Raw genomic sequence first — 57,671 nt, forward strand, 5'->3', positions numbered from 1 at the left:
AGATATTTATATTGAAGCAGGAGAGTATGTTAAGTCGGGAGATTTAATAGCTAAAATTCGTGTTATTCCTAATGTGTCTTCTCTAACAAGTGCAAAAAATACTATTGCAAGTAATGAAACAGCCTTACAAACAGCAAAAATTAATTTTGAAACGCAAGAGTCGAATTATTTAAGACAAAAAACATTATTTGAAAAGGGCGTGATTTCAGAGAATGATTTTGAAGGCGTTAAAAATACCTATTTACAAACCAAGCAAGCGGTGTCGCAAGCAGAAATCAATGTAAAATCGGCAAAACAAAACTTCGATATTATTAAAACAGGAACCACTTCCGGATTAGGAAATATAGCCCAAACCTTAATTCGTTCTACGGTTTCAGGAATGGTTTTAGATGTGCCTGTTAAAGCAGGAAATCAGGTTATAGAAGCAAATAATTTTAACGAAGGGACTTCGATTGCCTCTTTGGCCGATATTAATAAAATGATTTTTGAAGGTAAAGTTGATGAAAGTGAAGTAGGAAAAATAAAAGAAAATTTGCCTTTAGAAATTACGGTTGGAGCCATTGAAAACAAGAAATTCGATGCGGTTTTAGATTATATCGCGCCAAAAGGGGTTGAAGAAAACGGAGCCATTCAATTTGAAATAAAAGGAAGTTTAAAAAAGACAGATAGTACATTTATCCGTGCAGGCTTAAGTGCCAATGCTTCTATTATTTTAGATAAGGCAGAAAATGTTTTAGCCATAAAAGAAGCTTTGGTGCAATACGATGATAAAACCAAAAAACCATTTGTAGAAGTGGAAACTGCCAATCAGAAATTTGAAAGAAAAGATGTGGATTTGGGTATTAGCGATGGTATTTTTGTACAGGTAAAAAACGGAATTTCGAAAGACGATAAGATTAAAGTTTGGAACCAAATTCAAGGGACTCCAAAATATGCGCAATAAAATGACTTTGCGTGTAACACTTTTAACTATTTTTAGACTGATAATGTAATTATGAAAAAAATAACCCTTTTAGGCCTTTTCCTTTTTAGTGGAATAACGATATATGCCCAAGACCATAAAAAATGGACCATTGAAGAATGTGTCGATTATGCCCTAGAAAATAATATTACCATTAAGCAATCGGAATTAGATACGCAATTAGCCGATATCGATAAATCGCAAGCGGTTATGAATTTCCTACCGTCATTAAGTGCAAACACATCGTTTAACATTAATACTGGTGCCAACGTAAACCCGGCAACAAACCAGTTCGAAAATCAGACGTTTAGATCGGCTAATGGAGGCGTAAATTCCGGCGTGAATTTATTTTCTGGATTACAAAATTGGAAAAATTTACAGCGTTCAAAAATTAATATAATCGCATCGCAATATCAACTAGATAAAATGCGCGATGATATTTCAATTTTTGTTGCCAATGCCTTTGTTCAGATTTTATTCAACAAAGAACAAATAAAAGTATTAGAAGCACAGAATAAAATCACCAAAGAAAATTTAGAACGTACTAAAGAATTAGTAGAAGCGGGTGTGTTACCACAAGGTGATATGCTAGAAATTAAAGCTACAGATGCCACACAAATACAACAAATAATAGCAGCCGAAAACGATTTGTTTATCTCAAAAATAGGTTTGGCTCAACTCTTATTAATAGAAGATTATAAGAATTTCGATATTGCAGAAGTCGATTATGGTTTATTTCCAGATGCCATTTTAAATGAAGATGCTTCCACGATTATAGCTAAAGCCAAACAAGTGGTTTACGATGTTAAAGTAGCAGAAGCGAGTTTAGAATTGGCCGAGAAGGATTTAGAGTTAGCAAGAACACAATATTACCCAAAGTTAAGTGCGTTTATGGGGTATAGCACACGTTGGTCGAGTACCAATATAGATCCTGTTACGGGAGGTAACATGGCGTTTATAGATCAATTATATACTTTCGATGGAACTTCTTTTGGGGTGCAACTTAGCGTGCCAATTTTTAGTAATTTAACAACTAGAAATAATGTAAAACGAAGCAAAGTTAATGTTGAGCGTAACAAATACTTGTTAGAACAGGCCAATTTAGATTTAGAATCTAAAGTTTACCAAGCTTATAACGATGCTAAAAACGCAAAAAAATCTTACGAAGCAGCTATGCAAACTGCCGAAGCTAGAAAATTAGCATTCGAATATGCAGAAGAGCGCTATACGGTAGGATTAACCAATGCATTCGATTTTAACCAATCGTCAATTCAGTATGAAAATGCGCAATCTGATGTGGTTAGAACCAAATATGAATATATATTTAAAGTGAAAGTTTTAGAATTCTATTTCGGAATTCCTATCGATCAAATAAACCCTAACTAAACCATGAACAGGAAAAAGTTAATTCTTATTATTTCAATAATTGTTGTGTTACTAGCGCTGCTTGTCTTCGGAAAAAAAGCAGGTTGGTTCGGAAAACAAAACAATTTTAAAACGGTTGAAATTCAAGAAATATCAAAATTAGATATTATACAAACCGTGTCTGCGACTGGTAAAATTCAGCCAGAAATAGAGGTTAAACTTTCTAGTGAGGTATCTGGTGAGGTTATTGAACTACCTGTAAGAGAGGGGCAAGAAATTAAAAAAGGAGATTTATTGGTTAAAATAAATCCAGACATTTATCAGTCTAGTTTAAATCGTTCTCAAGCGACTTTACAAAATGCAAAATCTGGTTTAGACCAAGCCGAAGCATCTTTAAGAGAAGCTAAAGCTAATTATGAACGAAATAAAACATTGTTTGAAAAAGGTATTATAGCAAAAGCCGATTGGGATAAAGCTATTTCTGCTTACGAAATTGCCGAAGCTACAAAGGCATCTGCATATTATAACGTACAAAGCGCTGGAGCTACAGTTAACGAAGCAAACGATAACTTAAACAGAACCACTATTTTTTCACCAATGAGTGGTACCATCTCTAAATTAGATGTAGAATTAGGCGAGCGTGTTGTTGGTACACAACAAATGGCAGGTACCGAAATTATGCGTGTGGCCAATTTAAATAACATGGAGGTTGAGGTTGATGTCAATGAAAATGATATTGTAAAGGTTAGTATTGGCGATTCTACAATTGTAGAGGTTGATGCCTATTTAAAGAAAGAATTTAAAGGAATTGTTACTGAAATTGCAAACTCTGCCGATGGCACCTTAACCGCAGATCAGGTTACAAATTTTAAAGTAAAAGTTAGAATTTTAGAAGAATCTTATAAAGATTTAATTGAAGGGAAACCTAACTCTTACTCTCCTTTCCGTCCAGGAATGACGGCTACTGTAGATATTATTACCAAATCTCGTAAAGGTATCGTTGGAGTGCCTATTAGTGCTATTGTAATTAAAAATGATACAACAACAACCCAAACGGTAACCGATACACCAAAATCTCCTTCAGGATTAACAGAAAAGTTTGAATGTGTTTTTGTAAAAGAAGGTGAACAGGCTAAACTTCGCGTGGTTAAAACAGGAATTCAAGATAATTCTAATATCGAAATTATTTCAGGATTAGCAGAAGGCGACCAAGTTATTACCGGACCGTATAATATGGTTACCAAAACTCTAAAAAGTGGAGATAAGGTAGGTGTAGAAGAACATGGTAAATAAGAGTATTAATTTAAAGTAAACATACATCGTGGCATTACTATTAAATATAGAAACAGCAACAACAAATTGTTCGGTCTCATTATCTAAAGATGGTGAGACTTTTGCATTAAAGGAAGATAACGATAAAGGCTATTCGCATGCCGAAAGACTTCACGTTTATATTAAAGCACTATGCGATGAAAATAATATAAAACAATCTCAAATAGATGCTGTAGCGGTTAGTAAAGGCCCAGGATCTTATACAGGCTTAAGGATTGGAGTTTCTGCCGCTAAGGGGCTTTGTTTTGCGTTAGATAAACCTTTAATTTCGGTTTCTACTTTAGAAGCCTTAGCACATCAAGTAAAAACAGTGGAAGGCGTTATCGTAGCCATGTTAGACGCCCGAAGAATGGAAGTATACTCCGCTGTATACGATTCAAATTATAATGAAATTCGTCACATAGAAGCAGAAATTTTGGATGCTCATTCTTTCGAATCGTTTTTAAATGCGGGTAAAGTGTATTTTGTTGGAAATGGTGTTGAAAAAACAAAAACCCTAATTACGCATCCCAATGCTGTTTTTGTAGAGGATAAATTACCGTCTGCAAGAGAAATGGGATTATTGGCAGAGGCAAAGTACAACGCAAAGGACCTAGAAGATGTTGCGTATTTTGAACCGTATTATTTAAAAGATTTTGTGGCATTAAAGCCAAAAGCGAAATAGAGAAATTACAACATCCGTCATTCTCGTTTCGTTTAAATGAAGGTTGATATTCGCTTTTAAAGTAAATTAATATTAAGCCGGCGAGATATAAAAATTAAACAGCCGTTATCCTGAAAAGTTTCAGAATAACGGCTGTTTTGTTTATTAAGTTTAATGTTTAAACTTATCCTTCTTTTTGAATCTCGACAGAGTGTGGGTAAGGAATTTCAATTCCAGCAGCATCAAGATCTAATTTAATTCTTTCAGTATTTTCAAAATGAACATCCCAATAGTCTGAAGTATTAACCCAACCTCTTACAGCAAAGTTAACAGAACTTTCGCCTAATTCGGTAACAGCTACCATTGGAGCTGGTTCTTTTAATACTTTAGGGTTAGAGGTTAAAACATTCATTAATACCTCTTTGGTTTTCTTAATATCATCATCGTAACTAACACCTACAACCATATCTAAACGAATTTTATCTTCGGCACTATAGTTTGTAATGTTTCCGTTAGATAATGCCCCATTAGGAACAATGACTAAACGGTTTTGTGGCGTATTAAGTTGGGTTGTGAAAATGTGAATCTCTTTAACTGTACCAGCTTCACCTTGTGCTTCAATATAGTCACCAACCTTAAAAGGCTTAAATAACATTATTAATACACCTCCTGCAAAATTACCAAGAGAACCTTGTAAAGCTAAACCAATAGCTAAACCAGCGGCACCAATTATTGCAGCGAACGATGTTGTTGGTACACCTAGTATACCTAAAAGGGTGATAATTAATAATATTTTTAGAATCCAGCTAACTAGGTTTAAAAGAAAGGATTGAAGACCTTCTTCGTAATTACTTCTAGTCATTAATTTTCTAGATGTATTTACTAGTTTCTTAATTATCCACGATCCAATGATCCAAATAACTATGGCTCCTATAATCTTTAAACCATAAGTTGTTGCAAATACCATAATCTGGTCAGTCCAGTACTGTAAATCCTTTTCCATATTTTATATTGATTTTTTACAAATCTATAAAAATCAAATAAAAAACAAATGAAATCTAGGTGAAAGAAATGTTGATTTTGTTTAAAAATATAAAAGCGCATAACTTCCATGAAGTTATGCGCTTTTATAAGCTGTAATTTTTTGATTAGGAGTTAACCTCGAATGTGATTTTTACATCAACTCGATATTGATCTAATTCTCCATCTTTTACTGTTACACTGTGTTCTTTAACGTATACAGATTTAATGTTTTTCACTGTTTTGGACGCTTCCTTTACAGCTTTTCTTGTTGCGTCTTCCCAACTTTTATCAGAGTTTGATAATACTTCAATTACTTTTAAAATTGCCATGGTTGTAATGTTTTATTGATTTCTTTAAAATTACAACTTAAGGAGATAAATCTCTGATAATGAAATGTTAAATTCCGTTATCCGTTTATAGCCTCTACAATTTCAACTTTGTCTTTTAGCATTTCCTTCAACATATTTTCGATACCATTTTTTAGAGTAAATGTTGAAGATGGGCAACCACTACAAGCACCTTGTAAAATGACTTTAACCGTTTTTGTGTTTGGGTCGTAAGACTGAAATTGAATATTACCACCATCGCTAGCAACAGCAGGTTTTACGTATTCTTCTAAAATATTAATGATTTCTTTAGACACATCGTCTAGAGCTTCAAAAGTTTCATCGATTTGCACCGTCGTTTTTCCTAAAGCTTCTGAGGCTTCTGGACGAACAACATCTTTGCCTTGCTCTATATAACCACGAATAAATTCTCGAAGTTCAAGGGTAATATCTTGCCATTCCGCAATGTCATATTTTGTAATAGACACATAATTTTCGTCAATGAAAATACTTTTCACAAACGGGAAATGAAATAATTCTGTGGCTAGTGGCGATAATTTAGCATCGTCTATAGAGGTAAATTCAAACATCGCTGTTACTAATTTTTTATTCGCAACAAACTTTTGTACAGCAGGGTTAGGCGTACTTTCAGCATATACCGTAACGGCTGTTTTTTTAGGAGCAGCAGCTTCAATAACTACAACACCATCATTGTTTAAATAATCTTCAATCTGTTTTGCAACTTCATCCTGAACATCTGCCCATTCTACAATATTAAAGCGCTCTACTGCAATAAAGTTGGCAGAGATATATACTTTTTTTACAAACGGTAAATAGAATAATTGCTGAGCTAAAGGAGATGTTTTGGCTTCATCGATATTATGAAATTCAAAACTCTGGTATTTGGTTATGAATTGGTTTAATTCAAATTTTATTATCGCTGGATTCGTGGTTTCATGTACAGAAACGCTAAATGTCTTCATTTTCAAATGTTTTTGCAAAAATAATAAAACTAAATTTTAGTTATGTAGTAATAGGTCTTAAATTAAAGCGTTATTTAGAGAGATGTGATATTGAAATATTGTTAGTTTTTTAGGCAGTTTTATTCAATAACATTTTTATAACGAATCATTAATGTTTAATTATCAATTAATTTATGGTAAACCGTAATTGATATAGGTTGAAGTTACCATTTAATTTATATATTTAGAATCGCATTTTTCTTACTCCCCGAAAAGAAACATAGCGACTACAATAAAACTAATAGCAAACATATATTTACATGAAGTTTAGAATAATTAGGCTCGTTCTCATTTTTATTTTTATGAGTCCAATTTGTATAGCGCAAGAAGGTTTACCCATTTATTCTGATTATTTAACAGATAATTACTACTTAATTCACCCCTCTATGGCTGGGGCGGCAAATTGTGCCAAACTTAGATTAACAGCGAGACAACAATGGTTAGGTCAGGATGAAGCTCCGGCATTAATGACTGCTAGTGTTAATGGAAGAATAGGCGAATCGCCATCTGCTGTTGGAGCTATTTTTTATGCCGATAAAAATGGGTATCATTCGCAAAACGGAGCTTATGCCACCTATGCACATCATTTAATGTTTTCTAGGAATGAAATAGATTTAAATATGCTGTCGTTTGGATTAAGTGCTGGGTTTGTGCAATACCGATTAGATGAATCTGCATTTATTAATTCTGGATTCGACCCTATTATATCTGGAATTCAGCAAAGCTCACCCAATTTTAATATGGATTTTGGGATGTCTTATCATCTTATTAATGCTTATGCTCATTTTACGGTGAAGAATTTATTGAAGAATGATGGTATTAATAATGATATTGAAATTACTAGCAATTTAAGACGCTATTTGCTTTCGGTAGGGAATGTCTTTAAAACACGACGCGAGGGTTTAACTTTAGAACCTTCGATACTGTATCAATATAGAGAAGGGACCAGAGAATCTACTATAGATGTAAACTTTAAAGCCTACCAAGATTTTGAAAAAGCAAAAATGTGGTTAGGGTTGTCGTACAGACAAAGTTTAGACGGTGCCGAATATCTTGATGGTTCTGGGGTGAGTTCGCAAAGATCCATGTATATAACTCCTATTATGGGTGTTAATTATAAGCAGTTTATGTTTGCTTATAACTATACCTATCAAGCAAATTCTATAGTGTTTAATAATGGCGGCTTTCATCAATTTACTTTAGGATATAACTTTAATTGTAGAAAAGTGAAATATGAATGCGATTGTCCAGCAGTCAATTAAAATCCGTTTAGTGACAACTAATTGTTAGCCTTATTTTGAGGTCTAAATAGCTTTAATGACTAACTTTGTAATTAAAACTTAGATTATGATTATAAAAGCTGTAAACGGAAAATCTCCTCAAATTCCAGACGATTGTTTTATAGCCGAAAATGCTACCATTTTAGGTGAAGTGAGCATGGGCGAAAATTGCAGTATATGGTATAATGCCGTTATTCGTGGAGATGTTCATTTTATAAAAATGGGAAATAAAGTGAATGTTCAAGATGGAGCGGTTATACATGCTACGTACCAAAAATCTCCAACTACTATTGGAAATAATGTATCTATAGGACATAATGCTTTGGTTCATGGTTGTACGATTCACGATAATGTTTTAATAGGTATGGGAAGCATTGTTATGGACGATTGTATTATTGAAAGTAATTCTATTATCGCGGCAGGAGCCGTGGTTACTAAAAATACTCATGTAAAATCTGGAAGTATTTACGCAGGAGTTCCGGCTAAAAAAGTAAAAGATATTAGTGAGGAATTAATCTCTGGAGAAATCAATAGAATAGCAGATAATTATGTGAAGTATTCGAGTTGGTTTAAAGAGGATTAGAAATTCAAGAACTTAACAGTATGCTTCTCGTTTAAAAGTGCCTGCATCACCTTAGTAGATCCGTTTGTAAAAAACTCGTGATGTCCTAATTTGGTGCTTGTGTTTAGTAAGTTTTGTTGCTCAAGTATCGCTTTTGTTTGTCTGGCAACCGCTTCACCTGAATCAATTATTTTCACATGTTTTGGTAATAATTCTAAAAGCAGAGGTAGTAGGTAAGGGTAGTGCGTGCAACCCAAAACGAGATAGTCTATATTAGCATCTAGCATTGGTTTTAAGTACGGTTTTAATAAGGTACGCATGGTGTCACTTAAAGTCTCTCCTGCTTCTATAAGCTGTACTATACCTTCCCCGACCTGTTCTATAACTTCTACGTCGTTTCTGTATAAATCGGTTGTTTTATGAAACAAGTCACTGCTTAAAGTACCTTTTGTAGCTAGAATTCCAACAGCTTTTGTTTTGCTATTTAAAGACGCTGGCTTTATTGCTGGCTCTATACCTATAAAAGGAATGCTATAGGTTTCTCTTAATACTTTAATAGCATTGGTAGTGGCTGTATTGCACGCTACAACAATAAGCTTACAGTTTTTGTTTAAGAGGTACTCTGTGTTTTTTATGCTTAATTTTAAAATGTCTTCGGCCGATTTATTGCCATAAGGTGCATTTGCACTATCGGCGAGATAAATGGTGTTTTCAAAAGGGAGTAGAGCCTCTATTTCTTTGTAAACAGAAGTGCCACCAACGCCAGAATCGAATATGCCTATAGCTTGTGTGTTCATGGGTTCAAAAATAAAAAAAGCCGCTTAAAAAGCAGCTTTTTTTGTATTCTTAAAGGTTTAAATTAGAAACCTAATTCTTTTTTAACATCGTTTAAAAGATCTTTCCCATCGGCCATAATAACACCACCACCTTGAGAAGCATCTAATACATAGTCAAAACCTTGAGCTCTTGCAACTTTTAAAATAGCAGCTTTTGCTTTTTCAGTAATAGGCTTTAATAAGTCTATTTCTTTTTGTTGCATGTCTTTTTGTGCTTGTTGTTGGTATTGACGGATGTTTTGCTCCATGGTTTGAACTTCTTGCACACGCTTAGCATTCTCTTCTTGAGTTTTTGTAGAAGATTCAGCGTCGTATTGCTTTACTTTAGTATCAAGTTCTGTTGCCATATTTTTAATGTCAGCCTCATACGTCTTCCCTAATTTTTCCATTTGCCCTTGAGCAGCCTTCATTTCTGGCATAGAAGAAACTAATTCTTGAGTATTAATATGAGCAACTTTACTTTGTGCTTGTACAAAAGATGATGCGCCAATAAATAAAGCTGTTGCAATTAAAAGTGTTTTAATTTGTTTCATTTTTAAAGTATTAATTTGTGTTATAAATTTTAGTTAATTACTGTCTTCGGTATTTTCAGTGTTATTTTCTTTTTCTTCACGTTCTTGTTGTGCTTTCTCGCGTTCTTCCAAGATACGTTGTTTTCTTGCTTCTAATTCTAATTTTCTTGCTTCGCGATCTCTTAATTTTTGTTGTTTACGCTCTTCAAGAATTTCTTCTCTAGTTTTAGGCTCTGATTCTGACGCATTTTCATCGTTTTCATCTGAGGGCGCTAATGTATCATTATTTTCTGAATTATCAGAAACTTTATTTCTTGCAGCCAACTTTTCTTGTTTAGCAGCTTCTCGTTCGGCTAAAATTCTTTCGCGACGTTCTTGAGCTTCTAGTTTGTTTGCTGCGCGTTCGTCTAGAATTGCTTGCCGGCGTTCTTCTTCTAAGCGCTCGCGTTCTAATCGTTTATCTTCAAGAGCTTTTTCTCTGGCTTCAAGTTCTGGATTATATTCTGGAACCGTATCTTCTAGCGCAGCATTTTTACGTTGTTCTTTGGTTTGTGCTTGTTGGCGTTTCGATGTTCTATTAATACTTCTTAATACCAATTCGCTAATATCGTAACGTTCGGCAGAATATAACATGACTAAATCTGCAGATTTATCGAAGATAAAATCATATTGCTTTGAAGCTGCGATATCTTGAACTGCCGAAAAAATTTGATCTTGGATGGGTTGAAGTAATTGTTTCTTCTGAATCATTAAATCGCCATTAGGACCAAATCGTTTTTGTTGATGATCTAAAATCTCTTTTTCTTCAAAATCTATATCTTCCTTACGTTCTTCATAAAGCTCTGGTGTTAACAGTGCTTTTTCGTTACTTAAATCTTTGCGTTTTTGGGCAACATCGTTAAGTCTTAATTCGATGTCTGCTTTCCAACGTTTTACTTTATCAGCTAATTGAGATGAAGCATCTTGATATTCAGGAACATGTTCTAAAATATATTCTGTGTCTATGTAACCAATTCTTACGCCACGCTGGGCATGTGTATTAAGAGTTAGAAGACATATTACAGTCATTAAAAAAAGAACGTTTATTTTCATCTGTTTCATATTAAAAAAATTATTAACTGCTGAACTTTATAAACGACAGATGCTTAAAAATATTCTGTCTGTTCGAGAATTAAAGTGGCTAAAATTAACAAATTTTAACTTTATAACTTTTAAAACATGAGACAAATCATGAGTAGGTTAATAGAAAATATCATGCCAAATTAAAATTGTTGTCCAATAATAAAGTGTGTTTCCCATCCGTTAGGTGTATTTTGACCAGGAAGCGGATCGAAACCGTAACCAAAATCTATTCCTAATAATCCAAATGCAGGCATAAATACACGTAATCCAGCACCAGCAGATCGTTTTAATTGGAATGGGTTATAATCTCTAAACGTGTTGAAAGCAGCACCTCCTTCTACAAACGTAAGGGCATATATTTTAGCTGAAGCCGCTAAGGTAATTGGGTAACGTAATTCTAAAGAGAATTTGTTATAAATCGCGGCACCATCGTTGGTTGTATTTCCATTTCTATCTACAGGTTGTATAGATTGATTAGGATAACCACGTAAGGCAACAGCTTCTCTACCATCTAAACTAAAGCTACCTAAACCATCACCTCCTAAAAAGAAACGTTCGAAAGGAATTACTCCTCTAGATTGATTGTAGGCGCCTAAATATCCAAACTCTACATTTGGTTTTAAAACTAATTTACCAATGATACTCGTATACCATTCTCCTTTAAATTTAATTTTATAAAATTCTAACCAATTAAAACGTTCTTGGTCAATTTCTCCCATACGTGCGTAAGCATCATTTCTAGCCGCTGCAGAAGCATCTGGGTCATTATAAATTAATTCTTCTTCTGCACGCTCCACTTCTAGTGCTTCGTAATCTACATTGTTAAATAGCGAGTACGGTAAAGATAACTTAGCACTTACACTAAAGTTAGATCCTCCAAGCGGGAAAATTGGATCGTTCCAGGTATTGTTTCTTGTTAAGCCTATTGTGTAAGCTAAACTGTTAGAGTACCCATCGGAAAACGTAAATAATCCGGTGCTATAGTTTTTTAGATTATAGTGTTGGTAACTTACGGCTTGAGATAGGGTGAAATAATCATCTGGTACCGATAATCGTTTTGCTAAACCAACCGTAACTCCCGTAATATTGAAACGTTTGTCTTTATCTGCTTGTCCCGTAGATGAGTCGTATAAAAACTGATTAGAGTGCGAGATAGAAGTAGAAAATTGTACTGGTTTTTTACCTCCTAACCATGGTTCTGAGAACGAGAAACTATACGTTCTGTAGAACTGACTGGCTTGTAAACGAAGCGCTAATTGTTGACCATCTCCCATTGGAACGGGCTTATAAGCGTCTTTATTAAAAATATTTTTTAATGAAAAGTTGTTAAATGAAAGCCCTAAGGTCCCAATGAAACCACCTCCACCGTAACCACCTTGTAGCTCGATTTGGCTAGATCCTGTTTCTTCAACCTTATACTCCATGTCTACCGTTCCTTCATTAGGATTTACGTTTTTAAAGTCGGGTGTTAATGTTTCAGCATCAAAGAAGCCTAACTGACTTAATTCACGAACCGTTCTAACCACGTTGGCTTTACTGTATAATTCTCCTGGACGCGTACGGATTTCGCGATAAATAACATGGTCGTTTGTTTTTTCGTTACCTACTACAGTAACATTGTTGAAGTAGGCCGGTTTACCTTCAGAAATTCTAATTTCCATATCGATAACCTGTCCGTCGGCATTAGTTTCTACAGGGTTAATTGTAGAGAATAAATACCCGTTATTTTGGTATAAGTTGGTAATGTCATTTCCATCTGGTTTAGTATCGTCTGCAATTCCTTTTGCCAATAGTACCCCGTTATATGTATCGCCTTTTCTAACTCTTAAAATGGCATTTAAATACTGGTCTGTATATACTGTGTTTCCTATAAAATTAATGTCTCCGAAAATATATTTTTTACCTTCTTCAACTTTTAAATTAATAGAAATAGATTCGTCTTTATTAACAAATATGCTATCTGAAACGATACGAGCATCTCTATATCCGTTTTCTTTATAGGTGTCTATAACACTTACTAAATCCGCTTTATAGTCCTCTTCAATAAATTTTGAACGTTTCCAAACACGATAGAATTGCTTTTTCTTGGTGTTTTTCATACTAGCCTGCAACTTTTTGTCGCTAAGCACTGTATTGCCAATAAAGTTAATATCTTTAATTTTTACTTTTGGTCCTTTGTCTATGGCAACAACCATGTTTACTCGAGGTTTTTCTATAGAATCTACAATAGGAATAACGTTTATGTTAACTTTTGCAGAGTAAAACCCATCCTTCGAGTATTTGTTTTCTAGGTAATTTTTGGTAGTAGTAATTAGGTTTTCGGTTACTTTAACCCCCTCGTTAAGGTTGTTTTCAGTAATAATTTCTTCCATCTTACTTTTCTTGATTCCCGTTATTTTTACATCGCGTAATTCTGGTAAATCGTACAAGTGTATTTCTAAACTTGCGACATTATCGTGTACGTCTTTAATGTAAATTTCGATATCGCTAAAAAGGCCAGATTTCCAAAGTTTTTTAATTGCTCCGCTTATTTCTTCGCCCGGAATTAAAAGTTCTTCACCTTTTCTAAGCCCGGAATAGGTTACAATAGTTTGTTCGCTAAAGCTAGAATTTCCTGATACTGTGATTTCTGAAATGGTATATTTTTTACCTTGTATCCCCGGTGCTTGGGCATTAACTATAGCAGAAGTTAACGAAAAAAGTAAGATAAAAATAAAAGGTAAATATGTTTTCAATGATAATGAATTAGCTAAGTTGTTCACTTGTTTTTCCAAAACGGCGTTCTCTTTTTGATAGTCAATAATAGCATCATACAAATGTTGCTTGGTAAAGTCAGGCCAAAGTACATCTGTAAAATATAATTCGGCATAGGCTATTTGCCAAAGTAAAAAATTGCTTATGCGTTTTTCGCCGCTAGTGCGTATAAGCAAGTCTACGTCTGGTAAATTTTGCGTGTAAAGATGCTTATTTATAACTGATTCGTCAATACTTTCTGAAGAAATTATATTATTTTTAACTTTATTACTAATTTCTTTAACCGCCTGAATGAGTTCTTCCTGCGAACCGTAGCTTAAGGCCAGGGTGAGTGTCATTCTAGTATTGTTTTCAGTTTTAGTAATAACCTCTTGTAATTCCTTAAACACTTTTTTAGGTAAAGTAGATAAATTACCTATAGCATTTAACTTTATATTGTTGTCTTGAAGTGTTTTAATTTCTTTTCGTAGCGAGCTTACTAGAAGCTTCATTAGAGTGTCTACTTCAAGCTTTGGGCGGTTCCAGTTCTCTGTAGAGAAGGCGTAAAGAGTAAGGTTTTCTACTCCTAGTTCGGCGCAGGATTCTACAGTTGTTCTTACAGATTTTGTTCCATTTTCATGACCGATAGCACGAAGTAAACCTTTTTGTTTAGCCCAGCGCCCGTTACCATCCATAATTATGGCGATATGCTTAGGTAATCTTTTTATGTCGATGTTGTCGTTCAAAATAAAGTGTTAATTAATGCAATAACATGGATTTCTTCCAAAGGTATAAGTTAAGGTAATCCCGGTAAATACATACCAATCGTTATTGTTTATATTTCCGTAACGGTGATCTTCAGTAATTTCTCCATCTACTTTAACCGTGTAATCGCTACCATCTATATTGTCAGAAAAAGTGTAACGTGCAGCTACTTCTGCTCCAAGGATTAAGGAATGAGATATCCGGAACTTATAACCAAAAGCCATTGGAATACCAAGTATCCAACTTTCAGAATCATCAGAAACTAGCCTACTAGATTCATAGTGGAAATCGCGAGTTAAACCAGCCGATACTCCTAAAAATAAATAAGGTGTATGAACACGATCTGATTTGTTTAAATCGAATTCAAAAAAATTAAATTCCAGACCTGCCGAAGCCTCTGCAATACGGTTTTTTGTAACTTTATAACCTCTTTGTTCTCTACTCGGGTCATCAGATTTAGTATCGTCGAAAACTAAATTTGAAATCATACCCGTAGCTCTCCATGTTACTCTAGGGGTTCTATTCCATTTATACACTCCACCAACGGCAAGTTTAGACGGATTAATAAATACAGTACTACCAGCGTCGCCAATAAAGTTACTACCTCCTAAAAACACACCAATTTCATGGTTTTGGGCATAACTATGTTGTAGACAAAAAATTGAAATAATAAGTACGATTAGATACCTCATAAAGTTTTAAAGTTTGCAAATATAACAAATAAGATTAGCTCTTAACAAATTGAATAAATTTGTATTAGATTAAAAACAGAAATTGAGTCATATTATTGTTTAATTGCGTTTATCTTCTCCCCACAATAATTTTTTTCTCAATGTATTTAGAAAGCTTTCATTTAGTAATTCTATCATTTTAACTTTAAAATTTGCTTTTTTTATGGTTAATATCGTTTCATTATCTATAGTTGCTATTCTGGAGTCTAAAGAAACTAAATAATTATTCTCCCTACCACTAACTTTTAGTTTAATTTCTGTAGAATCGGTAATTATTAGTGGTCTAGCATTTAAATTATGAGGGGCAATTGGTGTTAGAGCCAAACTATTTGTGTCTGGGGTAATGACTGGTCCGCCGCAACTTAAAGAATATCCAGTAGATCCTGTTGGTGTTGCTATAATAAGACCATCGCTCCAATACGATGTTAAATACTCGTCGTTTAAGTAGGTTTCTACCGTAATCATAGACGTTGTATCTTTTCTGCTAACTGCAATTTCGTTTAAAGCAAAATTCATCTTTGCAATGTCTTCGTTTTCTGGCGAGGTGGAAATTGCCAGGAGGCTACGTTCAGAGATTTTGTAATTTCCATTTAATATATCGTCTATAGCTTTTTCGATATATTCTTTTGGTATGGTTGCTAAAAATCCTAAACGGCCAGCATTTATACCCACAATAGGAATGCCTAAATCTTTAACAAAAGTTACTGCTCGTAAAATTGTACCATCGCCTCCAATACTAATAAGTAGATCGAAAGTGGCGTCTAAGGCATCAAAAGTTTTAAACACATCGTATTTCTGATCATCTTCTAATTCATCGTGAATTAAATCGAAAAAATGACGTTCTATATAAATATCGGCATGTTTCTTTAGCAGATGTCTAAGTAGAATTTCAACAGGAACATCAGAGTTTTTATGATAAAATTGTCCGAAAATGGCGATTTTCATGCTTACATGTTTAGGTATTTGTTCAAATAATCTGAACGTTCTTTAAGATTCTCTAGGTAACTATCGTCTTCTGTTCCAGAAATAATATTGTAGTTGTAGCGTCTAAAACTTTGTATAATATCGTTTAATCCAGTGTTTCCTATTTTTAAAGTAAACTGTACTAAGTCGTTTTCCATTTTCGAAATAAATACGCCAAGCAGCTTTCCTTTGTTCGATTCTATAATTTGGGTAATTTCACTAAACGAGTAATCGTTAATGCCTTTTTCAATTATTAGTGTGCCTCCATCTTCCGCAAAAAATGGCGTTTGGTTAAACAATGTAATTACATCATTCAATTCATAATACCCTAAATAGGTGTTGTTGGCACTTAAAACAGGCATAATATTAGTGGCGTTTTGTGCAAAGGTTTCTAAAACATCTAACCAATTTGCTGTTTCCCGTACAAAAAAGCCTTCTGCGGCATAGCTGTAATCTTGAACAAATTTATCGCTTTCAAAACAGTATACATCGGTCTCAGACAGGCAACCAATATAGGTGTTGTCCTGGTTTTTAATAGGCATGTGGGTATAGGTAAGCTGATTGAATAGCAGTTGCATATCGCTAATTTTATCAGCTGTACTTAACGGCTTGATGTCGTTTATAATATATTCGGAAAGATTCATTATATCCTAATTTACTTGTGTGCAAATTAATTAAAAAATAGTACAATAAGCCTGTTCTACTTTGTATTTTTGCGTTATTAAAATAGGATTTATGACAAAATTAAGTGTAAATATTAATAAAATAGCAACGTTAAGAAACTCTCGAGGGGGTGATTTACCTAATGTTGTTCAGTTTGCAAAAGATGTTCAGCGTTTTGGAGCCGAGGGGGTAACGATTCATCCAAGGCCAGACGAACGTCATATTCGATACCAAGATGCATTCGATTTAAAGGCAGAAGTGTATACCGAATATAATATTGAAGGAAATCCTATTAAAAAATTTATGGATATGGTTTTAGAGATACAACCTACCCAAGTCACCCTTGTTCCGGATGCTGATGATGCCATCACGTCTAACGCAGGTTGGGATACCATAAAACACAAAGATTTTTTAATAGATATTATAACAGAATGTAAACGAAACCAAATTCGTACTTCTATTTTTGTAGATCCCGATTTAAAGCAAATTGAAGGTGCAAAAGCAACTGGAACAGATCGTATCGAGTTGTATACGGAAGCCTTTGCGCATCAATTCGGTTTAGGAAACTCGGATAGTATTTTGCCTTATACCGAATGTGCTGTGTTAGCAAATAGTTTAGGGTTAGGTATTAATGCTGGGCACGATTTGTCTTTAGATAATATTAAATTTTTCAAAGATAATATCCCAGGGTTGTTAGAAGTTTCTATAGGTCATGCTTTAATTTCGGAAAGTTTGTATCTGGGCATAGAAAACGTAGTGAATATGTATTTAAATAAACTGAAATAAAGCGATTAATTAAATAAAAAGTAATGCAATTACATTCAAATATAATAGGCGAAGGCACAGCTTTTGTTATTCTTCACGGTTTTTTAGGAATGAGCGATAACTGGAAAACTCTTGGCTTACGTTTTAGCGAACATAATTATCAAGTACATTTAGTAGACCAGCGTAATCACGGAAGAAGTTTTCATAGCGACGATTTTAGTTACGAAGTGTTAGCAGAAGATTTAAAAGCCTATTGCGATGAACATCATTTAAAAAACATTGTGCTTTTAGGGCATTCTATGGGAGGAAAAACAGCCATGTTATTTGCTTCTAAATACCCAGAATATATTTCAAAATTGCTTGTGGCAGATATTTCACCGCGTTTTTATCCGGTACATCACGATGCTATTTTAAATGGCTTAGGAGCTTTAGACTTTTCTGAAATCAAATCGCGGGGAGCAGCAGATAAAGCATTAGCCCAATATGTTCCAGATCTAGGTACACGTCAATTTCTTCTTAAGAATTTATATTGGGTAGAACAAGGGCAATTAGGCTTGCGAATAAATGTAGAAGCCTTAACAGAGCACGTTTCAGAAGTTGGTGAAGCCTTACCAATTCATGCCCAGTTTGATGGTGAAACATTGTTTTTACGCGGTGATAAATCAGAATATATTGCGCTTCAAGATGAAAGCATCATAAAAACTCATTTTCCAAACGCCAAAATAGTGACCATAAAAAATGCTGGACACTGGTTACATGCCGAAAATCCAGAAGATTTTTTTCAAGCGGTTATCCATTTTATTAAATAGAAGTTTATCTTTACTAGAACTAAATTTTAACTACTTCTAAATGAAACGCTTTGTATTATATCTGTTTGTTTTGTTTGCTATAAATATTTTTGCACAGAACAAGCATGAAGATGGTCCTTTTAAAGAATATTACAAAAATGGAACGTTAAAAGCAGAAGGCACCTATAAATCAGATAAGAAGATAGGACGATGGCAGTATTATTACGATAATGGTCAAATCGAAAAAGAGGATATGTTTTTACCTAATGGAAGTTGGTCTGGATTGAGCCGAACGTATACCCAAGCAGGTGTTTTAAAAAGTGAAACTAAAACTGATCCTGCAGAACACGGAAGTTATATTGAAAAGGAGTTTTTTGGCGACGGAAGTGTTCATCGAGAATTTATATTGAAATCTGTTGAAGGCAAAAATTATCAAACCAGAAAAGGACCTTATAAGGAGTATTATGCCAATGGTAATATTAAGGTTGAATGTATGTTAGATCAAGGAAATGTAGTTGGTGTGTGGAAACAGTATTATCCTACCACAGAATTAGAGTGGGAAGTTAATTATACAAATGGTTATAAACAAGGAAGCTATAAACAGTACTATACTGATGGAACCGTTCAAATTGAAGGGACTACTGATTTAGATTTGAAAGATGGAGAGGAACAAAGGTTTGATACTGAAGGGAAGAGTGTTCAGAAATTAAAATATAAAAAAGGGGTGCTTAAAAATAGCTCAAAAAATGCCGATGCAATTATCGCTAATATTCCTGATGGCGTATTAGAAAAAGTGCCTGTGTATCCAGGTTGCGAAACGGTATTGGGGAATATGGCTAGGAGAAAATGTATGTCTTTAGAAATTTCTAAATTTGTAGCAGGAAAATTTAATACCACTTTTGCAGGAGATACTAATTTAAAGGGTGTTCAGAAAATTTATGTCATTTTTAAGATCAATGAAACAGGTAATGTTGTAGATATCCGGTCTCGAGCAGAGCATAAAGCATTTGAGGCTGAAGCAATTCGTGTATTAGCTTTATTACCAAAAATGAAACCAGGTTATGTTTATGGAAAGCCGGTAGAAGTGCCGTATAGCCTGCCAATAGTTTTTAAAATATAATTTTAATACATCTTAAAATATAGAGTTAGAGTATGAAACAAATCATTAAATTTTTATTAAACGCCTTATTGGTAGTTTTACTGGCTAATTTTTTTTCAGGAATACATGTCGATGGGTTTATGACAGGGTTGCTTGTTGTACTAGTATTAGCCATTTTAGATTTTTTAGTAAAGCCTATTTTAAAAATATTAACGTTTCCCATTACCGTGGTAACTTTCGGGTTATTTCTGTTTGTTATTAATGGGTTAATTATATTATTGGCGAGTAAATTGGTAAGCGGTTTTCATGTCGATTCTATTTGGTCTGGTATCCTGTTTAGTATTTTATTGGCCATACTTCAATCTGTAATAGCCGGTCTTATAGGAGACGATAAAAAATAGTCTGAAATACAAGACGTTAAAAACTTTGTAGGGTTGTAAAAATGTTTTATTTTTGCAGCCCGTTTTTAATTAGAAAAATCAAGGAGAATCTGTAAGTTTTACACTAAAAAACACAGAAACTTTATGTTAAATGCCCAAGCTGGGTTTTATATCATTTAAAATGAATATTACAAGAGAGAACATCGATGCATTAAATGCTGTAGTAAAAGTTGATATCGCTAAAGAAGATTATAGTGATAAAGTAGAAAAAATCTTATCAGATTATCGCAAAACAGCTAACATTCCTGGATTTAGAAAAGGGCATGTGCCAATGGGAATGGTAAAAAAACAGTACGGTAAAGCAGTTTTAGTAGATGAGGTAAATAAATTACTTCAAGACGCATTAAACAAATATTTAACCGAAGAAAAATTAGATGTTTTAGGTCAGCCACTTCCTAAAGCTCAAGATGCTATAGATTGGGATTCTGATGCATTTTCATTCGAATTTGAATTAGGTTTAACTCCAGAATTCGATGTAGAATTAAAAGGTAAAAAAGCAATTACACAATACAATATTGTTGCCGATGATAAAATGATCGACGAACAAATTGAGCGCATCCAAAAACAATACGGAAAATTAGTATCTCAAGATATTGTAGAAGAAGACAGTGAAATTACTGGAACTTTTAAAAACGAAGAGAAGGAAATTGAAAACACCATTACGTTAACTTTAGATAAATTAAAAGGAAAAGCAAATCCAAAGAAATTTATTGGAGCTAAAGTTGGAGATGTAATAAAACTTAAAACAAAAGGTTTATATAGCGACGATCATGATTTAATGCATGCATTAAAAGTATCTCACGACGAGGTTCATGGTTTAGAAATTGAAGTAACATTTACAATTACAGAAATTAACAAGCGTGAACTTGCAGAATTAGACCAAGAGTTATTCGATAAGTTATTTGGAGAAGGTACTGTAAAAACGGTAACAGAATTAAAAGAAAAGATTAAAGAAGATACAGAAAAGCAATTCGTGCAACAAGCAGATCAAAAGCTTTTAAATGATGTTACAGAATATTTAGTAGATAACACTAAGTTCGATTTACCAGCAGAATTCTTACAAAAATGGATTCAAGCTGCTGGCGAAACACCTTTAGATGATGCAGCTGCTAAAGAAGAGTACGAAAAGTCTGAAAAAAGCATGCGTTACCAATTAATCGAAGGGAAATTAATTACAGCTAACGACATCCAAGTATCAATGGATGATATTAAAGATCATGCTAAAAACATGATTAAAGCTCAAATGGCACAATTCGGTCAATTAAATCCTTCAGATGAAGAATTAGAAGGTATTGCTGCACGTGTTTTAGGAAACCAAGAAGAAGCACGTCGTATTTCTGAGCAAATCATTAGCCAGAAATTATTAGAACTTTACAAAGAAAAAGCGAATTTAAAAGTTAAAGAAGTGACTTACGAAAACTTTGTTAAAGAGGTTTACGGCGATAAATAAGTCAACTGTTTAAAAGAATAATCATTATATTTAGGCGTTGAATAGATTTTTATTCATCGCCTAATTTGTTTTCAATTAAATTAAGATACACTATGGATTACGGAAAAGAATTCGAAAAATTTGCTATAAAAGATCAAGGGATTAACAGCATGTACTACAATAAAATTATTAGTAGTATGTACCCAACAAATTTAACCCCAAATATTATTGAAGAACGCCAAATGAACATCGCTATTTTCGATGTGTTTTCGCGTTTAATGATGGATCGTATTATATTTTTAGGAACAGGGATTAACGACCAAGTGGCTAATATAATTCAGGCACAATTATTGTTCTTAGAGAGTACAGATGCTTCAAAAGACATCCAAATTTACATTAACTCTCCAGGAGGAAGTGTATATGCAGGTCTTGGTATTTACGATACCATGCAATTTATTAAGCCAGATGTAGCAACTATTTGTACAGGTATGGCAGCCTCTATGGGAGCTGTATTATTATGTGCAGGAGCTAAAGGAAAACGTAGCGGTTTAACACATTCTCGTGTTATGATTCACCAGCCATTAGGTGGAGCACAAGGACAAGCAAGTGATATTGAAATTACTGCACGTGAAATTTTAATATTAAAAGAAGAGCTTTACAAAATTATTAGTAAGCATTCTGGGCAAGACTACGACAAAGTATACGCAGATAGTGATCGTGATTACTGGATGAAAGCAGATAAAGCTAAAGAATACGGAATGATTGATGAAATATTAGTTAGAAGCTAATACCAATCAAAACAAATAATAGCATGTTGTTATTATTTTAAGTGAAATTTAAAAAGATTTATGGCAAAGGAAGAATTAGAATGTTCGTTTTGTGGAAGAAAAAAGCCTGATACCAATTTATTAATTGCAGGTTTAGATGCGCATATTTGCGACCGTTGTATCGAACAAGCACATGGAATAGTTGTAGAGGAATCTAAACAGTCGGGTAATAGTGAATTGTCTGACGAATTAATGCTGCGTAAACCACTTCAAATTAAACAATTTTTAGATGAGTACATTATTGGTCAGGATATGACTAAAAAAGTAATGTCTGTAGCAGTATATAATCACTATAAACGTTTGTTACAATCGCCATCTAAAGATGATATTGAAATTCAAAAAAGTAATATCATGATGGTTGGACAAACGGGTACTGGTAAAACCTTAATGGCGAAAACCATAGCTAAAATGTTAAACGTACCGTTAGCTATTGTAGACGCTACTGTTTTAACAGAAGCAGGTTACGTAGGAGAAGATGTTGAAAGTATTTTAACACGTTTGTTACAAGCAGCCGATTACAATTTAGAAAAAGCTGAAAGAGGTATCGTATTTATAGACGAGATTGATAAAATAGCGCGTAAGAGCGATAACCCATCTATTACTCGAGATGTTTCGGGAGAAGGTGTTCAGCAAGCCTTATTAAAACTTTTAGAAGGTACCGTAGTTAACGTACCGCCAAAAGGAGGTAGAAAGCATCCAGACCAGAAGTTTATAGAAGTAAATACCGAAAACATCTTATTTATTGCAGGTGGAGCTTTTGATGGTATTGAACGTCATATTTCTAAACGTTTAAATATGCAAGCGGTAGGGTATAGTGCTTCAAAATCAGACGAGGTTATCGATCAAAATCATTTGTTGCAATATATCATTCCTAAAGATTTAAAAGATTTCGGATTAATTCCTGAAATTATCGGACGTTTACCGGTGTTAACCTATATGGATCCTCTTGATGCTAAAACGTTAAGAGCGATTCTTACTCAGCCTAAAAATGCTATTATTAAGCAATATGAAAAATTATTCGAAATGGATGATATCGATTTTCATATTACAGATGGGGCGCTAGATTTTATAGTAGAAAAAGCTATAGAATATAAGTTAGGAGCTCGTGGGTTACGTTCGTTATGCGAAGAGATCTTAACCGATGCCATGTTTGAACTTCCAAGTTCTGAAAGCAAAGAGCTTAAGGTTACAAAAACTTATGCCGAAAATAAATTGAATAAAACAATCATTAAAAAACTGAAAGCTGTTTCTTAAACAGTTTACTTTATTTTATAAGCTAAAAAAACCACTCAATTGAGTGGTTTTTTTATTTTGGTTGCTATGAAATAACATTGCAACATACTGTGTTTAAACAGATTTAGATTAATAGCACACTAAAAGTATAGGGATTCCAACTAAATTAAAAGTAATATTTAATATTTTAGTTATATGTATTCTAATTAACGATAAACAGACAAATAACCTGTATTTGGGTGTTGAAATTCAATAGGTTAATTGTTGTTTAATGTTAGTAGTTCATCCATATATTGTCTAGAGTTAGACAGTCTAGGTATTTTATGTTGGCCACCCAATTTATTATTTTGTTTTAGCCAATCGTAGAAAAGGTTAGCGCGTGCAATATGAATGGTTGGTTTGTTAAGCGTAATATTATTGTACCGTTTTGCTTCGTAATCAGAATTTAATGCTTTTAGAGCGTTATCAAATAGTTCGTTAAAATAGTTTATGTCTGCTGGCGCTTTTTAAATTCAATAATCCATTCATGGGCACCTTTTTCTTTATCCTTCATAAAAATAGGAGCGGCTGTAAAGTCTACAATTTCGGCTTTGGTACGTTTGCATACTTTTTTAAGCGCATCTTCAGCATTTTCAATAATTAATTCTTCACCAAATACATTAATATGGTGTTTAGTACGGCCGGAAACCTTAATTCGGTAAGGCGATATAGATGTAAATCTAACTGTATCTCCAATTTTATAACGCCAAAGCCCCGCATTGGTGGTAATTACCATCGCGTAGTTTTTTTTAAGTTCAACTTCACTTAAAGGAATAATTTTTTGGCCTAAAGTGTTATAAGTATCCATAGGTATAAACTCATAAAAGATACCGTAATCTAACATAAGTAAAAGCTCTTTGGAGTCGTTATGATCTTGAATAGCAAAAAAACCTTCAGATGCATTATAAATTTCGTAATATTTAAATTTATTGTTGGGTAATATGTTTTTGTATTGATCGGCATAAGGTGTAAAGCTCACTCCGCCATGAAAATAAACTTCTATATTAGGCCAAACTTCAAATATGTCTTTTTTGCCTGTGCTTTCTAAAACATTATTTAGTAGAACCAGCATCCAAGAAGGAACACCAGCTAAACTAGTTACGTTTTCCAGAATGGTTTCGTCAACAATGGCTTGCATTTTTCTTTCCCAATCGCTCATTAAAGACACCTTATTGCTTGGCGTGCTGCTAAATTCTGCCCATAGTGGCATATTGTCTATCAGTATGGCCGACAAGTCGCCGAACACCGTTCCGTTTTCTTTATAAAGCTCTTTACTTCCTCCTAAGCGTAAACTCTTTCCTGTAAAAAGTTGCGAATCTTCGTTATTGTTTAGGTACATGCATAATAAATCTTTGCTTGCCGCATAATGACAATCTTCAAGCGATTCTGAACTCACGGGAATAAATTTACTTTTAGCATTTGTAGTTCCGCTAGATTTAGCAAACCATTTTATATGCGATGGCCAAAACACATTTTGCTCGCCAAGACGAGAACGTTCTATTAAATCTTGATAATCTTCGTAAGTCGAAACAGGGACACGTTCTGCAAATGTTTTATAATTTTTTATAGAACTAAACTCGTGTTTACGTCCAATTTGAGTGTCTTTGGCGGTTTGAATTAAATGTAATAATAATTCGTATTGTACCTCGTTTGGGTATTTTAGAAATAATTCAATTTGATGAAAACGCTTTTTCAGAAACCAAGAGGCAATTGAATTTACTAAAGGAATTGACATAATTACATTATCTTTAAGAACTAAAAATAATACTTTTTTTATGACTTACGAAGGTGTTCTAACAAAAATGGAAACCGAATATGCTAATCCTATTCAATATTACTTAGTGTTTGAATCTGACTTTTTAAATATGAATCAGTTACTAAATAAAACATTAAATATTAAATTTCTGAAATATCAGTGTTTAAATTGCGGATTAGATAAAAAAATATACCGACAAGGGTATTGTAAAAGCTGCTTTTTTGAAATTCCTCAGGCGGCAGATTGGATTATGAAGCCGGAATTAAGTAAAGCACATTTAGATGAGGAAGATCGCGATTTGGCTTTCGAGAAGAAAGTGCAATTACAACCCCATATTGTGTACTTGGCAAATTCTGGCAGTGTAAAAGTAGGCGTAACTAGGAAAGGGCAGGTACCTACCAGATGGATAGATCAAGGGGCTCATGAAGCCATAGAAATTGTAGAAGTTCCTAACAGATATTTAGCAGGAATTACCGAAGTTGCTTTAAAAGACCACGTGTCCGATAAAACCAATTGGCGTACCATGCTTAAAAATGAAATTCAAGACGAAAATTTAGTAGCATGGCGCGACAAGTTAAAACCTTTTATTCCCGAGGAAGCTGAGCCCTACTTTATAGATTTTAACTCGGAAACCGAGATGGAGTTTCCCGTGCTTCAGTACCCTAAAAAACCTAAATCTTTAAATATCGAGAAAGCACAACATTATACTGGGGTGTTAAAAGGTATAAAAGGACAGTACCTTATTTTTGAAGATGAAACCGTTTGCAATATTCGTGGAAACGAGGGAATGTATGTGTCTATTAGTATTGATTAAAACAAAAAACACGCCTGAGATGAATATCTGAGGCGTGTTTTTTTACTATATAAAGTCGACATTAAATATCTTCTTGATCTCTCAAGTTTTGGATATAAGCCGCTTTTTGATTTTCTCTTCTTCTTTTAACTGAAGGCTTAGTGAAAAACTGATTTTCTCTTAAGTTTTGCATCACCTTTACATTTCTGTGTTTTCTCTTGTAACGTTTAAGAGCGCGATCAATTTGCTCGCCTTCTTTTACTATAATTTTAAGCATTTAAATTCTGGTTTTAGTATTTATTATAAGATTTAGGATTATCCTAAATACGTTTTTAAAATTTTATTTTTAGAGCTGTGGCGTAAACGTCTAATGCCCTTTTCTTTTATTTGTCTAACACGCTCGCGTGTTAAATCGAATGTTTCGCCAATTTCGTCCAAACTCATCGGAGCTTCATTACTTAATCCAAAAAATAAGCGTAAAACATCACTTTCTCTCGGCGATAAGGTATCTAAAGCTCTGTTAATTTCTAGGTTTAACGATTCGTACATTAAGTTGTTGTCTGGGTTTGGCGATTCGCCAGATTTAACAACATCGTATAAGCTCGAAGTTTCTCCTTCTTTTAATGGTGCATCCATAGAAAGATGACGCCCAGAATTTTTTAGAGACTGTTTTACTTCGCTTACAGTCATGTCTAATTCGTTAGCAATCTCGTCTGCACTTGGCGGACGTTCGTGAGATTGTTCTAAAAAAGAATACGCTTTATTAATTTTATTAATAGAACCAATTTTGTTTAAAGGCAATCTTACAATTCTAGACTGTTCTGCTAAAGCTTGTAAAATGGCTTGACGAATCCACCAAACGGCGTACGAAATAAATTTAAATCCACGGGTTTCATCGAAACGCTTAGCTGCCTTTACCAAACCGGCATTACCTTCATTTATTAAATCGGGTAGGGTTAAACCTTGATTTTGGTATTGTTTTGCAACAGAAACTACAAATCTTAAATTAGATGTTGTTAACTTATCTAATGCTACTTGGTCTCCTTCTCGTATACGCTGCGCTAATTCTACCTCTTCTTCGGCAGTAATTAGTGGCATTTTACTTATATCTTGTAAGTATTTATCTAACGATTTAGACTCCCTGTTAGTTACTTGCTTTGTAATCTTTAATTGCCTCATGTATCTTTTTAGTTTTATGCGTATCTATCAATGTAAACTAATTTTTAACAAATCCTAATAAAATACAACTTAATTCATTAAAAATGAACAAATAAGCTAATTTTATGTAAATACAAGTCAGCAGGGCGGGTAATGAGCGCTAAATAAGATGTATTTCTTCGTTTACTTTTAGATTGAAACGCCTTCTAAACAGATAAACGCCTAAATATAAAAACGGTGTGTCAATTAAAGCCATTAAAACTTTAAACAAAAAACCGCTGATCAATAACCCTGCAAATTTAGTCCATTCTATTTTACCAAAAAAACAAAGTAGCAATAAAACAGTAAGTGTATCAATAAATTGTGATAAAAAGGTTGAAAAATTGTTTCTTAACCACAAATGTTTCCCTTTTGTAAGAGTTTTCCAGTAGTGATAAATCTGAATATCGACAAATTGCGCAAATAAATACGCCATCATACTTGCAAACACCGCAATAATTGTGCTTCCAAACACATTTGTAAACTGAGAATCGTTAACCGGAGACCAATTTGTTGCCGGAACAACATCTGCTGTGTAAACAATGAGCATTGAAAATACGGAAGCAAATATGCCGGTTACCACAATTTGGTTAGCTGCTTTTTTACCATAAATCTCACTTATTAAATCGGTAATTAGAAATGTAATGGGATAGGGTAGAATGCCTACAGACACCTCAAATAGGCTTGCACCAAAAATATTAAGATTAAATGGATACCAATAAAAGAATTTTTGAAAAATTAAATTAGAAACTACCAAAGAAGTCATAAATAGCGCACCTAATAAAAGGTAAACACGATGGGCTACAAATACATCTTTTTTATTCATGATACATACTTTCTAAAACAAACCTACATATTTATTTTTGAAATAGCATTTTTAGTAGTAAAACTTGAATTCCAGAGAGGTAATTATAAAGCTAATTTGAAATCAAATTTTTCTAACTGTTTAATGTCAAAATTTAAGTTTAAGTAAATTACTTTTCTTTAATTTGCCCATATTTTGGTACATGACAAAACGCGTTTACATATCTATAGGAAGTAATAAAGGAGAACGATTTCAGCATTTACAACATGCAGTAAATCGCATTTTTGAAAATATTGGGACTATAGAGTTTATTTCGAAAGTATATACCTCCCCTGCTTTTGGCTTTGAAAGCGACGAGTTTTTAAATGCCTGTTTAGTGGTTAAAACCGACTTGCTTCCTGAAACGGTAATGAAAACCTTACTCGATATTGAAGCAGAATTAGGTCGTACCCGAACGGATAGCAACGGATACGAAGCACGTGTCATAGATTTAGATATTATTTTTATTGATGACGATATCATTGAAACGACTTTACTACAAGTGCCGCATCCAGAAATGCATAAACGTCGTTTTGTGCTACAACCTTTAAACGATGTAGCACCACGAGTGGTACATCCTGTTTTTAAGCAATTAGTATGTGAATTGTTACAAAGTTGTACAGACGATAGCGTTTTACAGCCAATTAATGAATGTTTAAAGAATCCGATAGAGAGGTTCAATTTTTCTCATCATAACTATATCGCTATCGAAGGGAATATAGGTGCTGGTAAAACCAGTTTGTCTACTAAAATGTCTGAAGATTTTAATGCTAAATTAGTTTTAGAACGTTTTGCCGACAATCCGTTTTTACCTAAATTTTACGAAGATGCATCACGTTATGCTTTTCCGCTAGAAATGTCTTTTCTTGCAGACAGATACCAACAAATTAGCGACGATTTATCTCAGCTTGATTTGTTTAAAGATTTTATTGTAAGCGATTACGATGTGTTTAAATCGTTGATTTTTTCAAGAATTACGCTCGAAGAAGACGAGTTTAAACTCTACAGAAAATTGTTCTACATTATGTATAAAGAGATTGCAAAACCAGATTTATACGTGTATTTATATCAAAATACAGAACGCCTGCAACAAAATATAAAAAAGAGAGGCCGCCAATACGAGCAGCAAATTGCCGACGATTATTTGAATAAAATCAACTTAGGGTATTTAGAATTTCTAAAAAATCAAAAGGACTTTAAAGTAAAAATCATCGATATATCAAACAAAGATTTCGTAAATAATAGAGCCGATTACTTATGGGTTCTAGGCGAAATAAGTAATGAATTTAGTACAAATTAGTCCTCATCGGTCTTATGAGTTTTTAACCATTCTTCTCCTTTTTTATCTAAAAAGAAATCCATCCAAACGTAGTACATTTTATTGTTGTCTTTAACAGCCACAGAATGGTTAGACCCTAAAGGAATGTGAAGTAATGAATATTCTGGAAAATCTACTTTGGCATCGTCTGCAAATACAATAGTCTGATTATTAGTAAGGCCTAAGAATAATTGTTCTAGCATAGGGTGTTTGTGTGCACCAACCTCGTCTGGTCCTATGGTTTCAACGGTTCCCATGGCTACACGCGGAATGTATTTGTTAGATAGTATGGTTCTGCTTGTAGTTTGCGGACTTTTAATAGCCTCGGTATAAGGTTTACAATCTATGAATTTTTTAAAATAGATGGTCTCAATGTTTTCCTTAGGAAAGCTTTTTAAATCCTGAATATCTTGTTCGCTAAGTAAAACAGATATTTTTACATATTGAAGCGTATCGTTTTTATTGGCACGCATCGTAATACCTTCAACTGTATTTGGGAGCAGGATAGATTCTGGTACAATATCGTAAGTTTTAGTTTTCGATGTTATTTTTCCATGTCCTTTAATAAATAAGTAAATGGTTCTGTAAGCTTTATCAATGCTTATGTTTTTAGTAAGTTCATCGGTTACGACTTCATAATCAGCTTGCACACCATTAATCTCATTTTTAAGTACCGTTTTACTGTACTCATGCTCGTTGCTTTGTAAATCCATAGTGAGTAATTCAATAGGAATTTCTTGGGCAAAAAGAGTTACATTAGAAATTAGAAATGCTAAAAATAAGAATGTGGATTTTATATTCATGACGTGTAAATTGGTTTACCAATTTAGTCAAAAACATTCAAACCACAAGGGAGAACTGTAAATAAGCGTCTAAAAACTTTAATTTTAAATCGGTTTAAAGTATAATTCTTAGTTATTTTAAAACTGGTGAAAGTTTACTAAACAAGTCCCAAACAACCACACCACAACTCACCGAGATATTTAAAGAATGTTTGGTGCCAAACTGAGGAATTTCAATTACCATATCGCTAGCATTTACGACGTTTTGTGCTACCCCTTTAACCTCGTTCCCGAATACAAGTGCGTAAGTGGTGTCGGTTTCCGGAGTAAATTGGTTTAACATGGTTGCGTTTACGGCTTGTTCTATACTTAAAACTCTTATGTTTTGGGCCTGAAGTTTTTCTATAACCTCCAAGGTGTTTTCCGCATACTCCCAAGCAACCGTATCTGTGCTTCCCAATGCCGTTTTATGAATGTCTTTATGCGGAGGCGTAGCCGTAATGCCACATAAATATATTTTTTCTATCAAAAATGCATCACTTGTTCTAAATACAGATCCAATATTGTTAAGACTTCTAATGTTGTCTAAAACAATAATCAGTGGTGTTTTTTTTGTCTCTTTAAAATCTTCAACACTCAATCGGTCTAACTCACTGTTTTTTAGTTTGCGCATACTTTTCAATCTATTTTTTGAAATGATTTCGATTTTTTTAAATGGCGGGCCACATATTTTTAAAAAATCAAATTATGGTTACATTAGCAACCTTACTAGAAGGCAAAAATAATATTTAAAAATCACTTTACCATTGGCAAAAAAAACTAAAAAGGAAACGCCGTTAATGAAACAGTATAACGCGATTAAAGCGAAGTATCCCGACGCTTTATTGCTATTTCGTGTAGGCGATTTTTACGAAACCTTTGGTGAAGACGCCATTAAAACGGCTGGTATTTTAGGAATTATTCTAACAAAACGTGGTGCTGGAAGTGAAAGTGAAATAGAATTGGCAGGTTTTCCGCATCATTCTATAAACACGTATTTGCCAAAACTGGTAAAAGCGGGAGAACGTGTTGCCATTTGCGACCAGTTAGAAGATCCGAAGCAAACAAAAACGATTGTTAAACGTGGGGTTACTGAATTAATAACACCTGGAGTATCGTTAAATGATGAGGTTTTAAAATCGAAATCGAATAACTTTTTATGTTCGGTTCATTTTGGTAAAACCCATATCGGGATTTCTTTTTTAGATATTTCTACCGGAGAATTTTTAACCTCGCAAGGGAATGATGAATACATAGATAAACTCCTTCAAAATTTTAATCCTAGCGAAATTTTAGTGTCTAAACCAAAACGTAATACGTTTAAAGACACGTTTGGCGACGATTATCATGTGTTTTATTTGGAAGATTGGGTATATCAAACCGATTACACCAATGAAACTCTTTTAAAACATTTTAATACCAAATCGTTAAAAGGGTTTGGGGTCGAAAATTTAGAAGATGGAATTATTGCTTCAGGGTCTATTTTACATTATCTAAGCGAAACCCAGCATAATAAATTAGAGCATATTGCATCTATTTCGCGTATTGCCGAAGATGATTATGTGTGGATGGATCGCTTTACTATGCGAAATTTAGAGTTGTACAACTCTACCAATAACAATGCCGTTACCTTATTGCATGTTATAGATAAAACCATTTCGCCTATGGGCGGACGTATGTTAAAACGTTGGTTGGCTCTGCCTTTAAAAACCGCAGAAAAAATTAAGCAGCGCCATGAAGTGGTTGATTTTTTAACAAAAACAACAGAATCGCATCAAAAGATTCGAAATTATATTAAAAATATAGGCGATTTAGAGCGCTTGATTTCAAAAGTAGCAACGGCTAAAGTGAATCCTCGAGAGGTTATTCAGCTTAAAAATTCATTGGAAGCCATTGTGCCTATAAAAACATTAGCATCAGATTCTACCAACGAGGCTTTAAAAATTATAGGCGATAAATTGCAGAGTTGCGATTTGCTAAGAGAACGCATCAAGAAAACTTTAAATGAAGACGCTCCAGTAAATGTGTTAAAAGGAAATACAATTGCTGTAGGATTTTCAGAAGAATTAGACGAATTACGTGGTTTATCTACTTCGGGAAAAAATTATCTCGATGATATGTTGGAGCGCGAAAGTGCTAGAACCGGAATTACATCTTTAAAAATAGCCTCGAATAATGTATTTGGCTATTATATTGAAGTGCGGAATACACATAAAGATAAGGTGCCGGAGGAGTGGATTAGAAAACAAACACTCGTAAATGCCGAGCGCTATATTACTGAAGAGTTAAAGGAATACGAAGCCAAAATATTAGGAGCAGAAGAACGTATTTTAGCTATTGAGCAAAAATTGTTTTCAGATTTAGTGGCATGGATGAGCCAGTATATTAAACCGGTACAGCAAAATGCATTTTTAATTGGACAATTAGATTGTTTATGCGGATTTGCGCAACTGGCAACCGATAACGATTATGTGTATCCTACTATAGACGATACATTTGATTTGGAAATTACAGAAGGGCGTCACCCGGTGATAGAAAAGCAACTACCAATAGGCGAGCCTTATATCGCGAACGATGTGTTTTTAGATCGCTCGTCGCAACAAATCATCATGATTACAGGGCCTAATATGTCTGGTAAATCGGCTATTTTGCGTCAGACAGCTTTAATTGTTTTATTGGCGCAAATAGGAAGTTTTGTTCCGGCAAAAGCAGCGAGAATAGGAGTAGTCGACAAAATATTTACCCGAGTAGGTGCTAGTGATAATATTTCGATGGGAGAATCGACATTTATGGTCGAGATGAATGAAACGGCATCTATTCTTAATAATATGTCTGAACGTAGTTTAGTGTTGCTTGACGAGATAGGACGTGGTACAAGTACTTACGATGGGATTTCTATTGCTTGGGCTATTAGCGAATATTTGCACGAGCATCCTGCTAAAGCAAAAACACTGTTTGCTACGCATTATCATGAATTGAATGAAATGACCGAAACGTTTTCTAGAATCAAGAATTTTAATGTATCGGTGAAAGAACTAAAAGATAATGTTTTATTCTTGCGTAAGTTGGTTGAAGGCGGGAGCGAACATAGTTTTGGAATTCATGTGGCAAAGATGGCAGGAATGCCTCAACAAGTGTTACATCGTGCCAATACAATTTTAAAGAAATTAGAGAAATCGCATTCTAGTGAAGAACTAACCGATAAGGTAAAAACAATATCAGACGATTTGCAATTAAGCTTTTTTAATCTTGACGACCCTTTATTAGAAAACATAAAAGAGGAAATTGTTAACACCGATATCGATACCTTAACACCGGTAGAGGCCTTAATGAAGCTAAACGAGATTAAAAGAATGCTTGTTAAGCCCAGTAAAACCGTAAAAAGTTAGAATTTTTAATATTGATTTTCAGTAGATTAAAAAATATTTTAAAATTTTTTTAAAAAAAGCTTTGGGAAGCCAAGAAAAGTCCTAAATTTGCATCCGCAATAGTAATGTTGCAACGTTCATTAAAACACTACGCGAAAGTAGCTCAGGGGTAGAGCATCACCTTGCCAAGGTGAGGGTCGCGGGTTCAAATCCCGTCTTTCGCTCTGAGAACATATACCAAAATGCTGAAGTGGTGGAATTGGTAGACACGTTGGACTTAAAATCCAATGGGTAGTAATGCCCGTGCGGGTTCAAGTCCCGCCTTCAGTACAAAAGCCTTTATCGAAAGATAGAGGCTTTTTTTATTATTAAATTCAGTTTTATTAATTTAAAAACTAATTTAATACAAATTGCATACCACGCAGAAGTGGTGGAATTGGTAGACACGTTGGACTTAAAATCCAATGGGTAGTAATGCCCGTGCGGGTTCAAGTCCCGCCTTCTGTACTAAAAGCCTTTATCGAAAGATAGAGGCTTTTTTTTGTTTCTGCTATTTAGTTGTCAAACGTGGTACTTACGTGAATAATTCCATTATGAATACTATCTAAAACATATGAAACTCGTCTAATATTATTTGGAGGTATTTTTAAGTATCTAGCATAATTTATTTCCCCTACTGAACAATAAATTAAAGTATCGTCTCGCAAATCATCCAGTAATAGAACTTGATAAACTGAAGTGTCTTTAGGTTTAAGATTTCCAAAAGAAATGGAAAACAGGGAGACATTCGAAAATAGTATCTCGCTCTGATTTATTACTCTGATTTTAGTAGAGTCAGTTACGGTTGTCGTTGATTTATATACCCAAAGTATAATAGAAATAAATAGAGCTAGAATGATTCCAATTTTCATAATACTATGTTTTTATATCCTGATTATTCTATTTAAATATACCAAATAAAATGTAGATTAGTGTGCTAATCTATTGATAGGAAGTAGTTGTAAAAAAAACTAAAATGTAAATGATTCCTATTTTATAATTAAATAAAAAAATAATATCGCTATAATTAATATTATTGATAAATTGTTAGTTAACCAATTCACTGATTTATTAAGTTTTTTCTTTTGAAAATGTCACACAAGAAGATTTGTTTTTTATCTCTATTTGTAGTAATTCATGCTCTTATGCATTGCCAGGTACAAATTACCGGTACCGTTTTAGAGTTCAATTCTGATAAAAATGAAAAAGTGATACCGCAGGCCAATGTTATTTGGTTAAATAGTACTATTGGAACGTCTACTGATGAAAATGGAAATTTTAGTGTTCCATATAAAAATGAATTTAAAAAGATAATAATAAGTTCAGTAGGATATAGAACCGATACAATAACTGTTAATAGGCCTAATTTGGGAAAAATATGGCTGCATCCTAATTTGGAGTTAGAAGAGATTCTAATACGGAAAAAACTTAATCCTATTCAAAAATCTTTATTCCAAATTCAAAATGTAGTTAATGTGGATAGCCGAGAAATGCTTAAGGCGGCATGTTGTAATCTATCTGAATCTTTTGAAACAAATCCAGCTGTGGATGTAAATATTTCAGATGCTATTACAGGGGCAAAACAAATACAGATGTTAGGTTTAAATAGTCCTTATTTGTTATTTACTCAAGAAAATATGCCTTCCATAAGAGGGGCTTCTCAAATTTATGGGCTTTCATTTATTCCTGGCTCTTGGATAGAAAGTATTCAAATTACAAAAGGAGCAGGAAATGTTTTGAATGGTTTTGAAAGTATTTCAGGACAAATAAACACAGAATTAGTAAAACCTCTAACCGACTATAAATTTTTTCTGAATATGTATGCTAATATTTTTGAGCGTTATGAATTTAATGCCCGTTACAATAAAAAATTATCGGAGAAATTAGCAACTGGTTTTTATTTACATTCTAATTTAAGAAATGGGAAAATAGATCACAATTCTGATAATTTTTTAGATATTCCATTGGCTAAGCAAATCAATTTTATGAATAGGTGGCAATATGTAGATCCTTTAAAGGGTTGGGTTAGTTTTTTTAACGCCCAATATCTTTTTGATGAAAAACAGACAGGAGAAAAATCTTTTAATCCTGATATAGATAAATTTACAAATAACGCTTGGGGTAGTGAGGTAAAATCTAGTAGGTTAGATTTATTTGCAAAATTAGGATACGTATTTCCCGATTTGCCTTATCAAAGTGTTGGGTATCAAATGGCCTTTAGTCATCATAATCAGTATTCATATTACGGATTGAACGAATATAACATAGAACAACAGTCGTATTATTCTAATCTTATTTTTAATAGTATTATAGGAAGTACACAGCATAAATTTAAAACAGGACTAAATTTTACTTTTGACAATTTTAACGAAGATGTTAACCGACACAGCTGGGATAGGAGAGATAACTCTGTCGGTGCTTTCTTTGAGTATACTTACGATAATCTTGATAAATTAAGTTTTGTTTTAGGAATAAGGGTCGATAATCATAATAGATTAGGTGCTTTTATAACTCCTAGGTTGCATTTAAGGTATTCCTTATGGAATCGTGCTAGTTTAAGGTTTTCTGGAGGGAGAGGTAAAAGAGCAGCAAATATATTTACAGAAAACCAGCAGTTTTTCGCTTCATCTAGATCTGTAAATATTGAAAATAATGGAGGTAATATATATTCACTTGATTCAGAAATAGCTTGGAATACTGGTATCGGATTAATTCAAAAATTATATTTATGGGATAGAGCATTCGATTTTTCTGTAGATTATTATATTACTGATTTTGAGGAACAGGTCGTGGTAGATTGGGAGAATCCGCGAGAGATATCATTTTATAATTTAAAAGGAAATAGTGTGTCTAAAAGTTTGCAGTTAGATATAAATTATGAGTTATTTCAAAATTTAAACTTGAGGTTAACTTATAAAAATTATGATGTTAAAATAGATTATAATTCAGGTACGTTACAAAAGCCTTTACAACCAGAACATCGGTTTTTTATGAATATCAGTTATGAAACACCTAGAAAAACGAGAGAATCTCAATGGAAAATTGATTTCACGATACATTGGACTGGAGAACAAAGATTACCAAATACGGTTTCTAATCCTATAGAGTATCAATTAGGAACTTATTCGGAGTCATATAGCATAATGAATTTTAACCTTACTCGTGTTCTTAATGAAAAAATTGATTTATATTTAGGGGGAGAGAATATTGGGAATTCTGTGCAAAAAAATCCTATTCTTGGCGCCGATGATCCTTTTGGTTCTTACTTTGATAGTACACTTCTATATGCCCCTGTTTTAGGAGGAACTTATTATTTAGGATTTCGGTTTAAGTTGAGACATTAAAGGTTTTTTTTAGAGATGATTGTTGGTAAGGTTGGTGGAGTTCAGTGTTTTGACTATATTTATATAGTGTGGTAATATCTCCAATTATTTTGTGTAATTTTTTTAATCTAAAAAAGGAAATATGGGAAGATCAATTAATATAATAACAGTTCTCTTTTCTATTATTGTGCTTTTTATAGTTAGTAAAGTCAATGCTCAGGAGGAATACGGAGTTAAGCAAAAAAATAAAAGTATTGTTATACAAGTAATGGGTAATTGCGGAATGTGTAAATCTCGGATAGAAAAAGCTTCAATAAAAGTAAAGGGAGTAAAATATGCTAGCTGGGATATTCCTTCGAAAGAATTGAGTTTGGTTATAGATGAACGAAAATGCTCTCCTATAGATATTAAAAAAGCTATAGCTGCAGTAGGACACGATACCGATTTAGAGATTGCAAGAGATGCAGTTTATAATGAGCTTCCACCGTGTTGTAAATTTAGGGATCCAAATAGTATTAAATTGGATCATGGGTCTGGGCATTAAATTTCTTGTGTCTAAAAGTAATTTGAAGTTTAAAATAGTAATTACATTTTTATTACACGTTTGGCGAGAATGATATTTCCTTGTGTATCCACTACATTAATAACATAAAATCCAGTTGAAAGGCCATATAAATTATTAATAATTATGGTATTAGTGTTTTCAAAGACTTCTTCACGAATTAAACCACCCATCATATTATATACTCCAACAGTGCAATTAGTTTTCTTGTTAAGTTTTATTGTGATTTTTTCAGTAAAAGGATTTGGATAGGTGTCTATAATTATTGGAGTATCGTCTTTATTATCTTCTTCCCAAATAATAGTAGCATTTATATTTTTATCAAAATTATATGGTTTTATTTCTCTCGCTTTCTTACTTGTTCTTTGTAAGCTAGTATTAGTATCTATTGTTGCTAATAAATTAGATCCGGCATGGGCTTCGAAACCAGGAAGGAAATTAATCTCATTCATAGATTCTATTCTGCAATTTGATTCATTTGGCACTACAAAATTATTGCCTACTTCTATAAGGTATTGATAATAAAAGTACTCTTGTGGTCTAAATGTGTTACTTACAATATAGTTGTTTAGATTTGCCACCCCATTGGTTCCATAGAATACTCCAAGTGATCTGGTGTCTATAATGTCATTAGGATTCACTGCTGGTAGAGTTTCTCCATTAAAAATATAAGTTCCATCATATCTCAGCATGGAAGTGGCTAGAAATAAGGAGTTGTGGTGGGTTTCTTCCCAATTATGCCAAACAAAATCTACAAAGGTATGGTGAAGATAAAAAATGGGATCTCTTGGAGATAGTGGGGTAGGCATAGCTCCACCCGTCCATACGTGTGCACCTCTGTGTACATTGCGTCTTTCTAATTCGTTAGAAAATTCAAAAAAGTTTGTTATATTGTATAAAGCAGACAGTTCATTAGGAGTCGGAAGTGGACCATTGTTTCCTAAATTTCTCCGTAAATTCCAATTCACGTCAAAACTACCTATGAAATCCTCGTTCCATAGTGGAGAGTCTAATGCTTGGTCGCTTTGGCTTTCCCAAAATCCCAAGCTTATTTTTGGATTTATATTTTGTACGGCTTGTTCCATTTCGAACATTTGACGTCTGTGCCAAGCCAAAAATATTTCACGCTCAGGTTCGTCTGGAAGATTAAAGTGGAGATCTAAACGTGTGGGGTCTATAGTGTTATCAAAATTAAAAAACTGGCTATGAAATACAGCCAAATCATTAAATAAATCTGGACCATTTCGTAACTCGTAAAAAGCATCCACTAATTCAATTTTTTCGTATTCTGTCATTTCCAAATAACTTTTTCGAATACTTTGCGCTTTTACGTTCTGATATAAACATAAAAGAATTAATAAACTGTATATGAGTTTCATATTTTGATTTAATAGTAATTATTTAAAAATATGCTATTTACTATTGGGAGATATTAATTCGTAGAGTAATATTAATCAAAATTCAGTATTAAATATTATTAAGTCGTTGAAAAGCAATAAGATATGTATTAAGTGTATTTGGGTTGTTTCTATTGTCAGAAACGACTTATATGTGTAATTTTAAAAATCATTTTTTATAGTTATTTGTTGTTTAGAAATGTAAAAATTATTAAAAGAAGAAAAGAGGCTTTTTTTATGCTGAATAAAAGCTGAGATAAATAAGAAAAATCTAAAGCGCCATTAAATTACAGCCACGAATATCAGAATTGTCAAAGCGGCCAATAACTTCAAAAGCATTTTCGCCTGTAATTTTTCCTAAATCTTGAGTGGCAATAAAACTGCAAGAATTTACATTCGCTAAGTCGATAACATTAATCCCTCCAGTTTTTCCGGTGGTTTGTATCGTTAAGGCATCTTCTGGATCTCTTGTTAAAATTTTCATCCAAGGCGGACAATTAAAAACACCATGCCCTTTAGAGTAGGCCTGACTTAGTAATTCGGTCATGCCATATTCGCTATGAATTTCATTTACACCAAAACCTGTTTTTAAAATATGATGTAATTCTGCACGGATAAGTTCTTTTCGTCGACCTTTCATGCCTCCAGTTTCCATAACAATAGTGTTTTTTAATTGAAATTTATGAGCTTCAACCAAATCTAATAAGGCAAAAGAAACCCCTATTAAAAGTACCTTTTGTCCGCGTGCATCTAATTGGGTTAGTTTCGATTTTAATGCCGATAAATCGTTTAAATAAAATCCGCTTTCCGGATGGTTAGATTGCTTAATCATGTCGTTAACCATATAGATTAACGACGATCCGTCTCGTTCTAAATACGAGGGTAGTAAGGCTAAAACCACAAAATCTGTAATTTCACCATAAGCCGCTTCAAAACCTTTTCTGAAACTATCTTCGTAAACCGAAAGGTCGGTAATTAAATGTTTACTAGTAATGCTTCCTGTGGTACCGCTACTGGAAAAAGTTGTTTGTACAGGTTCTGTAGAGCTTAAAATATCGCGTGATTTAAAAAATTCTATAGGTAAAAAGGGGATGTCTTTGTAGTGTTTAACATCGCTTGGGTGAATGTAAAGTAAATCGCAAAACGACCTGTAGGTTCGATTGTTTTTAAACTGAAATTGAAACACCTTTATGGCTTGCTCGTTAAAGTCGTCTTCGGTTTTAATCGTAAAAATAGCCTGGGTATCAATCATAGTTATGGAGTAAAATCAAAGCAAAAATAGTTAAAATAAAAAAGCATTGCCAAGAGCAATGCTTATAAAATAGGTGTGTAAATAATTGTTTTAAATTTTTTACAATATCTGTTTAAAATTTTCGTTATCGTATTATAAGTTTCCGAGTTGTCGAAATGTTGTTTTCTTTAATTTTAATGATGTAAATACCAGCATTTAATTTAGAAATGTTTAATTCTTTACCAAAAAGCGTGGTTTGGAAAATAGATTTTCCCAAAACATTAAAAATTTCAATTTCTTTGGTAAGGTTACTTTTTGTTACAATATATAGCTTGCCATTACTCACCGGATTTGGGTAAATAGAAAGGTCTTCTATGTTTTGATTAATATCTTTATCTACAGCCTGAGCTTGTGAATTAAACGATATTACAAAAAACAAAGAAAAACAAAGTATAGTAAATAAGTAGTTTTTTTTCATCGCATTAAAATAATATATAAAGGTAACAAAATCGTCTCAAATTCTATTCCTAAAATTGTTAAACCGTATTTTTATTCGACTTAAATTATCTTTGTGTAAGATTCAGGTTACTATAATGTTATTTGTATGCGGTATTTTATAAATGATTGTTATATGTTTTATCTTTGAAGATTGTTATAATATTTTAAAAAAGGAAATATGGATATAAAGATTTTGTTGGTTGATGATGAGCCAGATATTTTAGAAATAGTAGGTTATAATTTATCATCAGAAGGTTATGAAGTCTTTACAGCTGAAAATGGTATAGAAGCCGTACGAAAAGCTAAAAAAGTAAAACCCCAACTTATTATTATGGATGTGATGATGCCAGAAATGGATGGTATTGAAGCTTGCGAGCAAATCCGAAATATTCCAGAATTAAAAGATACGATTATTACGTTTTTAACAGCTAGAGGAGAAGACTATTCTCAGGTTGCAGGTTTTGATGCCGGTGCAGACGATTATATTACGAAACCTATTAAGCCAAAAGTTTTAGTTAGTAAAGTTAAAGCCTTATTGAGACGGTTAAAAGAAGAGTCTCATAACGATTCTATTGTTAAAATTGGTCATTTAACCATAAATAGAGACGAGTATAAAATTATTTTAAAAGATGAAGAAATAGTCTTGCCTCGAAAAGAATTTGAATTGTTATCACTTTTAGCTTCTAAACCAGGAAAAGTCTTTAAACGTGAAGAAATTTTAGATAAAGTTTGGGGTAACGAAGTTGTGGTTGGCGGACGCACAATCGATGTACATATTCGTAAACTTAGAGAGAAAATTGGCGATGATTGTTTTAAAACCGTAAAAGGTGTTGGTTATAAGTTTGTAGATTAATGCCTAATAAAATTAAAAAAACATACAAGTTTGCAATAAAAACGTCCCTTTATATAACGTTATTTTTAACGTTGGTAATGGGATTTTTTTTATATGCCTTTTATACCTTTAAAATTCTTCCAATTTTACTGTTTTCAATCATTTGTTATTTAGGTTGTTTTGCTGTAATTCAATTTCGTGTCGAGCGTTTTATTTATCGAAGAGTAAAAAAAATATACGACGATTTAACGCTGCTAGAATCTACAAGTTTACGTAAAAAGCCAATAAATACAGACATGGCCACACTTACTCAAGAGATTGATAAGTATGCTCGAGATAAAAAGATTGAAATTGAAACCTTGCAGGTTAGAGAAGAATATAGAAAGGAGTTTCTGGGGAATGTCTCTCATGAATTAAAAACCCCGTTGTTTACTGTTCAAGGTTATATTTTAACCCTGTTAGATGGTGCTATTGATGATAAAAATATACGTGAAAAATATTTAGATCGGGCCAGTAAAGGGGTAGAGCGCCTTATTTATATCGTGAACGATTTAGATATGATTACGAAATTAGAAGTTGGTGATTTAAGTCTGAAAATTGAAAAATTCGATATAGTAGAGCTTATTTCGAATGTGTTTGAAATGTTTGAAATGAAAGCTGCTAAAAAACGAATTACTTTAACATTCGATACAGATTATAAAAAACCGATTTATGTTAAAGCAGATCAGGAGCGTATTCAGCAGGTGCTAACCAATTTAATAGTAAATTCTATTAAATACGGGCATGACAAAGGAACCACCGAGGTGAGTATAGAAAATTTAATAAAAAATAAAATTATAGTTCGTGTAACAGATAATGGCGAAGGGATTACTCAAAACCATATCCCGCGATTGTTTGAACGTTTTTATCGCGTCGATAAAAGTGGATCTAGAAAAGAAGGGGGATCGGGTCTGGGGCTTGCCATTGTAAAACATATTATTGAAGCACACGACGAAAAAATTTACATTGAAAGTGATTTTGGAGTCGGTAGCGAATTTTCGTTTACTTTAGAAAAGGCTAAATAACGATTTAAAATCTATTTCTGTGTTTTGCCCGTCTAGGCCTTTGTATAACTCAAGCTGATCTAGTTTTTTTATCGTAAAATTGTCTTGTTTGCAATGCGGAACCAAATCTAATTCATCTAAACGTTCTGCCAAATACTCTTGCTCAAACTGTCCAGGTGTTGGAATAAAAAATGCTTTTTTTCCTAATACCGATAAATCCATTACCGTAGTATATCCCGATCTAGAAATTACAAACTCACTAGAGTTTAAGGCGTGCTCTAAAGTTTTTCCCGTCATGAAATTGTACACCTTTATGTTACCATTTTTGGTTATGGTTTGCTCGTCTTCTATAACACCACGTACACATAATATACGTCTAGTATCTGTTTTAAATGCATTTAAAAGCTGAGTTTCTAAAAGTGTGCGTTGAGGTTCTGGTCCAGAAAGGAGTATGGTAATATCGTAAAGTGTTTCTATAGATTTTCTTTCAAACCTGCTTAATGGACCAAGGTATTGAATAGGGATTTCAATGCCATCTAAATGTCCTAGTTTTCCACTTAAACTCGGTTCGTTTTCATGATCAGGAACCCAGCATGCATTAAATTTTTCAATGATGCGCTGATGCATTTTGGTGCTAAGCCATGTGGTGTTTCCGCTTAAAACTTGCAATTGATGCGTAATAAATACCGAAGGGATTTTTTTGCTATGTACCCCCAAGCGATTGTCAGAAATAATACCATCAATATTATAGGTTTCAATGAGGTCCTTGGTTGCTTTTTTTTCAGCTTTAATAGCTTTTATAAGTTTTGGAGAATCCTTTAATAATTTCCATTTAAAAAAATGGCCTTTTTTAGCATAGGTCACATCGTATGCGGGAAGAGCTATGGTTTCAAGGTCGGGAAATTCTTTTTTTAATAAGGCTAAAGCTATACCATCGCTGGCAATAACAGGCGTATAGTTGTAACGTAATAACTGATTAATAATGGGGATGCATCGTGTAGCGTGACCCAACCCCCAATTTAGTGGCGCAACAAGTATTCGTTTTTTCATATTAAGACGTAATCCGCTCCTATTTCTAATTAAATTTCGTAATCCTTTCTGTTTAAAAGAACGTATTAAATATCTAAAAAAAGTTTCAATACAATATGTCTAAATACTTATAAAACCTTTTATAAATTATTAATTTTTAAAACTAAAGGCAAAAAAATTGTAAAGTAAAAACTCACTGCCGTATTTTTGCAGCTATTTTACATGTAAAATTTTTAAAAGTGGGCAGCAAAAATAAACTTAAGCGATTTAGAGAAAATGAAACCTTTGGGAATGTGTTTCAACCATCTCGTGAAGAATTAGTAAATGGAGCATTCGATTTAAAGGGACATTGGAATGAAAAAGTTTTTAAAAATAACAATCCTTTAGTTTTAGAATTAGGCTGTGGTAAAGGTGAATATTCTGTTGGGTTAGCTAAGAAATTTCCGAATAAGAATTTTATAGGTATCGATATTAAAGGCGCACGATTTTGGAGAGGAGCCAAGACAGCCGTAGAAGACGGGATTCCTAATGTCGCTTTTTTAAGAACACAAATAGAACTTATTGAATATGCTTTTGCTAATCATGAAGTTGATGAAATTTGGATTACATTTCCAGACCCTCAAATTAAATACAAGCGTACTAAGCATAGAATGACCAATACCGAGTTTTTACAGAAATATAAACGTATTTTAAAACCCGATGGTGTTGTAAATTTAAAAACTGATAGCGAGTTTATGCACGGATACACTTTAGGTTTATTACATGGTGAAGGGCATGAGGTGTTATATGCTAATCACGATGTGTATAAGCAAGAAGGAAGCCCGGAAGAGGTTACCGAAATACAAACATTCTACGAGTCGCAATACCTTTTAAAAGGGAAGGCTATAACATACATTCGTTTTAAATTAAAATAGGTTTTGAATATTACCCTTGTCTTTTTTCTAGGATTAATTGTAGCCTTAATAGGGGTTGTGCCACCGGGCTTATTAAATATGACGGCGGCTAAAATTAGTCTGAAAGAAGGTCATAATCGTGGTGTCATGTTTTCTATTGGGGCTTGCGTGGTAGTATTATTACAAACTTTTTTAGCCGTAATTTTTGCTAGGTATTTAACACAACACCCCGACATTATCGATGTGTTACAACGTGTTGCTTTGGTTTTATTTATCCTTATATCTATCTATTTTTTATTTGTAGCAAAGGGCGAAGGAAAAATAGATGTTAAGCAACAACGCGAATTTAGAAGTAAAAAAAGTCGATTTTTTCAGGGCATGTTGCTCTCTATTTTAAACATATTTCCTATTCCTTTTCAGGCCTATATGAGTATTACTTTAGCCTCGTTTGGGTGGCTAACTTTCGAACGCTCTAACGTGATAGCGTATGTTTTTGGCGCAGCTACAGGAACCTTCGTAACCCTCTATATTTATATGTTCTTTTTCGATAAAATAAAAAGTAAGCGGTTTAAATCGCAAAAAAATATGAATAGAAGTATAGGTGTTATAACCGCTGTTGTCGCTATTATTACTTTAATTCAAGTTGTAAAAGAAATGTAATGAAACCAGAAACTCTACACTTTTTTGATAAGGTTTATAAGGTCGTTAAACAAATTCCTTACGGAAAAGTGACTAGCTATGGTGCTATTGCAAATTATTTAGGAGCGGCTAAAAGTGCTCGTATCGTAGGTTACGCCATGAATGCCTCTCATTATATGAACGATGTGCCTGCGCATCGCGTGGTAAATAGAAACGGTTTACTAACAGGGAAATTTCATTTTGAAGGGACTAATGTAATGCAGCAGATGTTGGAAGAAGAAGGTGTGGTGGTTAAAAATAATCAAGTTGTACCTTTAAAAGATTATTATTGGGATCCTAATGAAGCCCTTGCACCCTTTGAGCATAGTTAAATGCTTGTGAGTTAAAATTTCGTTTAAATTAAATGAGTTCTATGAAAATATATGTTGTTATATGTTTAGCCATATTAAGTTTGGCAGCCTGCCAGAAATCTGCCCAAAACACCTATGATTTCGATAAAGGGGTGTCGTGGAAATTAGCCAAAAATCGAAAAGCACAAGTTTCAGATATTAATTACCATTTAAGTTTTAATCTTCCTAAAGATAAAACACAACCCATAGATGCGAATTTAGAGTTACATGTTACTTTAACTAAGGCTGATGCACCATTGGTTTTAGATTTTAACCCTAATAATACTAGTGTTCCTACTGTTTTTACCGCTTCAGATAGTATTGAAAGTATTTATAAAAACGAACACCTGATTATTCCAGAGCGCTATTTAAAACCTGGAGAAAATGTTTTTCAAATAAACTTCCAAGCAGGCGATCAATATTTGTATAGAAACGATGAATATTTGTATTCCCTATTAGTTCCAGATCATGCTAGAGCTTTATTTCCGTGTTTCGATCAGCCAAACCTAAAAGCTGTATTTAATTTAAAACTTACGGCACCAAAAGATTGGACGGTTTTAAGCTCGACATATGCAAAAGTAAGTGACGAAAACGACCTACAATCCACATATATTTTCGAGCCTTCGAATCTTATGAGTACTTATTTATTTTCGTTTGTTGCCGGAAAATTCGATGAAGTAACTCGCGATAATCACAGGTTTTTATACCGTGAAAAAAATACCGTTAAAATTGACGAAAGTTTAGATCCTATTTTTAATATGCACAACCGGTCTTTGGCTTTTTTAGAAGATTATACACAATATGATTTCCCGTTTAAAAAACTAGATTTTGCAGCAATTCCTTTCTTTCAATTTGGAGGAATGGAGCACGTAGGGGCTATTCAGTATAAAGAATCTTCCCTTTTCTTTGAAGATTATATGCCACAACTAACCCATTGGAATCGTGCAAATTTAATAGCTCACGAAAGTGCACACATGTGGTTCGGGAATTTAGTAACCATGAACTGGTTTGACGATGTGTGGCTTAAAGAAGTATTTGCAAATTTCATGGCTGCTAAAGTTGTTAATCCTAGTTTTCCTGAAGTTAATTATCAGCTTTTAAATTTGGTAACAAAAGCACCTAGCGCTTATAATGTAGACCGAACAAAAGGGACGAATGCCATCCGGCAACCCTTAGATAATTTAAATAATGCTGGAAGTTTATATGGTGCGATTATTTACAATAAAGCACCAATAATGATGACTCAGTTAGAGATGTTGTTGGGAGAAAAACAGTTTCAGTTAGGGCTTCAAGAATACATAAAAACCTATGCCAATAGTAATGCAACTTGGGATGATTTAATAGCCATTTTTGACGCCAAAACAGATGCCGATATTCATACCTGGAGCGACGTTTGGGTTAATCAATCGGGGCGCCCTGTCTTCACAAATGCTATCGAATACGAAAATAATGTCATTACATCTTTAAAACTTCATGAAGCAGCAGAAGATGGTTCTTCTAAAATATGGCCACAGCAACTGGAATTGGCCTTGGTTTATCAAGATTCTATAGTGAAACGCACTATTAACGTTCAAGAGAATTCTCAAGACCTTCAAGCCTTAATTGGTATGTCAAAACCAGAGTCTATAGTCTATAATAGCAACGGTTATGGCTACGGTGTTTTTCCTATAGATAGCACAACGGCACTACAGAGTTATAGATTGAAAGATGAGGTAGTTCGTGCCTCAAATTATATAAATACTTACGAGAACGTGTTGTCGGGAACGCTTTCTGTTAAAACAGGATTACAAGCCTTTTTGTTGGGCTTAGAAACAGAAACCAATGAGTTAATTATTAGTACCCTTGCTACAGATTTTACGAGTTTGTTTTGGCACTTTTTAAATGAATCGGATCGCAATGCCCTTCAGCCAGAAGTTGCAAAAGTGTTATATAACAGATTAAACGATAATTTGCCAACGGCCATCAAAAAGAGTGTGTATACGGCCTTTGTAAGTTTAGCGTATCAAGGTGAAAGTTTAAATCAGTTGTATGGTATTTGGGATAAATCGATTAACATTAACAACTTAAAATTAAACGAAAAAGATTTTACAAGTTTAGCCATGAAATTGGCCTTGTACAACCATCCTAAACACGATGAGATTTTAAAAGTAGCTGCAACGCAAATTTCTAGTCAGGATGACCAAGATAGGTTTGCATTTTTATTACCGGCATTATCTTCGAACCCTAAAGATCGCGAAGCCTTATTTTTGTCGTTTAAGGCGGTAGAAAACAGAACAAATTCGGTTTGGGTAGGCGCAGCAAACCAGATTATTCATCACCCGTTGCATCAAAAAGAGGCTATTCATTACGTGCCGCTAAGTTTAGATTTGTTAGAAGATATTAAAAATACAAGCGATTTGTTTTTTCCGAAGAAATGGTTAGAATCTACAATTGGGCAATATCAGTCTAAAGAAGCCCAAGCGGTATTGTCGGCGTATTTGTCGAGTCATCCAGACTTGAATCCGCAATTAAAAGCTAAGATTCTACAAGCCACAGATCATTTAGCGCGCTATCAATATATGATTAAAAAATAAACGATAGTAAAAACCATTTTGTACGGAAAGAGAAAACAAACCTCCTTTGGCGGGGCTAATTAACAAATCTTTGCCAAATAAGTGCTTCAATTTCTAAACAATTCACAGTATATTTGTGTCTTAGAATTAATCTAAATAAATAATTTCTGAAATTGTATAAGCGATTCATTGTTAGCACATCTAAAGAGCCAACGGCACAATATAATTTCATAAAGAATAATTAAAATGAAGATACAAAAAGAAGATGTTTTAAAAGCATTACAAACAATAACAGTACCCGGCGAAGGACAAAATATGGTTGAGAGTGGTGCGGTTAAAAATGTAGTAGTTTTTGGAGATGAAGTTGTTGTAGATATAGTTATTACAAACCCGAGTTTACAAGCAAAAAAGAGAACCGAAGTAGATATTTTAAAAACTATTCACGATTTAGTTTATGCTAAAGCTAAAATTAAAGTGAATTTAAAAGTAGATGCTCCGGCTGGGAAACCAAAAAATGAAATAAAAGGAAAACAAATTCCTGGAATTAAAAATATCGTTGCCGTAGCCTCTGGAAAAGGAGGGGTAGGAAAATCTACCGTTACAGCAAATTTAGCGGTATCTTTAGCAAAAATGGGATTTAAAGTTGGCGTATTAGATGCTGATATCTACGGACCGTCTATGCCAATTATGTTCGATGTAGAAGTTGAGCGCCCTTTAGCCGTTACTATAGATGGTAAATCTAAAATGAAACCGGTAGAGAATTATGGCGTAAAAATATTGTCTATTGGATTTTTTACCAAACCAGATCAAGCTGTGGTTTGGAGAGGGCCAATGGCGGCAAAGGCATTAAACCAAATGATTTTTGATGCACATTGGGGCGAACTAGATTTTCTATTATTAGATTTACCTCCAGGAACAGGAGATATTCATTTAAGCATTATGCAAGCCTTGCCAATTACAGGTGCTGTTGTGGTAAGTACACCGCAAAATGTGGCTTTGGCCGATGCTAAAAAAGGTGTTGCCATGTTTCAGCAAGAGAGTATAAATGTACCGGTGTTAGGAATTATTGAAAACATGGCGTATTTTACACCAGAAGAATTACCAGATAATAAATATTATATCTTTGGTAAAGAAGGTGCAAAGCATTTAGCAGAAGATTTAAAAGTGCCATTTTTAGGCGAGTTACCTTTGGTACAAAGTATTCGTGAAGCAGGAGATGTTGGGCGTCCGGCAGCTTTACAAACCGCGACAATTTTAGAGAAATCTTTTGAAAAGTTAACTCAAAATATCGTGGAAGAGGTAGTTAAGCGAAATGAAGATTTACCTGCTACCGAAGCAATTAAAATTACGACTATGGCTGGGTGTTCAGCAGTTAAAAAATAAGTTATGACTTCAGATGAAATAAGATTAAATGTAGAGAAGGCGTTAGATGAAATCCGTCCGTTTTTAGAAAGCGATGGAGGCAATATTTCCCTTATTTCTATAGAAGACGACACATTAGTACGCGTGCAACTTCAAGGGGCTTGTGTAGGATGTAGCGTAAACCAAATGACTTTAAAGTCGGGTGTAGAAATGACCATTAAAAAGTATGCCCCACAAATTGAGCAAGTGATAAATGTAGAATAAAAAAGTAGCAATACTTTTTAGAAGAGAATTATAGATGATTAAAACAGATATACTAATCATAGGGGCAGGCCCAACAGGATTATTTACCGTTTTCGAAGCCGGATTATTAAAATTAAAATGTCATTTAATAGATGCTTTACCTCAAGCAGGAGGGCAATGTTCGGAGTTATATCCTAAAAAACCTATTTACGATATTCCAGGTTTTCCAGAAATTTTAGCAGGCGATTTAACAAAAAACCTTTTAGAGCAATCTAAACAATTCGAACCTGGTTTTACTTTAGGAGAACGTGCAGAAACTATTGAAAAACAAGAAGACGGATCGTTTATTGTTACCACAAATAAGGGTACAAAACATCAAGCACCTGTGGTTGCTATTGCCGGAGGTTTAGGAAGTTTTGAGCCAAGAAAGCCTTTAATAAGTAATATTGCTTCTTTTGAAGATAACGGGGTAGAATATTTTATAAAAGATCCAGAAGTGTATCGCGATAAGCGTGTGGTTATTTCTGGTGGAGGAGATTCGGCCTTAGATTGGAGTATCTTTTTAGCTGATATCGCTTCAGAAGTAACATTAATTCACAGACGAAATGAATTCCGTGGGGCTTTAGATTCAGTAGAAAAAGTTCAAGAATTAAAATCGAAAGGAAAAATCAACTTAATTACACCTGCCGAGGTTATTAATGTAATCGGGCATGGTAAGGTTGAAGGCGTAGTGGTTGCGCAGTCTCAACATATTGAAAAAGAATTTATAGTAGAAACCGACCACTTTATACCGTTATTTGGTTTGTCGCCAAAATTAGGACCTATTGCAAATTGGGGATTAGAGATAGAAAAGAATGCTATTAAAGTTAATAATGCTTTAGATTACCAAACCAATATTCCTGGTATATTTGCTATTGGCGATGTAAATACTTATCCTGGTAAATTAAAACTGATTTTATGCGGATTCCACGAGGCTACATTAATGTGCCAAGCGGCGTATCAAATTATTAACCCTGGAAAAAAATTCGTATTAAAGTATACCACGGTAAGCGGAATTGATGGGTTTGATGGTACCAGAAAAGAGTCGCCTAAAGCTGTTGTTAAAGCAATAAAATAAATTATAAATAATAAGTTTTGGTTGTGGTTAAAAATGCAGCCAATCTTGTAGTACAACCTATGGAACAAGATATAAATATAAAAATTACAGATAGAGACGGTATTATCCACGAGGTAGTAGCGCCTACAGATATGGCAATGAATTTAATGGAAGTGGTGCGTTCTTACGAGCTAGCTCCAGAAGGTACTATTGGTATTTGTGGTGGTATGGCCATGTGTGCTTCTTGCCAATGTTATGTTTTATCTGATCATGAATTACCAGAAATGCAAGACGATGAAGACGCTATGTTAGCAGAAGCATTTAATGTGAAAGAAAATAGCCGTTTAGGGTGTCAGATTCAAATGACACCAGGTATGGAAGGTTTAGAAGTGCAATTAGCACCAGAAAGCTAAAATCCATTTTAATATTATACATTTAATAGTACCCAAAATAACTTGTGTATTGAGTTGTTTTGGGTATTGTTTTTTAGGTTTTATAATCGATTAACTTTTTAGGTCCTTCGAGCACCGATTTTACGATTCTAAAAAAGCCTTCATCGGTTGTCGCGGTGTCCCATTTTACAAGCGTTATTTCGCCATTTTCAATTTCTATTCCCGTTATACTATGCGGATGCACACAGCTTCCATCGTTAAAGAAAGCGATATGTCCAGGCTCTGGGAATCGTGGACGATGCGTATGGCCGGTAATCGTGATGAGGTTGTTGTTGTTGGTTATCCACTTTTTAATACGGCGTTCTATCCTTATAAGTTCTGTATAGTTTTTTCCGGGACTCGTAGGATCTGAAATGCCCATAACATTGAGTGGTTTCCATAAAATCCGCACCAAAAACCGACTCAATTTCCAATAGGTGTAATTCCACCAATCTGCTTGATGACCATGGGTAAGAAATACCTTTTGGCCTGATGTTTTATGTTTTAATAGAATGCCTTCCTGACACTCAATATCTCTGAATAAGTCTTCGTCTAGTCCTGTTTTAGGGTCGAAATAGGAGTATAGATGTTTTTTTACAAATTCTGGATCGCGGTATACCATATCGTGATTTCCCCAAATTAAATCAAGCCGTTTATCATCGTAAAAGGCTTTCATTACCATATACACATTTTTATGGGCTTCAAAAATAGATTTAAAGGTTAAATTTTCCCATAATTCATCGCCATCACCTAATTCTATATAATGGTAGCCATGCTTACAATATTGTTGAAGGGCGTGGAAATAAATATTTCTATTATGTGCAAAATCGTCGGCAAAACTATTGTCTCCTCGATGACAATCGCTAAAAAGTATAAACTTAGAGGTGTCGTCAAATTCAATAGTTTTAGCATTCTTATAGACTCTATCCAGCCTTTTTTGAGATGAAAACATAAAGTAAAAATACATAAAAATCCCATGCATTAAATGGAATGTTTCGTATTGAAGGTGATAGATATAAGTTCTAAATAGGGTTTTTTACTTAAACGCACTTAAACCGGTAATATCCAATCCGGTTATTAATAAATGAATATCGTGTGTACCTTCATAAGTAATCACGCTTTCTAGGTTCATACTATGTCTCATAATGCTGTATTCTCCGGTTATCCCCATGCCACCAAGAATTTGTCTGGCTTCACGAGCAATATGTATGGCCATGTCTACATTGTTACGTTTAGCCATAGAAATTTGTGCAGAAGTCGCTTTATTTTCATTTTTTAAAACTCCTAAGCGCCAAGTTAGTAATTGGGCTTTTGTGATTTCGGTAATCATTTCGGCTAATTTTTTTTGCTGCAGCTGAAACTGACCGATAGGTTTCCCAAATTGCATGCGTTCTTTACTATAACGTAAAGCTGTATCGTAGCAGTCCATTGCAGCACCAATAGCACCCCAAGCAATACCATAGCGAGCAGAATCTAAACAACCTAACGGTGCACCCAATCCTGATTTATTTGGGAGTAAATTTTCCTTCGGAATTTTTACATTATCGAAAATTAATTCACCAGTTGCCGAAGCGCGAAGCGACCATTTATTGTGCGTTTCGGGAGTAGAAAAGCCTTCCATACCACGTTCTACAATCAATCCGTGAATCCTATCGTTTTCATCTTTCGCCCATACCACAGCAATTTGTGCAAATGGCGCGTTAGAAATCCACATTTTGGCACCGTTTAAAAGGTAATGGTCTCCCATGTCTTTAAAGTTGGTAGTCATGCCGCCAGGGTTCGAGCCGTGGTCGGGTTCGGTTAAACCAAAACAGCCCATCCATTCGCCAGTAGCTAATTTAGGAAGGTATTTTTGGCGTTGCGCTTCGTTACCGTATTTCCAAATAGGATACATCACTAAAGACGACTGTACCGAGGCTGTACTACGAATACCAGAATCGCCACGTTCTATTTCCTGCATGATTAAACCGTATGAAATTTGATCTAGTCCAGCACCGCCATATTGTTCTGGGATGTAAGGACCAAAGGCACCAATTTCTGCCAAACCACTTATAATTTGTTTAGGAAATTCTGCCTTTTGCGCATAGTCTTCTATAATAGGAGAAACATCGCGTTTAACCCAGGCTCTAGCGGCATCGCGAACAAGTTTTTGCTCGTCAGATAATAGGTCGTCTACTTGGTAATAATCGGGAGCTTGAAATAAATCTGGTTTCATAGCAAATGTATGTTTTTAGATAAAAGTGAGGTACAATTATCTTTTGTTGAAAAATCATCAATTTAACCTCTCTAAATTAATGATTCCATATTAAAACATTACATTTTTAAGTAGAAATCTTTGGTAAGATTAATATAATCTTCGGTGTATTGATGGCGTTCGGTTTCTATTATAAGCTCGTTAATTTCTGGACCTAATTCTGAAAAGGAAAACGCGATTAAACTGCGTTTTATTTCGGAAGAAGGATTGCCTTTAACATGTAGTATTTTATTTGGGTACAGATGTTTTTTGGCCGCTAACTGAATAAAATAGTCTTCCTCTTTAAAAGGAATAATCACATTAAAAACTCCAGCTTCAGATAGTAATATAGAAGCACTGTCTATTAAATGTTCAAACGGAAGGGCATCAGCAAATCGTGCAAGATCACGCTGATTGTTGTCTGTTTTATAATCTTCAGAATAAAATGGTGGGTTCGAAATTATAACATCATATTCGTCTTCAATTTCTTCAGTAAATTCTTCTAATGATGCATGGTAGCAAAACAAGCGATCGCCCCAAGGTGAGTTCTCAAAATTATCTACACATTGCTCGTAAGCTTCATCGTCAATTTCGATGGCGTCAATAAGTTCGGCATTACTGCGTTGTGCTAACATAAGTGCAATTACGCCGGTGCCAGCTCCAATATCGAGTATAGAAAAAGGTCGAGATTCTAGGCTAGTCCAAGCCCCCAATAACACAGCGTCGGTGCCAATTTTCATGGCGCATCGATCTTGCTGTACTTCAAATTGTTTGAATGTAAAAGGTTTCACGTTAAATTTGATTTTGGAATTTTAGAATTGATATTTACTCCTCTAAATATAGATCTATTAATCCTTCTGGAGTTTCTACAAGAATGGTTTTGTTAGGCTTGTCTACTTTTACAATAAATTCATCGTTCATAGGAATTAGAATTTCAATACCATCGCGATCGATTTCAAAAAGAGCTTGTGCGGTAGAGTCGTTTACAGATTTTATTATGCCAACAGTTCCAAAATTAACATCTTCAACTTTAAACCCAATAATTTCATGAAAGTAGAATTTGTTACCTTCTAGTTTTGGAAGAAACTCTAGAGGTAAATATAAATCCGATTTCATTAAAGCATCGGCATCGGCCTCTGTATCTACGTCTTCAAATTTTATACGCAATAATTCCGATTTGTGAAGTTGAGAGCTTTCAATAAAAAAGGGAACCAAATTGTTTCGTAAATCGACAAATACAGAGTCCATATCTTCGAATAATTCGGGTTCGTCGGTGTCTAGTTTTATTAATAACTCGCCTTTAAAACTATATTTTTTTACAATCTTTCCAAGAAAGAAACAATCTTCTTTTTTCATAATATTTTAAATAAAAAAACCTGACAACATGTGCCAGGTTTAAAAGTATAAAAAATTAATTTTTTATTCTTCTTCGTTAGAAGTTTCTTCTGCAGTTTCAGCATTAGCAGCTTCTTCAGCAGCTTTTGCTTCTGCTTCAGCCTCAGCGGCAGCAGCAGTTCTTGCATCGTTAACCGCTTTTTCAGCTTCTAAAGCTTTTGCTTTTGCATCAGCCTGAGCTTTTGCTAAAGTATCTTCTTTAGAGGTTACTTTTGCAGTTTTTTCTTCTACCCAAGCATTAAATTTAGCTTCAGCTTGCTCTTCAGTTAAAGCACCTTTTCTAACACCACCAGCAAGGTGATTTTTTAGTAAAGCTCCTTTGTAAGAAAGAATAGCTTTAGCAGTATCTGTTGGTTGCGCACCGTTTTGTAACCAAGTTACAGCACCGTCTACATTTAACTCGATAGTTGCAGGGTTAGTGTTTGGATTGTAGATACCTAATTTTTCTAAGTATTTACCATCTCTTTTTGATCTTGCATCAGCTGCTACGATCCAGTAAAAAGGTTTCCCTTTTTTACCATGTCTTTGTAATCTAATTTTTACAGGCATAATAATTAATTATTTGAGGTTCTCGACCTCTGTTATTAATGAGGGTGCAAAGATACTATAAATATTTAAGTATAAACAACTTAATTTAAATGAAATGTTGTGCTCTTTTTGTTTTATTTTTGGTACTTAATAGATATTAAGTTATTACTTATGAAACATTGGTTTACAATACTTTTGCTTAGCGTGATGTTTATGGCTTGCGACGATAATGTAGAGTTTAATTATCCTGCCTTTCAGGCAAATAAAGAAGGTGTGTTATGGAAATCGACAACACAAAATGCGAATTTTTCAGGGTCTAGGTTGGTTGTTAATGCGAAGTTGAGTGATGAGATTATGACTTTAGAAATTCCGTCGGCTACACTAGATACGTTTCAGTTAGGAGCTGGAGAAACCTCTGTTGCTACATATACAAATAGTATGAATGAGTTTTCTACTGCATTTAGTGGTACAGAGCTTATAGAACTGTCTGATGGAGAAATTGTAATTGACGAAATTAATACTGCAGAAGGCTATGTAAGTGGTTCGTTTTGGTTTACCGCTTTCGACCAGAATAATGAGAATTCGGTTAATTTTAATCGAGGTGTGTTTTATAAAGTGCCAATAACGACAGGACAATAAGTAACTGTTAATAAAAGGTTATTAATACAACTTGAAAACCCCTTTATTATTCTTAATTTTATCCTCCCTATTTTTTTAGCAGAACAGATTTTATGTACTTAATTTTCGATACCGAAACCACCGGATTACCAAAGCGTTGGGATGCCCCAATTAGCGATACAGATAATTGGCCAAGATGTATACAAATTGCTTGGCAATTGCACGACGAGCTTGGTAATTGTATAGAACATCAAGATTATTTAGTAAAACCAGAAGGATTTAATATTCCTTACGATGCCGAAAAAATTCACGGTATTTCTACAGAATTGGCCCAAGAGCAAGGAATTGCTTTAAGCGAAGTTTTAGAGAAATTCAATATTGCATTAAGTAAAACCAAATTTGTTGTCGGACAAAATGTAGGTTTCGATTTAAACATTATGGGGGCAGAATTCTTTAGAGAAGATGTTGCCAATGTGTTACAAGAACTCCCCGTTTTAGATACCTGTACAGAGCTTACGGCTAAACTTTGCCAGATTCCTGGAGGACGTGGTGGCCGATTTAAATTGCCTACATTAACCGAGTTACACCAGTTTTTATTTAATGTACCTTTTGGGGAAGCGCATAATGCTACTGCCGATGTGGAGGCTACAACGCGTTGTTTCTTCGAATTAATTAGAAGACAACAATTTCCTGCAGAAACCTTAGATGTCGAGCCAGATTATTTCGATCGTTTTAATAAAGCCAATCCAGACGTTATTCAGCTTATTGGTTTAAAACATATCAATTTAAAAAAGGCTAGTGCTAAAATTAACGAACGTTTACAAAAAGCACAGTCTACAGATCTTTCTGCTGCCGAAATTAAACAGAATATTTCAGAATTATCTGATGTAAATTTTGTGCACCTTCATAATCATTCTCAGTTTTCTGTTTTACAATCCACTATTAGTATCCCAGATTTGGTAGGAGCTGCAGCCAAACAAAATATGGTGGGAGTTGCTTTAACAGATCATGCTAACATGATGGGGGCTTTTCATTTTGTTCGCGCTGTTATAAATCATAATAAAGGGGTTAAGGCAAAAAATGAAGAAGCTATTGCCGCTGGTAAGCAGCCTGAATTAAACGAAATGAAGCCTATCTTAGGCTGCGAATTTTTTGTATGCGAAGATCATACAGATAAAACTCGAAAAGATAATGGTTACCAGGTTGTGCTTATTGCAAAAAATAAAAACGGGTATCATAATCTCGCAAAATTATCGTCGGCTGCTTTTACAGACGGGTTTTATTATGTGCCAAGAATCGATAAAAAATTAATAGCCCAATATAAAGAAGATCTTCTGGTGTTAACCGGGAATCTATATGGAGAGGTGCCTAGTAAGGTTTTAAATGTGGGAGAACATCAGGCAGAGGAAGCTTTGCTATGGTGGAAAGACCAGTTTGGAGACGATTTGTATATCGAATTAATGCGTCATAATCAAGAAGATGAAAATCGTGTTAATCCGGTGCTTATTGAGTTTTCTAAGAAGCATAATGTAAAATTAGTCGCCTCAAACAATACCTATTATGTAGATAAAAAAGATGCCAATGCACACGATATTTTATTGTGTGTACGTGACGGAGAAAAGCAAGCTACTCCCATAGGTCGTGGTCGTGGTTACCGTTATGGTATGCCAAATCAGGAGTATTACTTTAAGACTTCTGATGAAATGAAGTCTTTGTTTAAAGATGTTCCTGAAGCTATTAGTAACATTCAAGAGATTGTAGATAAAATTGAAATCTACGAAT

General features: G+C 34.0%; 54 protein-coding genes, 3 tRNA genes and 2 pseudogenes (2 of these 59 running past the window's edge). 33 read left to right on the forward strand and 26 right to left on the reverse strand.

All coding sequences use genetic code 11. The features are described from left to right. The 4 genes in view from A9D35_RS12740 to tsaB are tightly spaced (at most 51 nt apart) and all read left to right on the forward strand, a layout consistent with a single transcriptional unit that may run on beyond the window. On the forward strand, positions 1-943 hold the 3' portion of the coding sequence (locus A9D35_RS12740; protein ID WP_066223591.1) for an efflux RND transporter periplasmic adaptor subunit. The gene continues 215 nt to the left of window position 1, outside the view; 943 of the gene's 1,158 nt are visible here — the last part of the coding sequence; the start codon falls outside the window, past its left edge; it ends in the stop codon at positions 941-943. Positions 944-994: 51 nt separating this feature from the next. After that, entirely contained in the window at positions 995-2,347 is a 1,353-nt protein-coding gene (locus A9D35_RS12745; RefSeq protein WP_066223593.1) for a TolC family protein, read from the forward strand. 3 nt (positions 2,348-2,350) lie between these two features. Beyond that, on the forward strand, positions 2,351-3,619 hold the full coding sequence (locus A9D35_RS12750) for an efflux RND transporter periplasmic adaptor subunit (RefSeq protein WP_066223595.1): 1,269 nt from the start codon (positions 2,351-2,353) through the stop codon (positions 3,617-3,619). A gap of 28 nt (positions 3,620-3,647) precedes the next feature. Next, on the forward strand, positions 3,648-4,322 hold the full coding sequence (gene tsaB, locus A9D35_RS12755; RefSeq protein WP_066223597.1) for a tRNA (adenosine(37)-N6)-threonylcarbamoyltransferase complex dimerization subunit type 1 TsaB: 675 nt from the start codon (positions 3,648-3,650) through the stop codon (positions 4,320-4,322). 163 nt (positions 4,323-4,485) lie between these two features. Here tsaB and A9D35_RS12760 read toward each other — a convergent pair whose 3' ends face one another. From A9D35_RS12760 to A9D35_RS12770, 3 genes are all read right to left on the reverse strand, one after another. Continuing rightward, a complete protein-coding gene (locus A9D35_RS12760; RefSeq protein WP_066223599.1) occupies positions 4,486-5,304 on the reverse strand; it encodes a mechanosensitive ion channel family protein in 819 nt (272 codons plus the stop codon). A 145-nt stretch (positions 5,305-5,449) separates the two neighbouring features. Continuing rightward, complete coding sequence (locus A9D35_RS12765) at positions 5,450-5,653, reverse strand: dodecin family protein (RefSeq protein ID WP_066223601.1); 204 nt, start codon at positions 5,651-5,653, stop codon at positions 5,450-5,452. Between the two features lie 77 nt (positions 5,654-5,730). Further along, on the reverse strand, positions 5,731-6,633 hold the full coding sequence (locus A9D35_RS12770) for a NifU family protein (RefSeq protein ID WP_066223603.1): 903 nt from the start codon (positions 6,631-6,633) through the stop codon (positions 5,731-5,733). Between the two features lie 299 nt (positions 6,634-6,932). Between A9D35_RS12770 and A9D35_RS12775 the strand changes: the two genes are divergently transcribed. After that, complete coding sequence (locus A9D35_RS12775; protein ID WP_066223605.1) at positions 6,933-7,934, forward strand: PorP/SprF family type IX secretion system membrane protein; 1,002 nt, start codon at positions 6,933-6,935, stop codon at positions 7,932-7,934. An 82-nt stretch (positions 7,935-8,016) separates the two neighbouring features. Beyond that, positions 8,017-8,535, forward strand: coding sequence for a gamma carbonic anhydrase family protein (locus A9D35_RS12780; RefSeq protein ID WP_066223607.1), 519 nt, complete (start codon positions 8,017-8,019; stop codon positions 8,533-8,535). On the opposite strand, the gene murI is transcribed toward A9D35_RS12780, so the two are convergent. The 8 genes and pseudogenes from murI to A9D35_RS12815 form a co-directional block, all read right to left on the reverse strand. Next, complete coding sequence (murI, locus tag A9D35_RS12785; RefSeq protein ID WP_066223609.1) at positions 8,532-9,311, reverse strand: glutamate racemase; 780 nt, start codon at positions 9,309-9,311, stop codon at positions 8,532-8,534. The genes A9D35_RS12780 and murI overlap by 4 nt on opposite strands. A gap of 62 nt (positions 9,312-9,373) precedes the next feature. Beyond that, positions 9,374-9,883 carry an OmpH/Skp family outer membrane protein gene (locus tag A9D35_RS12790; RefSeq protein WP_066223611.1) on the reverse strand — a complete coding sequence of 170 codons (510 nt, stop codon included), beginning with the start codon at positions 9,881-9,883 and terminating at the stop codon, positions 9,374-9,376. 33 nt (positions 9,884-9,916) lie between these two features. Next, on the reverse strand, positions 9,917-10,930 hold the full coding sequence (locus A9D35_RS12795) for an OmpH/Skp family outer membrane protein (RefSeq protein WP_235817898.1): 1,014 nt from the start codon (positions 10,928-10,930) through the stop codon (positions 9,917-9,919). Positions 10,931-11,124: 194 nt separating this feature from the next. After that, positions 11,125-13,758: an outer membrane protein assembly factor BamA gene (gene bamA / locus A9D35_RS12800; RefSeq protein WP_066226082.1), complete on the reverse strand. Its 2,634-nt coding sequence runs from the start codon at positions 13,756-13,758 to the stop codon at positions 11,125-11,127. 18 nt (positions 13,759-13,776) lie between these two features. Continuing rightward, a pseudogene (gene uppS, locus A9D35_RS19785) lies at positions 13,777-14,463 on the reverse strand (undecaprenyl pyrophosphate synthase); the annotation flags it as partial. Between the two features lie 9 nt (positions 14,464-14,472). After that, the gene (gene porG, locus A9D35_RS12805; RefSeq protein ID WP_066223616.1) at positions 14,473-15,174 is read right to left on the reverse strand and encodes a type IX secretion system protein PorG; all 702 of its coding nucleotides are present in this window, start codon (positions 15,172-15,174) and stop codon (positions 14,473-14,475) included. Positions 15,175-15,273: 99 nt separating this feature from the next. Continuing rightward, entirely contained in the window at positions 15,274-16,158 is an 885-nt protein-coding gene (locus tag A9D35_RS12810; RefSeq protein WP_066223618.1) for an NAD kinase, read from the reverse strand. Positions 16,159-16,160: 2 nt separating this feature from the next. Next, a complete protein-coding gene (locus A9D35_RS12815) occupies positions 16,161-16,820 on the reverse strand; it encodes a CBS domain-containing protein (RefSeq protein ID WP_066223620.1) in 660 nt (219 codons plus the stop codon). A gap of 91 nt (positions 16,821-16,911) precedes the next feature. Between A9D35_RS12815 and A9D35_RS12820 the strand changes: the two genes are divergently transcribed. The 7 genes from A9D35_RS12820 (at position 16,912) to clpX (ending at position 23,441) form a co-directional block, all read left to right on the forward strand. Next, on the forward strand, positions 16,912-17,625 hold the full coding sequence (locus A9D35_RS12820) for a pyridoxine 5'-phosphate synthase (RefSeq protein ID WP_066223621.1): 714 nt from the start codon (positions 16,912-16,914) through the stop codon (positions 17,623-17,625). Between the two features lie 23 nt (positions 17,626-17,648). Next, positions 17,649-18,413, forward strand: a complete 765-nt coding sequence (locus A9D35_RS12825; RefSeq protein ID WP_066223622.1) for an alpha/beta fold hydrolase — start codon at positions 17,649-17,651, stop codon at positions 18,411-18,413. Between the two features lie 40 nt (positions 18,414-18,453). Continuing rightward, complete coding sequence (locus A9D35_RS12830; RefSeq protein ID WP_066223623.1) at positions 18,454-19,512, forward strand: energy transducer TonB; 1,059 nt, start codon at positions 18,454-18,456, stop codon at positions 19,510-19,512. Positions 19,513-19,544: 32 nt separating this feature from the next. Then, a complete protein-coding gene (locus A9D35_RS12835; RefSeq protein WP_066223625.1) occupies positions 19,545-19,892 on the forward strand; it encodes a phage holin family protein in 348 nt (115 codons plus the stop codon). 160 nt (positions 19,893-20,052) lie between these two features. Beyond that, positions 20,053-21,381: a trigger factor gene (gene tig, locus A9D35_RS12840; RefSeq protein WP_066223626.1), complete on the forward strand. Its 1,329-nt coding sequence runs from the start codon at positions 20,053-20,055 to the stop codon at positions 21,379-21,381. A 92-nt stretch (positions 21,382-21,473) separates the two neighbouring features. Beyond that, on the forward strand, positions 21,474-22,148 hold the full coding sequence (gene clpP, locus A9D35_RS12845) for an ATP-dependent Clp endopeptidase proteolytic subunit ClpP (protein WP_066223628.1): 675 nt from the start codon (positions 21,474-21,476) through the stop codon (positions 22,146-22,148). 60 nt (positions 22,149-22,208) lie between these two features. Continuing rightward, complete coding sequence (gene clpX / locus A9D35_RS12850; protein WP_066223630.1) at positions 22,209-23,441, forward strand: ATP-dependent Clp protease ATP-binding subunit ClpX; 1,233 nt, start codon at positions 22,209-22,211, stop codon at positions 23,439-23,441. A gap of 236 nt (positions 23,442-23,677) precedes the next feature. Here clpX and A9D35_RS12855 read toward each other — a convergent pair. Then, positions 23,678-25,194 (reverse strand): annotated as a pseudogene (locus tag A9D35_RS12855) (GH3 auxin-responsive promoter family protein). Between the two features lie 40 nt (positions 25,195-25,234). On the opposite strand from A9D35_RS12855, the gene A9D35_RS12860 reads away from it, so the two are divergent. Further along, complete coding sequence (locus A9D35_RS12860) at positions 25,235-26,029, forward strand: DUF2797 domain-containing protein (RefSeq protein WP_066223632.1); 795 nt, start codon at positions 25,235-25,237, stop codon at positions 26,027-26,029. A gap of 61 nt (positions 26,030-26,090) precedes the next feature. Here the strand turns inward: A9D35_RS12860 and rpsU are convergent, their stop codons facing one another. The 3 genes from rpsU to A9D35_RS12875 all read right to left on the reverse strand — a co-directional run bounded on the left by rpsU (position 26,091) and on the right by A9D35_RS12875 (position 28,031). Further along, positions 26,091-26,285: a 30S ribosomal protein S21 gene (rpsU, locus tag A9D35_RS12865; RefSeq protein WP_038526570.1), complete on the reverse strand. Its 195-nt coding sequence runs from the start codon at positions 26,283-26,285 to the stop codon at positions 26,091-26,093. Positions 26,286-26,323: 38 nt separating this feature from the next. Beyond that, on the reverse strand, positions 26,324-27,187 hold the full coding sequence (locus A9D35_RS12870) for a sigma-70 family RNA polymerase sigma factor (protein ID WP_057777960.1): 864 nt from the start codon (positions 27,185-27,187) through the stop codon (positions 26,324-26,326). 139 nt (positions 27,188-27,326) lie between these two features. Further along, positions 27,327-28,031: a queuosine precursor transporter gene (locus tag A9D35_RS12875; protein ID WP_066223634.1), complete on the reverse strand. Its 705-nt coding sequence runs from the start codon at positions 28,029-28,031 to the stop codon at positions 27,327-27,329. A gap of 181 nt (positions 28,032-28,212) precedes the next feature. On the opposite strand from A9D35_RS12875, the gene folK reads away from it, so the two are divergent. Then, positions 28,213-29,349 (forward strand): 2-amino-4-hydroxy-6-hydroxymethyldihydropteridine diphosphokinase, encoded by a 1,137-nt coding sequence (gene folK, locus A9D35_RS12880; protein WP_066223637.1) that lies wholly within the window; start codon positions 28,213-28,215, stop codon positions 29,347-29,349. On the opposite strand, the gene A9D35_RS12885 is transcribed toward folK, so the two are convergent. Beyond that, positions 29,346-30,170 (reverse strand): hypothetical protein, encoded by an 825-nt coding sequence (locus A9D35_RS12885; protein WP_066223639.1) that lies wholly within the window; start codon positions 30,168-30,170, stop codon positions 29,346-29,348. The two genes, folK and A9D35_RS12885, sit on opposite strands and share 4 nt — an antisense overlap. Before the next feature lie 112 nt (positions 30,171-30,282). Continuing rightward, entirely contained in the window at positions 30,283-30,822 is a 540-nt protein-coding gene (locus A9D35_RS12890) for an RNA methyltransferase (protein ID WP_066223641.1), read from the reverse strand. 133 nt (positions 30,823-30,955) lie between these two features. Between A9D35_RS12890 and mutS the strand changes: the two genes are divergently transcribed. The 6 genes from mutS (at position 30,956) to A9D35_RS12925 (ending at position 37,462) form a co-directional block, all read left to right on the forward strand. After that, complete coding sequence (mutS, locus tag A9D35_RS12895; protein ID WP_066223643.1) at positions 30,956-33,577, forward strand: DNA mismatch repair protein MutS; 2,622 nt, start codon at positions 30,956-30,958, stop codon at positions 33,575-33,577. 131 nt (positions 33,578-33,708) lie between these two features. Next, positions 33,709-33,780 (forward strand) — tRNA-Gly (locus A9D35_RS12900). A 20-nt stretch (positions 33,781-33,800) separates the two neighbouring features. Next, a tRNA-Leu gene (locus A9D35_RS12905) sits at positions 33,801-33,886 on the forward strand. 91 nt (positions 33,887-33,977) lie between these two features. Then, a tRNA-Leu gene (locus A9D35_RS12910) sits at positions 33,978-34,063 on the forward strand. Between the two features lie 677 nt (positions 34,064-34,740). Beyond that, a complete protein-coding gene (locus A9D35_RS12920) occupies positions 34,741-36,939 on the forward strand; it encodes a TonB-dependent receptor (RefSeq protein ID WP_066223647.1) in 2,199 nt (732 codons plus the stop codon). A gap of 121 nt (positions 36,940-37,060) precedes the next feature. Next, the gene (locus tag A9D35_RS12925; RefSeq protein ID WP_066223648.1) at positions 37,061-37,462 is read left to right on the forward strand and encodes a heavy-metal-associated domain-containing protein; all 402 of its coding nucleotides are present in this window, start codon (positions 37,061-37,063) and stop codon (positions 37,460-37,462) included. Between the two features lie 41 nt (positions 37,463-37,503). Here A9D35_RS12925 and A9D35_RS12930 read toward each other — a convergent pair whose 3' ends face one another. The 3 genes from A9D35_RS12930 to A9D35_RS12940 all read right to left on the reverse strand — a co-directional run bounded on the left by A9D35_RS12930 (position 37,504) and on the right by A9D35_RS12940 (position 40,547). Further along, on the reverse strand, positions 37,504-38,859 hold the full coding sequence (locus A9D35_RS12930) for a tyrosinase family protein (RefSeq protein ID WP_066223650.1): 1,356 nt from the start codon (positions 38,857-38,859) through the stop codon (positions 37,504-37,506). A gap of 289 nt (positions 38,860-39,148) precedes the next feature. Beyond that, a complete protein-coding gene (locus A9D35_RS12935; protein ID WP_066223652.1) occupies positions 39,149-40,129 on the reverse strand; it encodes a LuxE/PaaK family acyltransferase in 981 nt (326 codons plus the stop codon). A 124-nt stretch (positions 40,130-40,253) separates the two neighbouring features. Continuing rightward, positions 40,254-40,547, reverse strand: coding sequence for a T9SS type A sorting domain-containing protein (locus tag A9D35_RS12940; protein ID WP_369692171.1), 294 nt, complete (start codon positions 40,545-40,547; stop codon positions 40,254-40,256). A gap of 237 nt (positions 40,548-40,784) precedes the next feature. Here A9D35_RS12940 and A9D35_RS12945 point away from each other — a divergent pair, with 237 nt between their 5' ends. Continuing rightward, positions 40,785-41,459: a response regulator transcription factor gene (locus A9D35_RS12945; RefSeq protein WP_066223656.1), complete on the forward strand. Its 675-nt coding sequence runs from the start codon at positions 40,785-40,787 to the stop codon at positions 41,457-41,459. Continuing rightward, complete coding sequence (locus A9D35_RS12950) at positions 41,459-42,502, forward strand: sensor histidine kinase (protein ID WP_066223658.1); 1,044 nt, start codon at positions 41,459-41,461, stop codon at positions 42,500-42,502. Before A9D35_RS12945 ends, A9D35_RS12950 begins: the two co-directional genes overlap by 1 nt. On the opposite strand, the gene A9D35_RS12955 is transcribed toward A9D35_RS12950, so the two are convergent. Beyond that, positions 42,485-43,531 (reverse strand): glycosyltransferase, encoded by a 1,047-nt coding sequence (locus A9D35_RS12955; RefSeq protein WP_066223661.1) that lies wholly within the window; start codon positions 43,529-43,531, stop codon positions 42,485-42,487. The two genes, A9D35_RS12950 and A9D35_RS12955, sit on opposite strands and share 18 nt — an antisense overlap. A 218-nt stretch (positions 43,532-43,749) precedes the next feature. Between A9D35_RS12955 and trmB the strand changes: the two genes are divergently transcribed. From trmB to A9D35_RS12995, 8 genes are all read left to right on the forward strand, one after another. Beyond that, a complete protein-coding gene (trmB, locus tag A9D35_RS12960; RefSeq protein ID WP_066223663.1) occupies positions 43,750-44,424 on the forward strand; it encodes a tRNA (guanosine(46)-N7)-methyltransferase TrmB in 675 nt (224 codons plus the stop codon). Between the two features lie 3 nt (positions 44,425-44,427). Then, positions 44,428-45,063, forward strand: a complete 636-nt coding sequence (locus A9D35_RS12965; protein WP_066223665.1) for a LysE family translocator — start codon at positions 44,428-44,430, stop codon at positions 45,061-45,063. Continuing rightward, positions 45,063-45,413, forward strand: a complete 351-nt coding sequence (locus A9D35_RS12970; RefSeq protein ID WP_066223666.1) for an MGMT family protein — start codon at positions 45,063-45,065, stop codon at positions 45,411-45,413. Before A9D35_RS12965 ends, A9D35_RS12970 begins: the two co-directional genes overlap by 1 nt. Positions 45,414-45,454: 41 nt before the next feature. Beyond that, complete coding sequence (locus A9D35_RS12975) at positions 45,455-48,004, forward strand: M1 family metallopeptidase (RefSeq protein WP_066226085.1); 2,550 nt, start codon at positions 45,455-45,457, stop codon at positions 48,002-48,004. A 225-nt stretch (positions 48,005-48,229) separates the two neighbouring features. Beyond that, a complete protein-coding gene (locus tag A9D35_RS12980) occupies positions 48,230-49,366 on the forward strand; it encodes an Mrp/NBP35 family ATP-binding protein (RefSeq protein WP_066223667.1) in 1,137 nt (378 codons plus the stop codon). Positions 49,367-49,369: 3 nt separating this feature from the next. After that, on the forward strand, positions 49,370-49,609 hold the full coding sequence (locus A9D35_RS12985; RefSeq protein ID WP_066223668.1) for a NifU family protein: 240 nt from the start codon (positions 49,370-49,372) through the stop codon (positions 49,607-49,609). A 34-nt stretch (positions 49,610-49,643) separates the two neighbouring features. Continuing rightward, positions 49,644-50,705 (forward strand): NAD(P)/FAD-dependent oxidoreductase, encoded by a 1,062-nt coding sequence (locus A9D35_RS12990; RefSeq protein WP_066223670.1) that lies wholly within the window; start codon positions 49,644-49,646, stop codon positions 50,703-50,705. A 59-nt stretch (positions 50,706-50,764) separates the two neighbouring features. Next, on the forward strand, positions 50,765-51,097 hold the full coding sequence (locus A9D35_RS12995) for a 2Fe-2S iron-sulfur cluster-binding family protein (RefSeq protein ID WP_066226088.1): 333 nt from the start codon (positions 50,765-50,767) through the stop codon (positions 51,095-51,097). A gap of 73 nt (positions 51,098-51,170) precedes the next feature. On the opposite strand, the gene A9D35_RS13000 is transcribed toward A9D35_RS12995, so the two are convergent. From A9D35_RS13000 to A9D35_RS13020, 5 genes are all read right to left on the reverse strand, one after another. Beyond that, entirely contained in the window at positions 51,171-52,097 is a 927-nt protein-coding gene (locus A9D35_RS13000; RefSeq protein ID WP_235817899.1) for a metallophosphoesterase family protein, read from the reverse strand. 54 nt (positions 52,098-52,151) lie between these two features. Continuing rightward, complete coding sequence (locus tag A9D35_RS13005; RefSeq protein WP_066223672.1) at positions 52,152-53,330, reverse strand: acyl-CoA dehydrogenase family protein; 1,179 nt, start codon at positions 53,328-53,330, stop codon at positions 52,152-52,154. Positions 53,331-53,428: 98 nt separating this feature from the next. Further along, positions 53,429-54,139: a tRNA1(Val) (adenine(37)-N6)-methyltransferase gene (locus A9D35_RS13010; RefSeq protein ID WP_235817900.1), complete on the reverse strand. Its 711-nt coding sequence runs from the start codon at positions 54,137-54,139 to the stop codon at positions 53,429-53,431. Between the two features lie 34 nt (positions 54,140-54,173). Then, positions 54,174-54,704, reverse strand: a complete 531-nt coding sequence (rimM, locus tag A9D35_RS13015; protein ID WP_066223678.1) for a ribosome maturation factor RimM — start codon at positions 54,702-54,704, stop codon at positions 54,174-54,176. A 63-nt stretch (positions 54,705-54,767) separates the two neighbouring features. Beyond that, on the reverse strand, positions 54,768-55,292 hold the full coding sequence (locus tag A9D35_RS13020) for a 30S ribosomal protein S16 (RefSeq protein WP_066223680.1): 525 nt from the start codon (positions 55,290-55,292) through the stop codon (positions 54,768-54,770). Between the two features lie 150 nt (positions 55,293-55,442). Here A9D35_RS13020 and A9D35_RS13025 point away from each other — a divergent pair, with 150 nt between their 5' ends. Next, positions 55,443-55,910, forward strand: coding sequence for a DUF6252 domain-containing protein (locus A9D35_RS13025; protein WP_141675533.1), 468 nt, complete (start codon positions 55,443-55,445; stop codon positions 55,908-55,910). Positions 55,911-56,002: 92 nt separating this feature from the next. Next, a protein-coding gene (gene dnaE, locus A9D35_RS13030; RefSeq protein ID WP_066223684.1) for a DNA polymerase III subunit alpha crosses the window boundary here: on the forward strand, positions 56,003-57,671 show its beginning. 2,720 nt of this gene lie beyond the right edge of the window; 1,669 of the gene's 4,389 nt are visible here — the first part of the coding sequence; its start codon is at positions 56,003-56,005; the stop codon falls past the right edge of the window.

It is taken from the genome of Formosa haliotis (assembly GCF_001685485.1).
Classification (GTDB): domain Bacteria; phylum Bacteroidota; class Bacteroidia; order Flavobacteriales; family Flavobacteriaceae; genus Formosa; species Formosa haliotis.

What these genes read in the sequence shown, in the direction of transcription:
- A9D35_RS12745 (WP_066223593.1), top strand. Translation starts at nt 995, where the DNA reads ATGAAAAAAATAACCCTTTTAGGCCTTTTCCTTTTTAGTGGAATAACG.
- A9D35_RS12750 (WP_066223595.1), top strand. Translation starts at nt 2,351, where the DNA reads ATGAACAGGAAAAAGTTAATTCTTATTATTTCAATAATTGTTGTGTTA.
- A9D35_RS12760 (WP_066223599.1), bottom strand. Translation starts at nt 5,304, where the DNA reads ATGGAAAAGGATTTACAGTACTGGACTGACCAGATTATGGTATTTGCA.
- A9D35_RS12765 (WP_066223601.1), bottom strand. Translation starts at nt 5,653, where the DNA reads ATGGCAATTTTAAAAGTAATTGAAGTATTATCAAACTCTGATAAAAGT.
- A9D35_RS12770 (WP_066223603.1), bottom strand. Translation starts at nt 6,633, where the DNA reads ATGAAGACATTTAGCGTTTCTGTACATGAAACCACGAATCCAGCGATA.
- A9D35_RS12775 (WP_066223605.1), top strand. Translation starts at nt 6,933, where the DNA reads ATGAAGTTTAGAATAATTAGGCTCGTTCTCATTTTTATTTTTATGAGT.
- murI (WP_066223609.1), bottom strand. Translation starts at nt 9,311, where the DNA reads ATGAACACACAAGCTATAGGCATATTCGATTCTGGCGTTGGTGGCACT.
- A9D35_RS12790 (WP_066223611.1), bottom strand. Translation starts at nt 9,883, where the DNA reads ATGAAACAAATTAAAACACTTTTAATTGCAACAGCTTTATTTATTGGC.
- A9D35_RS12795 (WP_235817898.1), bottom strand. Translation starts at nt 10,930, where the DNA reads ATGACTGTAATATGTCTTCTAACTCTTAATACACATGCCCAGCGTGGC.
- porG (WP_066223616.1), bottom strand. Translation starts at nt 15,174, where the DNA reads ATGAGGTATCTAATCGTACTTATTATTTCAATTTTTTGTCTACAACAT.
- A9D35_RS12810 (WP_066223618.1), bottom strand. Translation starts at nt 16,158, where the DNA reads ATGAAAATCGCCATTTTCGGACAATTTTATCATAAAAACTCTGATGTT.
- A9D35_RS12815 (WP_066223620.1), bottom strand. Translation starts at nt 16,820, where the DNA reads ATGAATCTTTCCGAATATATTATAAACGACATCAAGCCGTTAAGTACA.
- A9D35_RS12820 (WP_066223621.1), top strand. Translation starts at nt 16,912, where the DNA reads ATGACAAAATTAAGTGTAAATATTAATAAAATAGCAACGTTAAGAAAC.
- A9D35_RS12825 (WP_066223622.1), top strand. Translation starts at nt 17,649, where the DNA reads ATGCAATTACATTCAAATATAATAGGCGAAGGCACAGCTTTTGTTATT.
- A9D35_RS12830 (WP_066223623.1), top strand. Translation starts at nt 18,454, where the DNA reads ATGAAACGCTTTGTATTATATCTGTTTGTTTTGTTTGCTATAAATATT.
- A9D35_RS12835 (WP_066223625.1), top strand. Translation starts at nt 19,545, where the DNA reads ATGAAACAAATCATTAAATTTTTATTAAACGCCTTATTGGTAGTTTTA.
- tig (WP_066223626.1), top strand. Translation starts at nt 20,053, where the DNA reads ATGAATATTACAAGAGAGAACATCGATGCATTAAATGCTGTAGTAAAA.
- clpP (WP_066223628.1), top strand. Translation starts at nt 21,474, where the DNA reads ATGGATTACGGAAAAGAATTCGAAAAATTTGCTATAAAAGATCAAGGG.
- clpX (WP_066223630.1), top strand. Translation starts at nt 22,209, where the DNA reads ATGGCAAAGGAAGAATTAGAATGTTCGTTTTGTGGAAGAAAAAAGCCT.
- A9D35_RS12860 (WP_066223632.1), top strand. Translation starts at nt 25,235, where the DNA reads ATGACTTACGAAGGTGTTCTAACAAAAATGGAAACCGAATATGCTAAT.
- rpsU (WP_038526570.1), bottom strand. Translation starts at nt 26,285, where the DNA reads ATGCTTAAAATTATAGTAAAAGAAGGCGAGCAAATTGATCGCGCTCTT.
- A9D35_RS12870 (WP_057777960.1), bottom strand. Translation starts at nt 27,187, where the DNA reads ATGAGGCAATTAAAGATTACAAAGCAAGTAACTAACAGGGAGTCTAAA.
- A9D35_RS12875 (WP_066223634.1), bottom strand. Translation starts at nt 28,031, where the DNA reads ATGAATAAAAAAGATGTATTTGTAGCCCATCGTGTTTACCTTTTATTA.
- folK (WP_066223637.1), top strand. Translation starts at nt 28,213, where the DNA reads ATGACAAAACGCGTTTACATATCTATAGGAAGTAATAAAGGAGAACGA.
- A9D35_RS12885 (WP_066223639.1), bottom strand. Translation starts at nt 30,170, where the DNA reads ATGAATATAAAATCCACATTCTTATTTTTAGCATTTCTAATTTCTAAT.
- A9D35_RS12890 (WP_066223641.1), bottom strand. Translation starts at nt 30,822, where the DNA reads ATGCGCAAACTAAAAAACAGTGAGTTAGACCGATTGAGTGTTGAAGAT.
- A9D35_RS12920 (WP_066223647.1), top strand. Translation starts at nt 34,741, where the DNA reads ATGCATTGCCAGGTACAAATTACCGGTACCGTTTTAGAGTTCAATTCT.
- A9D35_RS12925 (WP_066223648.1), top strand. Translation starts at nt 37,061, where the DNA reads ATGGGAAGATCAATTAATATAATAACAGTTCTCTTTTCTATTATTGTG.
- A9D35_RS12930 (WP_066223650.1), bottom strand. Translation starts at nt 38,859, where the DNA reads ATGAAACTCATATACAGTTTATTAATTCTTTTATGTTTATATCAGAAC.
- A9D35_RS12935 (WP_066223652.1), bottom strand. Translation starts at nt 40,129, where the DNA reads ATGATTGATACCCAGGCTATTTTTACGATTAAAACCGAAGACGACTTT.
- A9D35_RS12945 (WP_066223656.1), top strand. Translation starts at nt 40,785, where the DNA reads ATGGATATAAAGATTTTGTTGGTTGATGATGAGCCAGATATTTTAGAA.
- A9D35_RS12950 (WP_066223658.1), top strand. Translation starts at nt 41,459, where the DNA reads ATGCCTAATAAAATTAAAAAAACATACAAGTTTGCAATAAAAACGTCC.
- A9D35_RS12955 (WP_066223661.1), bottom strand. Translation starts at nt 43,531, where the DNA reads ATGAAAAAACGAATACTTGTTGCGCCACTAAATTGGGGGTTGGGTCAC.
- A9D35_RS12970 (WP_066223666.1), top strand. Translation starts at nt 45,063, where the DNA reads ATGAAACCAGAAACTCTACACTTTTTTGATAAGGTTTATAAGGTCGTT.
- A9D35_RS12975 (WP_066226085.1), top strand. Translation starts at nt 45,455, where the DNA reads ATGAAAATATATGTTGTTATATGTTTAGCCATATTAAGTTTGGCAGCC.
- A9D35_RS12980 (WP_066223667.1), top strand. Translation starts at nt 48,230, where the DNA reads ATGAAGATACAAAAAGAAGATGTTTTAAAAGCATTACAAACAATAACA.
- A9D35_RS12985 (WP_066223668.1), top strand. Translation starts at nt 49,370, where the DNA reads ATGACTTCAGATGAAATAAGATTAAATGTAGAGAAGGCGTTAGATGAA.
- A9D35_RS12990 (WP_066223670.1), top strand. Translation starts at nt 49,644, where the DNA reads ATGATTAAAACAGATATACTAATCATAGGGGCAGGCCCAACAGGATTA.
- A9D35_RS12995 (WP_066226088.1), top strand. Translation starts at nt 50,765, where the DNA reads ATGGAACAAGATATAAATATAAAAATTACAGATAGAGACGGTATTATC.
- A9D35_RS13000 (WP_235817899.1), bottom strand. Translation starts at nt 52,097, where the DNA reads ATGCATGGGATTTTTATGTATTTTTACTTTATGTTTTCATCTCAAAAA.
- A9D35_RS13005 (WP_066223672.1), bottom strand. Translation starts at nt 53,330, where the DNA reads ATGAAACCAGATTTATTTCAAGCTCCCGATTATTACCAAGTAGACGAC.
- rimM (WP_066223678.1), bottom strand. Translation starts at nt 54,704, where the DNA reads ATGAAAAAAGAAGATTGTTTCTTTCTTGGAAAGATTGTAAAAAAATAT.
- A9D35_RS13020 (WP_066223680.1), bottom strand. Translation starts at nt 55,292, where the DNA reads ATGCCTGTAAAAATTAGATTACAAAGACATGGTAAAAAAGGGAAACCT.
- A9D35_RS13025 (WP_141675533.1), top strand. Translation starts at nt 55,443, where the DNA reads ATGAAACATTGGTTTACAATACTTTTGCTTAGCGTGATGTTTATGGCT.